The organism is Caballeronia catudaia, assembly GCF_001544755.2.
In the GTDB taxonomy this organism is placed as follows: Bacteria; Pseudomonadota; Gammaproteobacteria; order Burkholderiales; family Burkholderiaceae; genus Caballeronia; species Caballeronia catudaia.
The window spans coordinates 1-55,153 of sequence record NZ_FCOF02000003.1 but is presented as its reverse complement, the minus strand read 5'-3'; the positions used below and the strand labels follow the sequence as shown (position 1 = coordinate 55,153).

Annotated in this window: 57 protein-coding genes and 3 pseudogenes (1 of these 60 cut by a window edge); 37 read left to right on the top strand and 23 right to left on the bottom strand. The window is 63.2% G+C overall.

Features of this window, described 5'->3' with window-relative positions; all coding sequences use genetic code 11:
• The 3 genes from AWB75_RS04135 to AWB75_RS04125 all read left to right on the top strand — a co-directional run.
• A protein-coding gene (locus AWB75_RS04135) for an NAD-dependent epimerase/dehydratase family protein (RefSeq protein ID WP_061122813.1) crosses the window boundary here: on the top strand, window positions 1–392 show its 3' portion. 439 nt of this gene lie to the left of the window's left edge; the window shows 392 of its 831 coding nt (coding positions 440–831); its start codon lies beyond the left edge, outside the window; its stop codon occupies window positions 390–392.
• Window positions 389–1,297: an SMP-30/gluconolactonase/LRE family protein gene (locus tag AWB75_RS04130; protein WP_061122812.1), complete on the top strand. Its 909-nt coding sequence runs from the start codon at window positions 389–391 to the stop codon at window positions 1,295–1,297. The genes AWB75_RS04135 and AWB75_RS04130 overlap by 4 nt, the downstream gene beginning before the upstream one ends.
• 224 nt (window positions 1,298–1,521) lie before the next feature.
• Complete coding sequence (locus AWB75_RS04125) at window positions 1,522–2,871, top strand: MFS transporter (protein WP_061122811.1); 1,350 nt, start codon at window positions 1,522–1,524, stop codon at window positions 2,869–2,871.
• A 39-nt stretch (window positions 2,872–2,910) separates the two neighbouring features.
• Here AWB75_RS04125 and AWB75_RS04120 read toward each other — a convergent pair whose 3' ends face one another.
• Window positions 2,911–3,696 (bottom strand): FadR/GntR family transcriptional regulator, encoded by a 786-nt coding sequence (locus AWB75_RS04120; protein ID WP_087086466.1) that lies wholly within the window; start codon window positions 3,694–3,696, stop codon window positions 2,911–2,913.
• A gap of 435 nt (window positions 3,697–4,131) precedes the next feature.
• On the opposite strand from AWB75_RS04120, the gene AWB75_RS04115 reads away from it, so the two are divergent.
• From AWB75_RS04115 to poxB, 6 genes are all read left to right on the top strand, one after another.
• Complete coding sequence (locus AWB75_RS04115; protein ID WP_061122809.1) at window positions 4,132–4,977, top strand: NAD-dependent epimerase/dehydratase family protein; 846 nt, start codon at window positions 4,132–4,134, stop codon at window positions 4,975–4,977.
• A 102-nt stretch (window positions 4,978–5,079) separates the two neighbouring features.
• The gene (locus AWB75_RS04110) at window positions 5,080–5,826 is read left to right on the top strand and encodes an amino acid ABC transporter permease (RefSeq protein WP_061122808.1); all 747 of its coding nucleotides are present in this window, start codon (window positions 5,080–5,082) and stop codon (window positions 5,824–5,826) included.
• Complete coding sequence (locus AWB75_RS04105; protein WP_061122807.1) at window positions 5,823–6,476, top strand: amino acid ABC transporter permease; 654 nt, start codon at window positions 5,823–5,825, stop codon at window positions 6,474–6,476. The genes AWB75_RS04110 and AWB75_RS04105 overlap by 4 nt, the downstream gene beginning before the upstream one ends.
• Window positions 6,460–7,188 carry an amino acid ABC transporter ATP-binding protein gene (locus tag AWB75_RS04100; RefSeq protein WP_061122806.1) on the top strand — a complete coding sequence of 243 codons (729 nt, stop codon included), beginning with the start codon at window positions 6,460–6,462 and terminating at the stop codon, window positions 7,186–7,188. Before AWB75_RS04105 ends, AWB75_RS04100 begins: the two co-directional genes overlap by 17 nt.
• 38 nt (window positions 7,189–7,226) lie before the next feature.
• On the top strand, window positions 7,227–8,024 hold the full coding sequence (locus tag AWB75_RS04095; RefSeq protein ID WP_061122805.1) for a transporter substrate-binding domain-containing protein: 798 nt from the start codon (window positions 7,227–7,229) through the stop codon (window positions 8,022–8,024).
• Between the two features lie 325 nt (window positions 8,025–8,349).
• Window positions 8,350–10,071: a ubiquinone-dependent pyruvate dehydrogenase gene (poxB, locus tag AWB75_RS04090; protein WP_061122804.1), complete on the top strand. Its 1,722-nt coding sequence runs from the start codon at window positions 8,350–8,352 to the stop codon at window positions 10,069–10,071.
• Between the two features lie 34 nt (window positions 10,072–10,105).
• Here the strand turns inward: poxB and AWB75_RS04085 are convergent, their stop codons facing one another.
• Window positions 10,106–10,618: an SRPBCC family protein gene (locus AWB75_RS04085; protein ID WP_061122803.1), complete on the bottom strand. Its 513-nt coding sequence runs from the start codon at window positions 10,616–10,618 to the stop codon at window positions 10,106–10,108.
• Entirely contained in the window at window positions 10,605–10,967 is a 363-nt protein-coding gene (locus AWB75_RS04080) for an ArsR/SmtB family transcription factor (RefSeq protein ID WP_061122802.1), read from the bottom strand. Before AWB75_RS04080 ends, AWB75_RS04085 begins: the two co-directional genes overlap by 14 nt.
• 122 nt (window positions 10,968–11,089) lie before the next feature.
• Between AWB75_RS04080 and AWB75_RS04075 the strand changes: the two genes are divergently transcribed.
• Window positions 11,090–11,953, top strand: coding sequence for an alpha/beta fold hydrolase (locus tag AWB75_RS04075; protein WP_061122801.1), 864 nt, complete (start codon window positions 11,090–11,092; stop codon window positions 11,951–11,953).
• Window positions 11,954–12,002: 49 nt separating this feature from the next.
• Here the strand turns inward: AWB75_RS04075 and AWB75_RS04070 are convergent, their stop codons facing one another.
• The 3 genes from AWB75_RS04070 to AWB75_RS04060 all read right to left on the bottom strand — a co-directional run bounded on the left by AWB75_RS04070 (window position 12,003) and on the right by AWB75_RS04060 (window position 14,174).
• Window positions 12,003–12,797, bottom strand: coding sequence for a DUF899 domain-containing protein (locus tag AWB75_RS04070; RefSeq protein ID WP_061122800.1), 795 nt, complete (start codon window positions 12,795–12,797; stop codon window positions 12,003–12,005).
• A gap of 120 nt (window positions 12,798–12,917) precedes the next feature.
• Entirely contained in the window at window positions 12,918–13,427 is a 510-nt protein-coding gene (locus tag AWB75_RS04065) for a DUF6622 family protein (protein WP_061123033.1), read from the bottom strand.
• A gap of 171 nt (window positions 13,428–13,598) precedes the next feature.
• Window positions 13,599–14,174 carry a thioredoxin family protein gene (locus AWB75_RS04060; protein ID WP_061122799.1) on the bottom strand — a complete coding sequence of 192 codons (576 nt, stop codon included), beginning with the start codon at window positions 14,172–14,174 and terminating at the stop codon, window positions 13,599–13,601.
• A 300-nt stretch (window positions 14,175–14,474) separates the two neighbouring features.
• Between AWB75_RS04060 and AWB75_RS04055 the strand changes: the two genes are divergently transcribed.
• Complete coding sequence (locus tag AWB75_RS04055) at window positions 14,475–16,229, top strand: cytochrome c biogenesis protein DipZ (protein WP_061122798.1); 1,755 nt, start codon at window positions 14,475–14,477, stop codon at window positions 16,227–16,229.
• Between the two features lie 117 nt (window positions 16,230–16,346).
• Here the strand turns inward: AWB75_RS04055 and AWB75_RS36900 are convergent, their stop codons facing one another.
• Window positions 16,347–16,541: a hypothetical protein gene (locus AWB75_RS36900; RefSeq protein WP_143746400.1), complete on the bottom strand. Its 195-nt coding sequence runs from the start codon at window positions 16,539–16,541 to the stop codon at window positions 16,347–16,349.
• 103 nt (window positions 16,542–16,644) lie between these two features.
• Between AWB75_RS36900 and AWB75_RS04050 the strand changes: the two genes are divergently transcribed.
• The 11 genes from AWB75_RS04050 to AWB75_RS04000 all read left to right on the top strand — a co-directional run bounded on the left by AWB75_RS04050 (window position 16,645) and on the right by AWB75_RS04000 (window position 29,061).
• Complete coding sequence (locus AWB75_RS04050; protein WP_061122797.1) at window positions 16,645–17,931, top strand: quaternary amine ABC transporter ATP-binding protein; 1,287 nt, start codon at window positions 16,645–16,647, stop codon at window positions 17,929–17,931.
• Window positions 17,928–18,815: an ABC transporter permease gene (locus AWB75_RS04045; RefSeq protein ID WP_061122796.1), complete on the top strand. Its 888-nt coding sequence runs from the start codon at window positions 17,928–17,930 to the stop codon at window positions 18,813–18,815. The genes AWB75_RS04050 and AWB75_RS04045 overlap by 4 nt, the downstream gene beginning before the upstream one ends.
• Before the next feature lie 55 nt (window positions 18,816–18,870).
• Window positions 18,871–19,752 carry a glycine betaine ABC transporter substrate-binding protein gene (locus AWB75_RS04040; RefSeq protein WP_061122795.1) on the top strand — a complete coding sequence of 294 codons (882 nt, stop codon included), beginning with the start codon at window positions 18,871–18,873 and terminating at the stop codon, window positions 19,750–19,752.
• Window positions 19,753–19,807: 55 nt separating this feature from the next.
• Window positions 19,808–21,103, top strand: a complete 1,296-nt coding sequence (gene glyA / locus AWB75_RS04035; protein ID WP_061122794.1) for a serine hydroxymethyltransferase — start codon at window positions 19,808–19,810, stop codon at window positions 21,101–21,103.
• A gap of 48 nt (window positions 21,104–21,151) precedes the next feature.
• Window positions 21,152–22,039 (top strand): dihydrodipicolinate synthase family protein, encoded by an 888-nt coding sequence (locus AWB75_RS04030; RefSeq protein ID WP_061122793.1) that lies wholly within the window; start codon window positions 21,152–21,154, stop codon window positions 22,037–22,039.
• 9 nt (window positions 22,040–22,048) lie between these two features.
• Entirely contained in the window at window positions 22,049–23,392 is a 1,344-nt protein-coding gene (locus tag AWB75_RS04025) for an NAD(P)/FAD-dependent oxidoreductase (RefSeq protein ID WP_061122792.1), read from the top strand.
• Between the two features lie 17 nt (window positions 23,393–23,409).
• Window positions 23,410–24,903: an aldehyde dehydrogenase gene (locus AWB75_RS04020; RefSeq protein WP_061122791.1), complete on the top strand. Its 1,494-nt coding sequence runs from the start codon at window positions 23,410–23,412 to the stop codon at window positions 24,901–24,903.
• Between the two features lie 16 nt (window positions 24,904–24,919).
• Entirely contained in the window at window positions 24,920–25,690 is a 771-nt protein-coding gene (locus AWB75_RS04015; RefSeq protein WP_061122790.1) for a pyrroline-5-carboxylate reductase, read from the top strand.
• A 54-nt stretch (window positions 25,691–25,744) separates the two neighbouring features.
• Window positions 25,745–26,746: a LysR family transcriptional regulator gene (locus AWB75_RS04010; protein ID WP_061122789.1), complete on the top strand. Its 1,002-nt coding sequence runs from the start codon at window positions 25,745–25,747 to the stop codon at window positions 26,744–26,746.
• A 7-nt stretch (window positions 26,747–26,753) separates the two neighbouring features.
• Entirely contained in the window at window positions 26,754–27,680 is a 927-nt protein-coding gene (locus AWB75_RS04005) for a LysR substrate-binding domain-containing protein (protein ID WP_061122788.1), read from the top strand.
• Between the two features lie 118 nt (window positions 27,681–27,798).
• Window positions 27,799–29,061 (top strand): aromatic ring-hydroxylating oxygenase subunit alpha, encoded by a 1,263-nt coding sequence (locus AWB75_RS04000; protein WP_061122787.1) that lies wholly within the window; start codon window positions 27,799–27,801, stop codon window positions 29,059–29,061.
• Window positions 29,062–29,068: 7 nt separating this feature from the next.
• On the opposite strand, the gene AWB75_RS03995 is transcribed toward AWB75_RS04000, so the two are convergent.
• Entirely contained in the window at window positions 29,069–29,773 is a 705-nt protein-coding gene (locus tag AWB75_RS03995; RefSeq protein WP_061122786.1) for a GntR family transcriptional regulator, read from the bottom strand.
• 156 nt (window positions 29,774–29,929) lie between these two features.
• On the opposite strand from AWB75_RS03995, the gene AWB75_RS03990 reads away from it, so the two are divergent.
• The 5 genes from AWB75_RS03990 to AWB75_RS38020 are packed head-to-tail and all read left to right on the top strand — an operon-like array spanning window position 29,930 to window position 34,604.
• Window positions 29,930–31,204 carry a glucarate dehydratase family protein gene (locus tag AWB75_RS03990; RefSeq protein WP_061122785.1) on the top strand — a complete coding sequence of 425 codons (1,275 nt, stop codon included), beginning with the start codon at window positions 29,930–29,932 and terminating at the stop codon, window positions 31,202–31,204.
• A gap of 44 nt (window positions 31,205–31,248) precedes the next feature.
• Window positions 31,249–32,565, top strand: coding sequence for an MFS transporter (locus AWB75_RS03985; protein ID WP_061122784.1), 1,317 nt, complete (start codon window positions 31,249–31,251; stop codon window positions 32,563–32,565).
• Between the two features lie 54 nt (window positions 32,566–32,619).
• Window positions 32,620–33,852: a phosphatidylserine decarboxylase family protein gene (locus tag AWB75_RS03980; protein ID WP_061122783.1), complete on the top strand. Its 1,233-nt coding sequence runs from the start codon at window positions 32,620–32,622 to the stop codon at window positions 33,850–33,852.
• A gap of 19 nt (window positions 33,853–33,871) precedes the next feature.
• On the top strand, window positions 33,872–34,372 hold the full coding sequence (locus AWB75_RS03975) for a CinA family protein (RefSeq protein ID WP_061122782.1): 501 nt from the start codon (window positions 33,872–33,874) through the stop codon (window positions 34,370–34,372).
• Between the two features lie 58 nt (window positions 34,373–34,430).
• Complete coding sequence (locus AWB75_RS38020; protein WP_200822920.1) at window positions 34,431–34,604, top strand: hypothetical protein; 174 nt, start codon at window positions 34,431–34,433, stop codon at window positions 34,602–34,604.
• A 1-nt stretch (window position 34,605) separates the two neighbouring features.
• Here AWB75_RS38020 and AWB75_RS03970 read toward each other — a convergent pair whose 3' ends face one another.
• Genes AWB75_RS03970 through AWB75_RS03945 form a run of 6 tightly spaced genes read right to left on the bottom strand, consistent with a single transcriptional unit; the run spans window position 34,606 to window position 40,630 of the window.
• The gene (locus AWB75_RS03970; RefSeq protein ID WP_235011986.1) at window positions 34,606–35,847 is read right to left on the bottom strand and encodes a c-type cytochrome; all 1,242 of its coding nucleotides are present in this window, start codon (window positions 35,845–35,847) and stop codon (window positions 34,606–34,608) included.
• A 29-nt stretch (window positions 35,848–35,876) separates the two neighbouring features.
• On the bottom strand, window positions 35,877–36,791 hold the full coding sequence (locus AWB75_RS03965; protein WP_061122780.1) for a cytochrome c oxidase assembly protein: 915 nt from the start codon (window positions 36,789–36,791) through the stop codon (window positions 35,877–35,879).
• Window positions 36,770–37,105, bottom strand: coding sequence for a hypothetical protein (locus AWB75_RS03960; protein ID WP_061122779.1), 336 nt, complete (start codon window positions 37,103–37,105; stop codon window positions 36,770–36,772). The genes AWB75_RS03965 and AWB75_RS03960 overlap by 22 nt, the downstream gene beginning before the upstream one ends.
• Window positions 37,102–37,746, bottom strand: coding sequence for a cytochrome c oxidase subunit 3 (locus AWB75_RS03955; protein ID WP_061122778.1), 645 nt, complete (start codon window positions 37,744–37,746; stop codon window positions 37,102–37,104). The genes AWB75_RS03960 and AWB75_RS03955 overlap by 4 nt, the downstream gene beginning before the upstream one ends.
• Window positions 37,743–39,677: a cytochrome c oxidase subunit I gene (ctaD, locus tag AWB75_RS03950; protein ID WP_061122777.1), complete on the bottom strand. Its 1,935-nt coding sequence runs from the start codon at window positions 39,675–39,677 to the stop codon at window positions 37,743–37,745. Before ctaD ends, AWB75_RS03955 begins: the two co-directional genes overlap by 4 nt.
• Window positions 39,674–40,630, bottom strand: coding sequence for a cytochrome c oxidase subunit II (locus AWB75_RS03945; RefSeq protein ID WP_061122776.1), 957 nt, complete (start codon window positions 40,628–40,630; stop codon window positions 39,674–39,676). Before AWB75_RS03945 ends, ctaD begins: the two co-directional genes overlap by 4 nt.
• A gap of 167 nt (window positions 40,631–40,797) precedes the next feature.
• On the opposite strand from AWB75_RS03945, the gene AWB75_RS03940 reads away from it, so the two are divergent.
• The gene (locus AWB75_RS03940) at window positions 40,798–43,116 is read left to right on the top strand and encodes an FdhF/YdeP family oxidoreductase (protein ID WP_061123032.1); all 2,319 of its coding nucleotides are present in this window, start codon (window positions 40,798–40,800) and stop codon (window positions 43,114–43,116) included.
• Window positions 43,117–43,123: 7 nt separating this feature from the next.
• Here the strand turns inward: AWB75_RS03940 and AWB75_RS03935 are convergent, their stop codons facing one another.
• The gene (locus AWB75_RS03935) at window positions 43,124–43,678 is read right to left on the bottom strand and encodes a hemerythrin domain-containing protein (protein WP_087086464.1); all 555 of its coding nucleotides are present in this window, start codon (window positions 43,676–43,678) and stop codon (window positions 43,124–43,126) included.
• A 254-nt stretch (window positions 43,679–43,932) separates the two neighbouring features.
• Between AWB75_RS03935 and AWB75_RS03930 the strand changes: the two genes are divergently transcribed.
• The 3 genes from AWB75_RS03930 to AWB75_RS03920 all read left to right on the top strand — a co-directional run bounded on the left by AWB75_RS03930 (window position 43,933) and on the right by AWB75_RS03920 (window position 45,209).
• Window positions 43,933–44,373, top strand: coding sequence for a DUF3597 domain-containing protein (locus AWB75_RS03930; protein WP_061122774.1), 441 nt, complete (start codon window positions 43,933–43,935; stop codon window positions 44,371–44,373).
• A gap of 159 nt (window positions 44,374–44,532) precedes the next feature.
• Window positions 44,533–44,907, top strand: coding sequence for a phage holin family protein (locus tag AWB75_RS03925; protein WP_061122773.1), 375 nt, complete (start codon window positions 44,533–44,535; stop codon window positions 44,905–44,907).
• Window positions 44,904–45,209 carry a hypothetical protein gene (locus AWB75_RS03920; RefSeq protein WP_061122772.1) on the top strand — a complete coding sequence of 102 codons (306 nt, stop codon included), beginning with the start codon at window positions 44,904–44,906 and terminating at the stop codon, window positions 45,207–45,209. Before AWB75_RS03925 ends, AWB75_RS03920 begins: the two co-directional genes overlap by 4 nt.
• Window positions 45,210–45,243: 34 nt before the next feature.
• Here AWB75_RS03920 and AWB75_RS38015 read toward each other — a convergent pair whose 3' ends face one another.
• The 5 genes from AWB75_RS38015 to AWB75_RS03900 form a co-directional block, all read right to left on the bottom strand.
• Complete coding sequence (locus AWB75_RS38015) at window positions 45,244–45,420, bottom strand: hypothetical protein (RefSeq protein WP_200822919.1); 177 nt, start codon at window positions 45,418–45,420, stop codon at window positions 45,244–45,246.
• 28 nt (window positions 45,421–45,448) lie between these two features.
• Entirely contained in the window at window positions 45,449–45,991 is a 543-nt protein-coding gene (locus AWB75_RS03915; RefSeq protein WP_061122770.1) for a hemerythrin domain-containing protein, read from the bottom strand.
• A gap of 65 nt (window positions 45,992–46,056) precedes the next feature.
• On the bottom strand, window positions 46,057–46,833 hold the full coding sequence (locus tag AWB75_RS03910) for an alpha/beta hydrolase family protein (RefSeq protein WP_061122769.1): 777 nt from the start codon (window positions 46,831–46,833) through the stop codon (window positions 46,057–46,059).
• Complete coding sequence (locus tag AWB75_RS03905) at window positions 46,830–47,960, bottom strand: DUF3182 family protein (RefSeq protein WP_061123031.1); 1,131 nt, start codon at window positions 47,958–47,960, stop codon at window positions 46,830–46,832. The genes AWB75_RS03910 and AWB75_RS03905 overlap by 4 nt, the downstream gene beginning before the upstream one ends.
• Window positions 47,961–48,035: 75 nt before the next feature.
• Complete coding sequence (locus tag AWB75_RS03900; protein ID WP_061122768.1) at window positions 48,036–48,716, bottom strand: dihydrofolate reductase family protein; 681 nt, start codon at window positions 48,714–48,716, stop codon at window positions 48,036–48,038.
• Window positions 48,717–48,836: 120 nt separating this feature from the next.
• Here AWB75_RS03900 and AWB75_RS03895 point away from each other — a divergent pair, with 120 nt between their 5' ends.
• The gene (locus tag AWB75_RS03895) at window positions 48,837–50,051 is read left to right on the top strand and encodes a YeeE/YedE family protein (protein WP_061122767.1); all 1,215 of its coding nucleotides are present in this window, start codon (window positions 48,837–48,839) and stop codon (window positions 50,049–50,051) included.
• A gap of 85 nt (window positions 50,052–50,136) precedes the next feature.
• Window positions 50,137–50,388, top strand: a complete 252-nt coding sequence (locus AWB75_RS03890) for a hypothetical protein (RefSeq protein ID WP_061122766.1) — start codon at window positions 50,137–50,139, stop codon at window positions 50,386–50,388.
• A 152-nt stretch (window positions 50,389–50,540) separates the two neighbouring features.
• Here AWB75_RS03890 and AWB75_RS03885 read toward each other — a convergent pair whose 3' ends face one another.
• From AWB75_RS03885 to AWB75_RS03875, 3 genes are all read right to left on the bottom strand, one after another.
• Window positions 50,541–51,665, bottom strand: coding sequence for an alanine racemase (locus AWB75_RS03885; RefSeq protein ID WP_061123030.1), 1,125 nt, complete (start codon window positions 51,663–51,665; stop codon window positions 50,541–50,543).
• Between the two features lie 112 nt (window positions 51,666–51,777).
• Window positions 51,778–52,692, bottom strand: a complete 915-nt coding sequence (locus tag AWB75_RS03880; protein ID WP_061122765.1) for a LysR family transcriptional regulator — start codon at window positions 52,690–52,692, stop codon at window positions 51,778–51,780.
• Window positions 52,693–52,698: 6 nt separating this feature from the next.
• Window positions 52,699–53,601 carry a DMT family transporter gene (locus tag AWB75_RS03875; protein WP_061122764.1) on the bottom strand — a complete coding sequence of 301 codons (903 nt, stop codon included), beginning with the start codon at window positions 53,599–53,601 and terminating at the stop codon, window positions 52,699–52,701.
• Between the two features lie 167 nt (window positions 53,602–53,768).
• Here AWB75_RS03875 and AWB75_RS03870 point away from each other — a divergent pair, with 167 nt between their 5' ends.
• The 4 genes and pseudogenes from AWB75_RS03870 to AWB75_RS03855 all read left to right on the top strand — a co-directional run.
• Window positions 53,769–54,062: a Rieske 2Fe-2S domain-containing protein gene (locus tag AWB75_RS03870; protein WP_235011958.1), complete on the top strand. Its 294-nt coding sequence runs from the start codon at window positions 53,769–53,771 to the stop codon at window positions 54,060–54,062.
• Window positions 54,059–54,244 (top strand): annotated as a pseudogene (locus tag AWB75_RS03865) (FAD-dependent oxidoreductase); the annotation flags it as partial. The gene AWB75_RS03870 and the pseudogene AWB75_RS03865, both read left to right, overlap by 4 nt.
• Before the next feature lie 111 nt (window positions 54,245–54,355).
• A pseudogene (locus AWB75_RS39625) lies at window positions 54,356–54,469 on the top strand (IS110 family transposase); the annotation flags it as partial.
• A gap of 224 nt (window positions 54,470–54,693) precedes the next feature.
• Window positions 54,694–55,152 (top strand): annotated as a pseudogene (locus tag AWB75_RS03855) (IS30 family transposase); the annotation flags it as partial.
• Window position 55,153: the final 1 nt, after the last annotated feature.

Below are 55,153 nucleotides of genomic sequence, written 5' to 3'. Positions count from 1 at the left end.
CCAAGTGCTTCGGCGAGTCGCTGTCGCGCTATTACTTCGATCGCTTCGGCATCGAGACGGTGTGCCTGCGCATCGGCTCGTCCTTCGAGGAACCGAAGAATCCGCGCATGCTCGTCACGTTTCTGAGCTACCGCGACTTCATCGAACTCGTGCGCTGCTCGCTGTTCACGAATCGCGTCGGTCATGCGGTCGTGTATGGCGCGTCGGACAATCCGGTGAAGTGGTGGGACAACGCGAAGGCGGGATTCATCGGCTTCAATCCGCAAGACAGTTCGACGCAGTTCAACGGCCTCTTCCCGGTCACCGCGCCGAGCGCGGAGCGCGACGATCCCGCGCGGCGTTTCCAGGGCGGTGCGTTCGTGCTGGGCGAACCGATGGAGCGCAAGCGATGAGCGCAACAGTGCGCGTCGAGCGGCTCGACGCGGGCGGACGCGCGACGGTCGGCGAATGTCCGGTGTGGCGTGGCGAAGAAAACGCGCTGTACTGGGTCGATATTCCGGCGCGGCGCATGGTCCGGCTCGACATCGGAACCGCGCGCCGTACGGAATGGGCGTTCGACGAACAGGTCGCGTGTTTCGCGTTCGATTCGGCCGGGCGTGTCGTCGCGGGCATGGAGAGCGGCGTCTTCGCCGTGACGCTTTCGGACGCAAACGAAGCGCGCGCCATCGCGCTGGCCGCGCCGGAATTTCCCGCCTCCGGCATGCGCTTCAACGATGGCCGTTGCGACAGGCAAGGGCGCTTCTGGGCCGGAACGATGGTGCAGGACATGTCGCTCGCGAGCACCGCGGGCGCGTTGTACCGCTTCGATGAAAAGGGCACGTTGTCCGCACCGGTTGTCGAAGGTTTGATCACCCAGAACGGTCTCGCATGGTCGCCCGATGGCAGAACGATGTACCTGTCCGACTCGCATCCGCAACGCCGTCTCGTCTGGGCATTCGACTTCGGTCCGGAGACTGGCACGCCAGGCGCGCAGCGCGTATTCGCCGATCTTCACGATTACGCGGGACGCCCGGATGGCGCGGCCGTCGATGTGGACGGCTGCTACTGGACCTGCGCCAACGATGCGGGCCGCCTGCTGCGCTTCACGCCGCAAGGCAGGCTCGATCGCGAGATCGCCTTGCCGGCGAGCAAGCCGTCGATGTGCGCGTTCGGCGGCGCAGACCTGAAGACGCTGTTTGTCACGACGATTCGTCCGGCAACGAATGCCACTGAAGACGATGGTTTCGTGTTCGCATTGAACCCCGGTGTGCAAGGCTTACCGGAGCCGAATTACGCCGGGGTGTTACCGGTCGCATAAATTGCAAAAAGCGGGGCGGTCCATCCGCCCTGCACGCAATTTTTTCGCACATTTTGGGATGCGAGGCAGTTGGTGCACCGCGTCGGCGCGCATCGAAAAGCGAGGCACGTCACGCTTCGGAACCGATACCAAGGTCAAACACCAATGCTTTAGTTTCTCCTTAGAGAGTAGTCTCCGCAGGTATCTCAAAGACCTGCCGATTCTTCTATCTGGAGGAGACATAGATGGACCTTGAAGCTCGCACCATGAGGCGCGTGATGGTTCGCCTCGTGCCGTTCCTGATCTTGTGTTACTTCATCGCGTATCTGGACCGTGTCAACGTCGGCTTTGCGGCGTTGCAGATGAACAAGGCGCTCGGCTTCACCGCGAGCATGTTCGGCTTTGGCGCCGGCATTTTCTTCATCGCCTACTTCTTTTTCGAAGTGCCGTCCAACCTGTTGCTCGAACGGTTCGGCGCGCGCCGCTGGATCGCGCGAATCATGTTCACGTGGGGCATCCTCGCGGCGGCGATGGCCTACATCCCGCACATCGCGCAGGCGACGGGCCTGTCGAACGCCTATGTGTTCTACGGCCTGCGCATTCTGCTCGGCGTCGCTGAAGCGGGCTTCTTTCCCGGCATCATCTTTTTGCTGACGTTGTGGTTTCCGGCGAAGTATCGCGGGCGCGTCGTCGGCTACTTCATGGCGGCGATTCCACTGTCGACCGTGATCGGCGGGCCCATCTCCGGCGCGCTGCTGCAGATGGACGGCATCAACGGCATGGCCGGTTGGCAGTGGCTGTATCTGATCGAAGCGATTCCCGCGCTCCTGCTTGCGTTCGTCGTGTACTTCTATCTGACCGACAAACCCGCCGACGCGCACTGGCTCGCGAAGGACGAGCGCGAATGGCTCGTCGATCGTCAGGCGCATGAGCGGGCGCATCGCGAGGCCGTACATGCGTTCAGCGTGAAGGAAGCCATCTTCAATCCGCGCGTGCTGGCCATTGCGTTGATCTACTTCGGCGCGAACGCGACCAACTATGGCCTGAGCTTCTTCCTGCCGCAGATCGTGAAGGCGTTCGGCCTGACGAATGTGCAGACGGGCTTCGTCACGTCGCTGCCGTATGTGGTCGGCGTGATCAGCATGGTGCTCTGGGGACGTCATTCGGATCGCAAGATGGAGCGCCGCTGGCATGTCGCGATCGCGCTGATGGTGGCGGCGGGCGGCATCGCCGCATCGGCGGGACTCGATAACCCGGTCCTGAAGATGGTCGCGCTGTCGATCGCGGGCTTCGGCATCTTCGGCTGCCTGCCGGTGATCTGGACGCTGCCGGCATCGTTCCTCTCGGGTGCGGCGGCGGCCGGCGGCATTGCCGCGATCAACTCGCTCGGCAATCTCGCGGGCTTCTTCGGACCTTATGCGATGGGCTGGATCAAGGACAGCACGGGCGGCTTCGGCGCAGGTCTCTTGTGTCTCGCGGGCGCGGGGATGGTCGGTGTGGCGGCGGTGTTGCTGCTGCATCACGACTCCGCGCTGGAGACGATTTCACATCCGGATGACGGGAAGGATGGCGAGCCGAACATGGCAGCCCGCTGAGCGTTGCATCAGCGCAAGGACCGCGCGGTCCTTGCGCATTCAGTCGGATGACGCCTGCGCCCGGCGCAACCGCTCTCGGCTATTGATCAGATGCAGGCGCATCGCCGTGCGCGCCGAGTCCGCATCGCCGCGTTCGATGGCATCCGCGATCTGCTCGTGCTCGCGATTCACGCGCATCAGATACTCCGCGTACTGATCGCGCGGAATGGGCGTCGCGGTAATGCGCGTGCGCGGAATCATGCGCGTGCCGAGATGCTCCATGATCTCGACGAAATAGCGATTGTTCGTCGCTTGCGCGATCTCCATGTGAAAGCGCAGATCCGGCGCGATGGTATCGGTCGCCCTGCCGACGCTCTGCGCGAAATCGGCGAGGGCGGAGCGCATCGTCGCCAGCCGCTCGGCATTGCAACGCGTGGCCGCGAGTCCCGCGCATTCGGTCTCCAGACTGATGCGCAGTTCGAGAATCGCGAGCGCATCGAGAGAGCCGGCGACATCGGCGGGATCGAGCGTCAGAAGCGGCGACGCGCCCGCTTCGCTGACGAACGTGCCGATGCCATGCCGCGTCTCCACGAGACCGGCGGCTTGCAATCGCGATAGCGCCTCGCGCACCACCGTGCGGCTCACGCCGAACCGCTGCACCATCTCCGCTTCGGTCGCCAGTCGGCTGCCGGGCTTCATCTCCTTCGAATCGATCTGCGCGCGCAACGCATCCACCAGTTGCGCGGTGAGGCTGCGTCGCGTGCCGGGCAATGCAGTGGCGCCGTCGGCAGGACAGGCCGAAGAAGCGGGGAGCGTGTCGGCATGAAAATTGGGCGATAGCGTCACGGCGTTCTCGTTGGAATGGGTTTTACACACATTGACAAATCGGTCGGCAAATGATGATATGCGTCATGCAGTGATATGACAACGTACAAGAAGTTGCGTGCAGGGTTAAGCCTAGGGTCTGTTCACATATAAAACGTGCATGCGAACGCCCGAAATCGGCTGTAGTGCAAGGAGCGCGGCGCGCCGTTTGGCCTCCCCAAACAAGCGATGCGCGACGCCGCAGTACGGCCGATTTCGGGCGTTCCCCTGGATTGGATTTTTTTTAGTCAGGGGTTGCCCCGTAAAGGGCCGCTCGCGGCGTCATGCTCCTCGCGAATACCGACGTATTAGCTTCGTCGCATTCCTTGCGATCGGCCCTTTACGGGGCAACGCATGCACGTTTTATATGTGAACAGACCCTGGCACGACAGCTTTGCATGACGGAGACAAAATTCGATGGAACAACAACACAGCGCATCGTCCGCCGACTGCGCCGCGCAATTCGACCGCTTGCTGCTGACGGGCGCCGCGGGCGGAATCGGGCGGGCGATCCGGCATCGTGTCGCGCAATTCGCGCGGCAGGTGCGCATCTCCGATCTGCCCGGCGTCCTTGCGAGCGACGCGGCGCTTCACGAAGAAATCGTTGCGTGCGATCTGGCCGACCGACAGGCCGTCGATGCGCTCGCCAAAGATTGCGATGCGATCGTTCATCTCGGCGGGGTATCGGTGGAGCGACCGTTCGAGGAGATTCTCGAAGCCAACATCAAGGGCGTGTTCAATCTCTATGAAGCAGCGCGCCGTCAGGGCGTCAAGCGCATCGTGTTCGCGAGCTCGAATCACGTGACCGGTTTCTATCGGCAGGACGAACGAATCGACGCCGCCGCGCGCAAACGTCCCGACGGCTACTACGGCTTGTCCAAGTCGTTCGGCGAAGACACGGCGCAACTCTATTTCGACCGTTACGGCATCGAGACCGTGAGCATTCGCATCGGCTCGGTGTTTCCGGAGCCGAAAGACCGCCGCATGATGGCGAGCTGGATGAGCTACGACGATTTTCACGACCTGTTGCGCCGCAGCCTCTTCACGCCGGACGTCGGGCACACGATCGTCTTCGGCATGTCCGCGAACGCGCACACCTGGTGGGACAACCGCTGCGCCGCGCATCTGGGTTTCGTGCCGCGCGATTCGTCCGAGCCATTCCGCGACAAGGTGGAAGCGACGCCGCCACCCGCCCCCACCGATCCGGTGGCCGTGCTGCAGGGCGGCGCCTTCACGACGACTGGCCCGTTCGACCCGGTTTAATGCATGCAAGATGCAATATCACGGCATTTGTAGTATGTCGTCATACATCACGCGCCGGCCGCATTGAACAGAGCGCCCCAACATAACAGTGACTTTGCCGCCATGTTTTCTCTCGATTTTTCACCGCTGTTGCCGTACTGGCCGACGTTCCTGCTGGGCGCGTGGCTGACACTCAAGATGACGTGCGTCGCCGTGTTCTTCGGCCTGATCCTCGGCATGCTGGTCGCGTTCGCCAAGCGCGCGAAGGTGCCGGTGCTGACGCGTGTTTGCATCATCTATATCGAGGCCGTGCGCAACACGCCGTTCCTCGTGCAGATCTTTCTGCTGTATTTCGGTCTTGCAAGCATTGGATTGCGTATGCCGACCTTCGCGGCCGCCGCGCTCGCGATGACGATAAACATCGGCGCCTATGCGGCCGAGATCATTCGCGCCGGTCTGGAATCGGTGCCACGCGGCCAGATCGAGGCGGCCGAGTGCCTGGGGCTGTCAAAGTGGCGTATCGGCTGGCACGTCATGCTCCAGCCGTCGATCGAAAAGGTTTATCCCGCGTTGACGAGCCAGTTCCTGCTGATGATGCAGGCCTCGGCCATCGCCTCGCAAATCTCGGCGGAAGAGCTCACGGCGGTCGCCAATACCGTGCAGTCCGATACGTTCCGCTCGCTCGAAACGTACATCGTGGTCGCGGCGCTGTATCTCGTGCTGTCGCTGATCATCAAGCTCGTTGCGTGGCAGGTCGGCGAGCATCTCTTCAAGCGGCGCCGCGCGATCCGTCTCGCCGCGAAGCGCGCGGGCAAGGCGCCGCCGGATTCGCAGCGCATCGACACGGTCATTCCGGGAGGTGCGGCATGAGTGGCGGATTCACGGCATCGCATCTCGTCTATCTGGCGCAATCGATCGGCTGGACGCTGGCGCTGTCCGCGCTTGCTTTCGTGCTCGGCGGCATCGGCGGCTTCGTCGTGATGCTCGCGCGCATCTCGCCGCGCGCCTGGCTTGCACGCGCGGCGCTCGTGTATATCGAAGCGATTCAGGGCATTCCGTTGCTGATCCTGCTCTTCATCGTGTACTTCGGCTTGTCGGTGTATGGCTATCAGGTGCCGGCGCTCGTCGCGGCGGGCCTCGCGCTGATGGTTTATTCGAGCGCATATCTTGGCGATATCTGGCGCGGCTGCATCGAAGCGATGCCCAAGCCGCAGTGGGAAGCGTCGGAGTGCCTGTCGCTCACGCGCTGGCAGACGCTGCGTCTCGTGATCATCCCGCAGGCGATGCGGCTCGCCTTGCCGCCGACGGTCGGCTTTCTCGTGCAGCTCATCAAGATGACGTCGCTCGCTTCGGTGATCGGCTTCATCGAACTGACGCGCGCGGGCCAGATCATCAACAACTCTATCTTCCAGCCGTTCCTCATCTTCGGACTGGTCGGCGCTTTTTATTTCGTCCTGTGCTATCCGCTTTCGCGCTGGAGCCAAACGATGGAGAACAAGCTCAATGTCAGCAATCGTTAAGGTCGGCGAGATTCACAAGAGCTTCGGCTCCAATCATGTTCTCAAAGGCGTGTCCTTCGAAGTCAACAAGGGCGAAATGATCGCCGTGATCGGCGCGAGCGGCTCGGGCAAGAGCACGGCGTTGCGCTGCATCGATCGCCTCGAAACCATCGACGAAGGTCAGATCGAAGTGTGCGGCATTCGCGTCGACGATCCCAAAGTCGATCTGCATCTGTTGCGCCGCGAAGTGGGCATCGTGTTTCAAAGCTATAACCTCTTTCCGCATCTGACGGTGGAAGAGAACATCATGCTCGCGCTGCGTCACGTGAAAAAGATGTCGCGCGATGAAGCAAAACGCATCGCGACGAACGTGCTGGAGCAGGTCGGTCTTGGTCAGAAAGCGGATGCCTATCCCGAACAATTGTCAGGCGGACAGCAGCAGCGCGTGGCGATTGCGCGCTCGCTCGCGATGTCGCCGAAAGTGATGTTGTTCGACGAAGTGACCTCCGCGCTCGATCCTCAACTCACGGGCGAAGTGCTGCGCGTGATGGAAGACCTCGCGGCGGACGGCATGACGATGCTGCTCGTCACGCACGAGATGGCCTTCGCGAAGCGCGTCGCGGACCGCATCATCTACATGCATCAGGGCAAGGTATGGGAAGTGGGTGACGGCAGCATGCTCGATGCGCCGCGCACGCCTGAATTGCGTGCGTTTCTGGATAACGGACTTTGATTTGACTAACGCAATATCGATAACAACGGAGACTTGACTTGAAAGCAAAGACAATCATTGCACGCGCCGCACTCGCCACCTTGATGATGGCAGGCGCCATGCACAGCGCGATGGCCGATCAACTCGACGACATCAAGAAAGCAGGCGTCGTGCGCGTCGCGATCGCGATGGGCACGCCGCTCTTCAGCTACGCCGACGCGAACCTCAAGCCCGCGGGGTCCGATGTCGATACGGCTGCCGCGCTCGCAAAGGATCTGGGCGTGAAGCTCGAACTCGTGCAGATCACGAACGCCGCGCGCATTCCGACGCTGCAGGCGAAGCGCGCGGATCTCGTGATCGCCGATCTGTCGATCACGCCCGAGCGCGCGAAGGTGGTCGATTTCTCGGTGCCGTATGCGGTGATCACGATCATCGTCGGCGGCGTGAAGACGATCAAGGTGAAGGACTATGCGGACCTCGACGGCAAGACCATCGGCCTCACGCGCGCAACGGTGAACGACACGCTCACGACGCAGCAGGCGAAGGGCGCGCAGATCCAGCGCTATGAGGACGACGCGACGCTCATCACGTCAATGGTCACGGGTCAGATCGACGTCTTCTCGAGCACGCCGTCGAACCTGCAGGAAATGCAGCATCGCGCGCCGCAACGCAACATCGAAATGAAGTTCGAGCAAAAGAACTTCGATCTCGGCATCGCGCTGAACAAGGATCAGCCGCGCCTCAAGGAATGGGTGAACAACTGGGTCACCACGAACCAGAAGAACGGCAATCTGAACACGATCTACAAGAAGTATCACGGACGCGATCTGCCGGATAGCGTGCGCAAGGGCGCTTGACCGCTGGCGTCGTCGAGACGCGTCTGACCGCCGTATGCCTCCGGGACGCGCCGTTCCGGAGGCATATGGCCGGCTCTCACTGCATTCTGCATACAAGATTCCTTCGGGAATAATGCATTCAAAATTCGCGCGTCGCGTCGTGCGTGCGCGCGCCGACCCGCGCCAGGCCAGACGGCTTCGGCACCGTTCAGGACAATCCCGGGTTCTCCGTCGTACACTGCCTCTTCGTTTTGCATGCTGCATGCATTGAGCCATTGCGCATGCGTCGCGGGCCGCAGTGCCGCGCGACGCCGCCATTCGCAGGACTCCATTTACAGGAACCATCATGGCCAAACAGACGGTTGCCGACTATCTGGCGAAGACGCTTGCCGCAGCGGGCGTGGAACGCATCTGGGGCGTGACGGGCGACAGCCTGAACGGACTCGCATTCAGCCTCGACCGCGTAGGCTCGATCCGCTGGATGCATACGCGCCACGAAGAAGCGGCCGCTTTCGCAGCAGGCGCGGACGCTGCCGCGACGGGCAAGCTCGCCGTCTGCGCGGGCAGTTGCGGGCCGGGCAACCTGCACCTGATCAACGGCCTCTACGATTGCCATCGCAATCATCAGCCCGTGCTTGCCATCGCCGCGCATATTCCGTCGACGGAAATCGGTCTCGGGTATTTCCAGGAAACGCACCCGCAGGAATTGTTCAAGGAGTGCAGTCACTTCGTGGAACTGGTGTCGAATGCGTCGCAGTTTCCGCGCGTGCTCGAACGTGCGATGCGTGCGGCGATCGATCAGCGCGGCGTCGCGGTGATCGTGCTGCCGGGCGATGTCGCGTTGAGCGACGGCCCGGACGTCGAGCCGCGCTGGACCGCGAGCGCGCCCGGCGCGATCCTGCCCGCGGACGCGGATCTCGACAAGCTCGCGGACCTGTTGAACGGCTGCGAGGCGGTGACGATCATGTGCGGCAGCGGCGTCGCGGGCTCGCACGACGAAGTGGTCGCGCTCGCCGATACGCTCGGCGCACCCATCGTGCATGCGCTGCGCGGCAAGCCGTTCATCGAGTACGACAATCCGTTCGATGTCGGCATGACCGGGCTCATCGGTTTCAGTTCGGGCTATCACGCGATGATGTCGTGCGACACGCTGCTTCTGCTCGGCTGCGATTTTCCGTATCGGCCGTTCTATCCGCCGAAAGCGAAGATCGTGCAGATCGACTGGCGCGGCTCGCAACTCGGGCGCCGTGCGCCGCTGGAGATGGGACTCGTCGGCACGATCAGGGAGACGCTCGCTGCGCTCTTGCCGAAGCTGCAGCGCAAGAACGAGCGCCGTTTCCTGGCGAACGCGCTGAAGCACTACGCGACCGCGCGCAAGGATCTCGATGATCTCGCGACGCCGTCGGCACCGGGCCGTCCGATTCATCCGCAATATCTGACGAAGCTCGTCGATGAACTCGCGGCCGAGGATGCGATCTTCACCGTGGACGTCGGCACGCCCACGCTCTGGGCCGCGCGTTATCTGACGATGAACGGCAAGCGCCAACTGCACGGCTCGTTCAATCACGGCTCGATGGCCAACGCGATGCCGCAGGCGCTCGGCGCGCAGGCTGCGCAACCGCAACGGCAAGTGGTGTCGCTATCGGGCGATGGCGGCTTGTCGATGCTGCTTGGCGATCTCCTCTCCGCCGTGCAGCTCGATCTGCCGATCAAGGTCGTCGTGTTCAACAACAGCCTGCTCGGCTTCGTGTCGATGGAGCTGAAGGCGGGCGGCTATCTCGACACCAACGTCGATCTGAGCAAGACCGACTTCGCGCAGATCGCGAAGGGCGCCGGCATCTGGTCGGTGCGCGTGGAAGAGTCGGAGCAGCTCGAGAACGCGTTGCGCGAAGCATTCGCGCACAAGGGGCCGGCGGTCGTGGATGTGGTCACGTCGAAGCATGAACTCGCGATGCCGCCGACCATCGAGCTGTCGCAGGCGAAGGGCTTCAGCCTCTATATGCTGCGTGCGATTCTGAGCGGGCGTGGTGACGAGATCGTCGAGCTTGCGCGGACGAACTTGCGTTGAGCATGAAAGCGCGGCCCTCGGGGCCGCGCGCTTGTCAGCCGCGCAGGAAGTCGGCCAGTTGATCCAGCGTGCCGCCATAGCCTTGTTCGAGCGAAGGCCGCAAGTTATCGAAATAACGTTGCTCCTGCTCGATCGCGCCGAACGGCTTCGCGCGCAGCGCTACCAGCGTCTTGCCATCGACATCGCTGAACGTCACCACATTTTCGATCTCCAGCGGGCACTCCTCACTGAACGGTGCGCGCGCGATGCCGCAATGCTCGTTCGCGAACGAGTTGAGCCACACGATACGCTCGCGCTTCACGATCTCACGATAGTTGAAGCGGCCCCACATCGCGGGAGCGCCTGCGAATTTCATCGCGTAGTGGAAGAAGCCGCCCGGATGGAACTCGAAGCGGCGCAAATCCAGCGTGCATCCCTTCGGGCCCCACCAGCGCGCGATCTGATCCGCGTCGCTCCATGCTTGCCACACGCGTTCGGGCGGTGCGTCGAATACGCGGTTCATTTCGAAGGTCACGCTTTGGGCGGCGGTGTGGTTACTTTGCGGCATGTTTTCTTCCTTTCGATGTCGATGATTTTTTCGGCTTCGTTTTCAACAACGCGTCGAGCTTGTCGAAGCTGTCCGTCCAAATCGACCGATATGCGTCGATCCAGCTCGCGACTTCACCGAGCGCGGCAGGCTCCAGTCGACAAGGGCGGGTCTGCGCGGCGCGTGAGCGCGAGATCAGCCCCGCGCGCTCCAGAACCTTGAGATGCTTGGAAATGGACGGCTGCGTCATCTCGAACGGCTCCGCGAGCTCATTCACGGTGGCCTCGCCGCTCGCGAGGCGTGCGACTATCGCGCGGCGCGTCGGGTCGGCGAGTGCCGCGAAAACCTGATTCAAGTTCTCTTCGCGCATGCGTTTCGATGGCCGATTGGTTATATAGCTGAGCGGTAATATACGAACGCGAATCGCGGCCGTCAAGTGCGGCATTCCGAAACGTGTTTTATGCTCGTGCATCGAAATCCGTGGGAGGCGACATGAGCGAAACGAATCGGCCATCGGGCGATGCATTGCCGCTCGATCATGTTTTCGACTTCGAGGGACAAGCCGTGCGCTACGGCGTGATCGGCGCGGGCGCGCCGCTCGTGATGGTGCATGGCACGCCGTTTTCATCGCAGGTGTGGCGGCGGATCGCACCGATCGCGGCACGTTCGCGGCGTGTGCATTATTTCGATTTGCCAGGCTACGGCGTGTCGGAGATGCGCGACGGACAGGATGTGTCGCTCGGCGTGCAGAATCGCGTGCTCGCGGCATTGCTCGATCACTGGCGCACCAACTGGGACGGCGCATTGCCCGATGTGCTCGCGCACGATTTCGGCGGCGCGACATCGCTCAGGGCCGCGCTGTTGAATGGCTGTGCGTATCGTTCGCTGATGCTCGTCGATCCGGTCGCGGTCGCGCCGTGGGGATCGCCCTTCGTGCGCCACGTGCGGCAGCATGAAGCCGCGTTCGCGGGCGTGCCGCCCTACATGCATCAGGCGATGCTCGACGCCTATCTGCAAGGCGCGGCGCATCGGCGTCTGGACAGCGAGACGCTGCGCATCTACACGCATCCTTGGACCGGAGAGCAGGGACAGGCCGCGTTTTATCGGCAGATCGCGCAGATGGATCAGCGCTATACGGATGAGGTTCAGTCGCGCTATGGCGAATTGACGTGTCCCGTGTCGATACTCTGGGGCGAAGAGGACGAATGGATACCGGTGGAGCGGGGTGTCGAGCTGGCGTCGCGCATTGCACAGGCGCGCTTCACGCGTGTCCCCGGATCGGGTCATCTGATGCAGGAAGACGCGCCCGAGGCGATCGTCGGCGAATGGCTGACGTTCATGGGCGCGATCGAATGACGAGCGACGTTCCGTTTATCGAAAACCAGTGTCGAAAGAAAGTGCACTCTCACGTTTTATTTTTCGCGCTCTCGGCGCGAAACGCTGCTTCGCCCGCGTCCGATATCTCGACCCATTTCTTGTCCGGCGCAGCATCGTCGACATAACTGTCGTGCCAGTTCCACCATTTGTAGGTCGCCGTTTGCGGATAGCCTTCGGGCGAGTCTTCCCACAATTCCTGACGGCCCAGCGGCGTGATGTCGAGATAATTCCACGTATTGCCCATCTGCTCGTCGCCGCGATTATTGAGGAAATAGGTGCGAAACACCCGGTCGCCATCGCGGAAGAACACGTTGGTGCCGTGCCATTCGTCGACGCTGAAGTCGGCATCGAAGGAATCGGTCAGCGTGAACCATGGAATATCCCAGCCCATGCGTTGTTTGAGCCGCGCGATGTCCTGCTGCGGCGCGCGCGATACGAAAACGAGCGTGGTGTCGCGCGCGTTCAGATGCGCGACGTGCGCCACCTGATCGGCGACCAGCGAGCAGCCGCGGCACGCATGCTCGGGCCAGCCGAATACGCCCGGCTCGTAGAACGCGCGATAGACGATCAGCTGGCGCCGGCCATCGAACAGATCGAGAAAGCCGATCTTGCCGTCCGGGCCTTCGAACATGTAGTCGGTTTTCACGGCCATCCACGGCATGCGGCGGCGCTCGGCGGCGAGCGCGTCGCGTGCGCGCGTGTGCGCTTTTTCCTTGACGAGCAACTTCTCGCGCGCCGCTTCCCATTCGTCTTTCGATACGACTGGCGGCATGCGCATTCCGGTCTGTGCGGCTGTCGTTCCTTTTTCGTCTGATGTAGTCATGGCGTTGGCAACCTCCTGAGTTGGGCGTTGTGTGCCGTGAGTTAGTCTGAACTCGAAATCGGATGCGGGGGAGTAACAAGTGTGACGCACATCGGGAATCCGCCGATGCGCGACACGATCTCAGGCCCACGACGCGCGCAGCGCATGCACCGCCTTCCAGTACGTGTAGAAACGGCCGGCGAACATGCCCGCGACGACGCCCGACACGGCGGCATCGATCACCACATATGTCGCGAGCGCCGCGACGTTCGTCGCCGTGGCCAGTTCGATGCCGAGCCAGAACTTCGTCGCGAACGTGGCGAGGATCAGCAAAAGCGGAACGACGGACCCCGGCGACATGACCGTCAGCGCAATCGGATCGACGATGTAACGCGTCCGGCTCGCGTTGAACACGCCGCCCACGAACCCCACGCCCAGCGCAATGGCCCACGCAGCGACGGCGGCCACGCCCGCGAGCGGCGCGGAAATCAGATGCGCGACGCCCATGCCCGCAAAAATAAGCGGAATGATCGCGAGCTTCGAAAGCGGCGTCGTTTGCGTCTGCAATGCCTTGACTCCGCGATAGACGAGGAACGCAAGCAGCAACCAGACCCAGGTCGGCGTGCCTTGAATGATGGCGAATAGCGACATGATCATCTCCTTCTCGGCGGTTGTTTGACGCAGATGATGACGCCCGAGAATTAGCCGCGAATGATGACGACGCGCCCGCTCGCGTCCGCAGATGACGATCCGTTCCGGAAAATAACTGAACGCAAAACCGCGCTCGACTCGAACGCGCGTTTTTTTTCCGGAATACGCCATTCAGCCTTTCGTCTCGCTCAATCCGAGCAAGCCGCGGATCGCGTCTTCGGTCTGCGCGTATCGCCCTTCGCCGAAGTGGCTGTAGACGATCTTGCCGTTCTGGTCGATCAGATACAGCGCCGGCCAGTATTGGTTGTTGTACGCGTTCCAGGTCGCGTATCTATTGTCTTGCGCGACCGGATACTCGATTCCGTATTTTTTGACGGCGTTCCGAAGATTGCCGAGATCGCGCTCGAACGTGTACTCGGGCGTATGCACGCCGACCACGACGAGCCCCTTGTCGCGATAGCGCGAATACAGCTCCTTCACATGCGGCAGCGTATGCGCGCAGTTGATGCAATCGAAGGTCCAGAAATCGACGAGCACGACCTTGCCGCGCAACTGTTTGAGATCGAGCGGCGCGCTGTTGATCCAGTTTTCGATGCCGGCGAAATCGGGCGCCTGCGCGCCGGTCTGCTGTGTCGTTTGCACGCCGGCCGCGATGCCGGTCGATGACAGTGCGGCGAGCGCGGCGACAGCGCCGAGCGCGGCGACCATCGCAGTGGCGACGGCCGCGATCTTGAGACGATCGAACATGACGGTTCTCCTTTTGAATCGACGATGAAGCGTATTGAAGCGCGGGGATGTATCGCGTCTGCGGGCGAATTGCATCGTCATGTGTCGACGAGGCGGTCAGACACAGTGAGATACGAAGAAGCGCGCGTTTGTATCGGCATGTATCCGGCGGCGCGGCCGATACATGCCGTTGCATCGCGCGCCCCTTCTGAAATTCCCGCGATACATGAAAGCGCTGAAATACGTCACATGGCCTGATGTGCCGTTTCCCCGGCGTTCGATGCCGGTCCGTCCAACTGCTTTCCATGGAAGACCGATCTCATGTCACTCATCGTCATTGCGTTTCTCGGCGGCGTGTTCACTGTGCTGAGTCCGTGCATCCTGCCGGTCGTGCCATTTGTGTTCGCGCGCTCGGACAAGCCCTTCATCACTGATCGACTGCCGCTTCTCGTCGGGCTCGCGGGCACGTTCGCGCTCGTGACCGCACTCGGCGTGGCCGGTCTCGCGGGCGCCGCGCAACTGAGCGAGTACGGCCGCTGGATCGCGCTCGCGACGCTCGCCCTGTTCGGCGCGGCGCTTCTGTTTCCATCCGTCGCCGACCGGCTCACGCGTCCGCTGTCGGCGCTCGCGGACCGCATCGTCGCGCGTTCGGAAACGCAGGGCACGACGCGCCGCATCGCTTCGTCGATGCTGCTGGGCGCCGCGACCGGCCTGCTGTGGGCGCCGTGCGCCGGGCCGATCCTCGGCGTCATCCTCACGGGCGCGGCCCTGCATGGCGCGAGCTGGCACACGGCTGCCGCGCTCCTCGCGTATGCCGCGGGCGCAGCCAGCTGGCTCGCGGTCGCGTCGACCCTCGGCAAGCGTGCGATGGATGCGCTCAAGCGATCGCTTGGCATCGGCGAGCATGTGCGCCGCGCAACGGGCGCGCTCGTGCTGGTCACGGTCGCCGCCATCGCGACGGGGCTCGATACGCGCGTGCTCGCGCTGATCCCCGGCGCGCCGACGAATGCTATCGAGAGCAAGCTCGTCGGCACGCTGAAGACGAAGCAGGCTGCGCACGTTCAATCGCAGAGGGCGCACATCATGCGCGTATCGACGCAGTCCGCGCTTCCGGTGCAAGGCAGATTACCGTCGCTCGATGGCGCGACGACATGGCTCAACTCCGCGCCGCTGTCCGCGAACGAATTGCGCGGCAAGGTCGTCGTCGTCAACTTCTGGACGTACTCGTGCATCAACTGCCTGCGCACGCTGCCGTATCTCAAGACGTGGGCGCAGCGTTATGGCGACGACGGGCTCGTCGTCATCGGCGTGCATACACCCGAATTCGGCTTCGAACGCGACACGGGCAACGTGAAGCGCGCGCTCGCGAACCTGAATATTCGCTACCCGGTCGCGATCGACAACGACTACGGCATCTGGCGCGCATTCGGCAATCAGTACTGGCCGGCGTTCTATATCGTCGATGCACAAGGGCGCGTGCGCTTCCATCATTTCGGCGAAGGCGGATATCGCGAGGCCGAGGACGCGCTTCGTCAACTGCTCGCCGATAACGGCAAGACGATGCCCGTGCACGATGCGCAAGCGGTTCAGGCAAACGGCGTACAGGCTGCGGCCGATCCGGCGAACATCGGTTCGGATGAGACCTATGTGGGCTACAGACAGGCGCAAGGCTTCGCGTCGCCGCAGCGCGTGAGGCCCGATGCGGTCGAAGACTATTCCTTGCCGACGCAGCTCCCGCTCAACGACTGGGCGCTTGCAGGAAAGTGGAACGTCGGCGGGGAAGCCGCGGTGGCGGCGGGGCCGCAGGCGCGCATCGCGTATCGTTTTCATGCGCGCGATCTGCATCTCGTTCTCGGGCCTTCGGCGGACGGCAAGCCGGTGCGCTTCCGCGTGACGATCGATGGCGCCGCACCGGGCGCATCGCATGGCGCCGACGTGGCCGCCGATGGCAGCGGCATCGTCACGAATGCGCGTCTTTATCAACTCGTGCGGCAGAGCGGAACTGTCGAAGACCGCACCTTCCAGATCGAGTTTCTCGATCCGGGCGCCCAGGTATTTAGCTTCACTTTCGGGTAACTTCTTAATCGTTTGTCCCAATCGACGCCGCGCCAAATAGCGCGGCGTCGACGCGTTTACCACATAAAAAGTGATTCAATTGGCCCTGCCTAGGTGCATTCCCTAGCTACTCCAGCGTCATTCCTTATAAAAGCCGCATCGGGAATGCCGCCCGCCCATTACGCTGTCGCCCGAAAAGCCCCGTCGCTGTTGGCATTGCGGTTTTCGCATTTCGAATCCCGATTTTTGAGCATCGGCTGCACCGCGCGCTTGCATTACCAGAAGTATTGAAAAGCGCTCAGAAAATGTCGGTGGGCGATCGAAATTGGCCATGTACGCTTCATTCAACGCAATGAACGCCGGAATGCAACGGCAGCGTCCAATCCGAAGCGTCATTGCAACGGTTTCCCTTTTTCGAACTAGGTGGAATGACCCGATGATTCCCAACCTAACTCTCGCACCCGACGACGCCACGAATCAGGTTTCCTCGCAGTCAGGAACCGAATCGCTGGCGCGCTCCGTTGCGGCGTCCAAGACCGAAATCCTTACGGTCAAAAACCTTTCCAAGATCTTCGGCGCCAAGCCGGAGCGTGCTCAGGAGCTACTGAATCAAGGCCTCGGCCGCAATGAAATCTTCGCGCAAACCGGCAACATGGTTGCCGTCGACGATGTCAGCCTGTCGGTCAATGCGGGCGAAATCTTCGTCATCATGGGCCTGTCGGGCTCGGGCAAATCGACGCTCGTGCGTCTGCTCAACCGTCTCATCGAGCCGACCTCCGGCCAGGTGATTCTCGAAGGCCGCGACATCGCGCCGATGAGCGTGCCCCAACTGCGCGCCGTTCGCCGCGAAAAAATGGCGATGGTGTTCCAGTCGTTCGCGCTTCTGCCGAACCGCAGTGTCATCGACAACATTGCTTACGGCCTCGAAGTCGCCGGCAAGAAGAAAGCGGATCGTTATGAAGTGGCCCGCGCCGCGTTGACGCGCGTCGGTCTCGCTTCATACGAAAAGCTCTTGCCGAGCGAGTTGTCCGGCGGCATGCAGCAGCGCGTCGGCCTGGCTCGCGCGCTGGCGGTGAATCCTTCGGTGCTGTTGATGGACGAAGCGTTCTCCGCGCTCGATCCGCTCATCCGCTTCGAAATGCAGAACGAACTGCTGCGTCTTCAGAAGGAAGAGCAGCGCACGATCGTGTTCATTTCGCACGATATCGAAGAGGCGGTGAAGATCGGCGGTCGCATCGGCATCATGAAGGACGGCCGCCTGATTCAGGTCGGCACGCCGGCCGAGCTGATCCAGTCGCCCGCCGACGACTACGTGCGCGACTTCTTCCGCAACGTCGACGTCTCGCGCTTTCTCGAAGCATCGAGCCTGATGACAAAGGTGGAGCGTGGTCTCATCGCGTGCAATACGAGCGCGCCGTCCGAGCGTTATCTCAACAGCCTGATCGACAGCGGCGCGGAATGCGGCTATGTCTGCGATGAAAGCGGCCGCTATCAGGGCTGCGTGACGCCCGCGTCGCTGCACAAGACCGGCGCGCGCCCGATCAGCGACGCGTTGCTGCACGACGTCGCGGCCGTGCCGCTCAACACCGATTTGCATGAACTCGCGGCCATCGCGCTCAATCAGGAGCACGACGTGCCGGTTACCGACGAACAGGGCAGACTCGCGGGCGTGGTGTCCTGCCGCACGATTCTCAAGCAGGTCATGGAGCGGAGGGCAGCATGAATTCAGGGATCTTTGGAAAGTTCGCCGAAGACATCGTCAACTTTCTTTTCTCGCACTTTCGCGGCGGTTTCGACGCATTTTCCGCCGGGCTGGGCGCGGTCATCAAGGTGCTGGAAGATGGCCTCGGAGCGGTGCCGTTCATCGCGATGCTCGTGATTCTCATGGGCCTCGCGCTGTGGAGAAAGGGCGTCGTGTTCGCGGTGTTCGTCGGCCTCGCGCTGTACGCCATCAATTACATGGGCCTCTGGGCGCAGACCGTTTCGACGCTCGCGCTCGTCATCGCGGCGACCTTTTTCAGTCTCGTGATTGGCGTGCCGCTCGGAATCTGGGGGGCGCGCAACAAGCGTGTCGAAGTCATCCTGCGCTCGCTGCTCGACTTCATGCAGACGATGCCCGCGTTCGTGTACCTGATTCCCGCGGTGATCCTGTTCGGTCTCGGCCGCGTGCCCGCGGTGATCGCGACGATCGTGTTCGCCATGCCGCCCGTCGTGCGTCTCACCACGCTCGGCATCAAGCAAGTGCGTGAGGAATTGCTCGAAGCGGGCCGCTCGTTCGGCAGCACGGATACGCAACTGCTCTGGAAGATTCAGTTGCCCAATGCACTGCCTTCGATCATGGCGGGCGTGAACCAGACCATCATGATGGCGCTGTCGATGGTGGTGGTCGCCTCGATGATCGGCGCGGGCGGTCTCGGCGAATACGTGTTGAGCGGCATTCAGCGGCTCGATATCGGCATCGGCTTCGAAGGCGGGCTCGGCGTCGTGCTGCTCGCAATCATTCTCGATCGTCTGACGGAAAGCTTCGGCGTGAAGTCGAAGAAGAAAAAGAAGGTCGTGTCCACGCCGCTCAAGCCGACGGCGACGGGCAAGGCCGCGCAAACCTGAAATTGATTCACGTCGCCAACCTCTACATACCGAATTGACAGATACGGAGTCCGAAATGAACAAGCGCCTTATTAAATCAATGATCGTCAAGATCGTGACGCCGGCCATCGTCGCGTTCGGGGTCGGCGCGAGCCCGGCGATGGCCGCCGATCCGCTCAAGATCGCCGTGACGAACTGGGCCGACGTGCTTGCCGTGGCCAATGTCGCGAAGTACGTGCTCGAAACGCAGATCAAGCAGCCGGTGCAGTTCGTTCAGGCGGATATCGGCATCCAGTATCAGGGCGTGGCGCGCGGCGATCTGGACATCATGGTCGGCGGCTGGCTGCCCGTGACGCACGGGCAGTACGTCGCGCGCTACAAGGATCAGCTCGACGATGTCGGCATCATCTACACCGGCGGCAAGAACGGCTGGGCCGTGCCCGCGTATGTGCCCGAGTCGCAGCTTTCGTCGATCGAAGACCTGAAGAAGCCCGAAGTGCAGAAGCAACTGAACGGCACGATCCAGGGCATCGAGCCGGGCGGCGGGCTGATGCAGGCATCGGAAAAGACGATCAAGGCGTATGACCTGTCGGGCTACAAGCTGCAATCGGCGAGCGAGGCGGGCATGCTCGCGTCGATCCAGCGCGCTTACGGTTCGAAGCAGTGGATCGTCGCGACCGTGTGGAGCCCGCACTGGCTGTTCCAGAAGTGGCAGATGCGTTACCTGAAGGACCCGAAGGGCACGCTCGGCGGCGAAGAGCAGGTTCACGCGTTCGCATCGAAGCAGTTCGCGACGAAGTTCCGGCGCGCGGATGTCTTCTTCAAGCACTTCAAGATGACGCTGGCGGATGTCGAAGCGATCGAGTTCGAAGGCAATTCGACCAACGACTATGCGACGGCCGCGAAGAAGTTCGTCGACGCACACCCGGACAAGGTGAAGGCTTGGCTGCAGCAGTAAGCTGGTTTTAGACCTATCGTAGAGCCGTAACGCAGGATTTCCCCGGAGTTTTCCCGTGAACGAGTACTCGCGCTTCTTTGGCGAAAGCCTGCAGAGTCATGATCCCGTGATCGCATCGGAGATCGCTTTGGAGTTGCGCCGTCAGCAGACGCAGATCGAACTGATCGCTTCCGGAAACATCGTGTCGTCGGCGGTGATGGAAGCGCAGGGCACGGTGCTGACGAACAAGTACGCGCAAGGGTATCCGTCGCGCCGTTATTACGGCGGCTGCGAGCATGTCGATCGCATCGAGGCGCTGGCCATCGACCGCGTGAGCGCTTTGTTCGATGCCCAGTTCGCCAACGTGCAGCCGCATTCGGGCGCACAGGCGAACGGCGCGGTCCTGCTCGCGCTTCTGAAGCCGGGCGACACCGTGATGGGCATGTCGCTCGATGCGGGCGGCCATCTCACGCACGGTGCGCATCCGGCGCTGTCGGGCAAGTGGTTCAACGCGTTGCTATACGGCGTGAACCCGGACACGCTGCGCATCGACTACGAAGAAGTCCGGCGGCTCGCGGAGCAGCATCGTCCGAAGCTGATCATCGCCGGCTATTCGGCGTATCCGCGCGCGCTCGATTTCGCCGCGTTCCGCGAGATCGCCGATAGCGTCGGGGCATTACTGATGGTGGACATGGCGCATATCGCGGGCATCGTCGCGGCGGGGCGGCATCGGAATCCGGTGCCGTTCGCCGATGTCGTCACGTCCACGACGCATAAAACGCTGCGCGGCCCGCGCGGCGGCTTCATCCTCACCAACGACGGCGATATCGCCAGGAAGATCGACTCCGCGATCTATCCCGGCTTGCAGGGCGGTCCGTTGATGCATGTGATCGCCGGCAAGGCCGTTGCGTTCGGCGAAGCGCTGCGACCGGAATTCACCGCGTATATCGATCGCGTGCTGCGCAATGCGCAGGCGCTCGGCAAGGTATTGCAGGCAGGGGACTTGAGCCTCGTGACGGGCGGCACGGACAACCATCTGCTGCTCGTCGATCTGCGCGGCAAGGGTCTCACCGGCATGCAGGCGGAAAAGGCGCTGGAGCGCGCGGGCATCACGTGCAACAAGAACGGCATTCCCTTCGACACCGAAAACCCGACGGTGACTTCCGGCATCCGTCTCGGCACGCCTGCGGCGACGACGCGCGGCTTCGGCACTGCGCAGTTCGAGCAGGTCGGCGAGATGATCCTCGCGGTGCTGTCCGCGCTCGAAAACGAACCGAACGGCGACGCGCACGTCGAGCGCGCGGTGCGCGCCCGCGTGCGCGATCTGTGCAGTCTGTACCCGATCTATTCACATGCGGAAGCGCTCGTCTGACGAGCGACACGCATGACCACACACGATTCACTCAACAGAGAGTCAACCATGAGCTTCGAAGGCGTACATACCCCGCTGGTCACTCCGTTCAAGGCCGACGGCGAAATCGATCACGACATGCTCGGCAAGCATGCCGCCAGTCTCGTCGGCCGCGTCGCCGGCATGGGCGTCGGCGGCACCACGGGCGAATACTATGCGCTCAGCTTCGACGAGCGCGTGAAAACGCTGGACACGGTGGCCTCCGCCGTCGGCGGCAAGACGTATCTCACCGCAGGCATCAATGCGACGACGACGACCGAAGTCCTGCGCCTCGGCAAGGAAGCGAAGCGCGCGGGCTATGACGCGTTGCTGGTCGCCGCGCCCTACTACGTGCAGCCGACACAGGACGAACTGCTGGCGCACCTGTTGAAGGTCGACGACGCGCTCGACATGCCGGTCATGCTGTACAACTTTCCGGCGCGCACCGGCACGGCCATCGGCGATGAAGTCCTCGACAAGCTGCTCGAACGCCCGAACTTCGCCGCGATGAAAGAGAGCACCGGCGATATCGCGCATCTCCACCATCTCGCGACGCATCTGCCGGATCGCTTCGTCCTGAGCTGCGGCATGGACGACCAGGCGCTCGAATTTTTCGCGTGGGGCGTGCGAAGCTGGGTCGCGGGCGCATCGAACTTCCTGCCGGAAGCGCATACGGCGCTGCTCGAAGCCTGCGTGAAGCAAGGCGATTTCACCACCGGCCGCAAGTTGATGACGCAACTCCTGCCGGTGCTCGAACTGCTGGAGCGCAGCGGCAAATTCATCCAGTATGTGCGTTATGGCTGCGAGCTCGCGGGCACGCGCGTGGGCAATGCGCGCGCGCCGCTCGGCACGCTCAATGACGAAGAGCGCAGCGCCTTCGCCAAGATCGTTCAACCCCTGCTGCGCAACGCTCAGTAAGTCACGTGCATGGCCTCGAAACTGGACTTCGTGCGGTTTCCCGCACCGGATGGTGTCAACGGCTGGTGGGAAAGCCTGCCCCCCGCCGCGCCCGCGAAGGGCGTGACGGGTGAGCAGCGCTTCGACTACGTGGTGGTCGGCGGCGGTATCACCGGCCTGTGCGCGGCGCGGCGGCTCGCCGAGCTGGCGCCGGATGCGTCTATCGCGCTCGTCGAGGCGGACCGCATCGGCCGCTCCACGGCGGGTCGCAATTCCGGCTTTTTCGTGGATTTGCCGCACGACATCAGCAGCGAGAGTTACTCGCGCAGTGTCGAAGCGGACAAGGCCGATGTGCGGCTGCAACGCCACGGCATCGATTACGTGCGCAGCACGGTGAAGCAGTACGGCATCGAGTGCGACTGGCGTGACGACGGCAAGTATCACGCGTCGGTGAACAAGAAAGGCCACGCGGCGCTGACGCATTTCGCCGATGGCCTTGCGCGCATCGACGAACCGTGCGAATGGCTCGACGACGCGGCCATCGCGAAAGTGACAGGCACGAGTTTTTATCAGAGCGCGCTCTTTACGCCGGGATGCAGCACGGTCCAGCCGGCGGCGCTCATGCGCGGTCTCGCGGCCACGCAGCCTGCGAACGTGACCATCTTCGAAATGAGCGCGGTGAAGGGCATGGAAACGGGCCGTGAAGCGCGCCGCCAGACCAAGCTCCTGAGCTTCGCGAACGGCAAGATCGAAGCGAAGCGCGTCGTGCTGTGCACCAACGCGTATGCGGCGACTTTCGGCGGCCATCCGAACGGCTTGTTGCCGGTGTACACGTTCGCGTCGATGTCGCGCGTGATGACCGATGACGAGATCGCGCGGCTCGGCGGCATGAACTCGTGGGCGCTGATTCCCGCCGACCCGATGGGCACCACCGTGCGCCGTCTCGCAACGAACCGCATTTGCGTGCGCAATCACTTCGCGTTCCGGCCGAATCTATCGGTATCGGAGCACGATCTGGCGAAATCGAAGCATCTGCATCAGCGCTCGTTCGACCGGCGCTTTCCGATGTTGAAGGATGTCGAACTTCAGTACACGTGGGGCGGTGCGCTGTGTCTGTCGGCGAACAACGGCGCGCTCTTCGGTCAGCGCGACGACGGCGTGTACGAAGCCGTCGGCTGCAACGGGCTCGGGCTGAGCCGCGGCTCGGCGGCGGGCAAGCTCATCGCCGAACATGCGCTGGGGCAATCGAACGATCTGATCAATCAGCTCCTGAAACAGCCGCATCCACGCTCGCTGCCGATACGGCCGATCGCGGACGTCGCGGTATCGGCGGCGATCTGGGTGAAGGAATTCTCGGCGGGCGCCGAACTTTGAATCTGTGAGGACATGACATGACGACGCTTAAGGAATGGCAGCGCAAGGCACAAGACCTGGCGCTCGATGGACGGGCCTTCATCGCGGGACAACGCTGCAATGCGGCATCGAATGAAACCTTCGCCACGCTGAATCCGTCCACGGGCAAGGTGCTCGCCGAAGTCGCGAAGTGCGACGCGAAGGACATCGACCGCGCGGTTATCGCGGCGCGCGACGCGTTCGAATCCGGCGTGTGGTCGAAGGCCGCGCCGTCGCATCGCAAAGCGGTGCTGCAACGCCTCGCGCAACTCATCGACGACAACGCGGAAGAGCTCGCGCTGCTCGAAGCGCTCGAAGCGGGCAAGCCGATCAGCGAATGTATGGGCCTCGATATCCCCGAATCGGCGGCGTGCATCCGCTGGCACGCGGAAGTCACCGACAAGCGTTACGACGCGCTGTCGCCATCGGGCGCGAGCGTCGTGTCGATGATCACGCGCGAGCCGATCGGCGTCGTCGGCGCGGTGCTGCCGTGGAATTTTCCGGCGCTGATGCTCGCATGGAAGATCGGGCCGGCGCTGTCCGTGGGCAACAGCGTGATCGTGAAGCCGGCGGAACAGACCTCGCTGTCGACGCTGCGCATCGCCGATCTCGCGCACGAAGCGGGCGTGCCGCCGGGCGTGCTCAGCGTCGTCACGGGCTTCGGCGAAAGCGCGGGCCAGGCGCTCGGCGTGCATGCGGATGTCGATCTCATCGCGTTCACCGGCTCGACCGAAACCGGCAAGCGCTTCCTGCGCTATTCCGCCGATACGAACCTGAAGCGCGTCGTGCTCGAATGCGGCGGCAAGAATCCGCAGGTCGTGTTGCCCGATGTCGCGAACCTCGACGCCGTCGCGGAGCAGGCCGTCGCCGCCGCGTTCTGGAACATGGGCGAGAACTGCAGCGCGGGCTCGCGCATCCTCGTTCATACGAGCCAGAAGGCCGAATTGCTGCAAAAGATGCAGGCCGTGCTCGAAGGCTGGCGAACCGGCGATCCACTCGATCCCGAGGTCAAGCTCGGCTCGCTCATCGAGGAAAAGCATTACGAAAAGGTGCTGAGTCACATCGAGAAGGCGAGGGCCGAAGGCGCGCGCGTCGTCTGCGGCGGCAATGCGACACTGAAGGAAACGGGCGGCTGGTTCGTCGAGCCGACCATCTTCGACAACGTCACGCACGAGATGAGCATCGCGCGCGACGAGGTCTTCGGCCCGGTCGTGTGCGTTATCGAATATGCTGACGTCGACGAGGCCGTGCGCATCGCGAACGATACGTGCTACGGACTCGCGGCATCGCTGTGGACCGATAACGTGAACCAGGCGCACAAAGTCGCGGCGCGCATCCGTGCGGGCACCGTGACCGTGAACTGCTTCGGCGAAGGCGATCTTTCGACGCCCTTCGGCGGCTTCGGGCAGTCCGGCTTCGGCGGACGCGACAAATCGGTCTACGCGCACGACCAATACTGCGAGCTGAAGACGACCTGGCTGAAGCTCGAATGATTGCAGGCGAGGCGCTATGCACATTGGCTTCATCGGCGCCGGCACGATCACTCGGGCGATCGTGACCGGCATGATCCGTTTCGGCGTTCCTTTCGAACGCATTGTTTTGTCGCCGCGCAATGCGGACATCGCGGCTCAACTGGCCAAGATGGATTCGCGCGTCGAGGTTTGCGAGAGCAATCAGGGCGTGCTCGATGCATCGGACGTCGTGTGTCTCGCGGTCGTGCCGCAGATCGCGCCCGACGTGCTGAGCAGTTTGGCGTTCGAGGCGCGGCATCACGTCATCAGTTTCATCGCGGGCATGTCGCTCGATCAGATTCGCGAACTCGTGCGCCGCTCGGCCAAGGTGGTGCGCGCGGTGCCGCTGCCGGCGGTCGCGGTGGGCAAGGGCAGCACGGCGATCTGTCCACATGACGAGATCGCGGCTGCGCTATTTTCTCCGCTCGGCGAAGCGGTCGAAGTCGACGACGAACATCAGTTCGACGCGCTTTCCGCCGTCACTGCAACGATGGCGAGCTTCTTCGCGCTGCTGGAGGAACAGGCGTCGTGGCTCGTCGCGCAAGGGCTGCCGTATGCGTCGGCCCGTTCGTTTTTGGCGGGCTATCATGTGGGTCTCGCTCACGAAACGACGCAGGGCGACGCGCCTTTCTCGGCGATGATCGGACACGCGAGCACACCCGGCGGCCTCAACGAGCAGCTTTGGCGCGAGTTATCGGAGCGGGGCACGTTCGCGCATTACGCGGAGGCGCTCGACAGGATCATGCGCCGCGTCCAAGGGCGCGGATGAGCGGGCAAAACACCTGGAACGATTGATAAATCGCCAGCCCTGAAGGTGATTCACATGCAGAAGAAACAGCAGTTCGCGGACAGGCTTCTCGCCCAGATGCCCTCGCTGCGGGCGCTTCGGTGCTTCGTCACCGCAGCGCGATATGAAAGCTTCACGCAGGCCGCCGAAGTGCTGTGCGTCACGCAGGCGGCGGTGAGCCGGCAGATCAAGGAGCTCGAAGACACGCTCGAAGTCGCGCTCTTCGAGCGCACCGGCCGGCATATCGCGCTGACGGACGCGGGCCGCATTCTCTACAACGCGTCGTATCTGTCGATCATGAATATCGCGGAGGCGGCGCAGGCAGTCAGGCGCGTCGATCGTCACGCGCTCACGCTTTGCATCTCCCATACGTTTTCGGCGCTGTGGCTGTCGTTCAGATTGCCCGCATTCCGCCAGCGCTTTCCGAACATCCGCCTGCATGTGATGGTGACCGAGCACTTCATGGAGCTCGACGATCTCATGGAGCCCGATGTCATCATCACGAAGAATCCGCCGCGTGAGCAGGAATACGAAGTCGAGCCGCTGTTTCACGACATCGTTTATCCGGTATGCAGCGTTCCGTTTCATGAACGCTACTTTCATGGCCGCACGCTGAAGCCGCTCGATCTGCTCGCGCATCCCACGTTGAGTCTTTCGCTGCTCGGGCGCGCGCAAGTGTGCGAGCACGTCGACTGGCGCGTGTGGAAGAACTGGTATCAGCAAGGCGACGGTTCCGAGCGCCTCGATCAGCACGACGATCTGGAAAGCAACGACTATCGGCTGCTGGTCGCGCAGGCCGAGGCGGGCGAAGGCACCTTGCTCGGCTGGCATCATCTCGTGCATCGTCAGGTCGAGCAGAAAAAACTGGTCCGTCCCGTCGACGACGCGCTCGTGTTCCACGACCGTCATCACTACATCATCACGCATCGCAATGCGAAATCGCGCCCGGAATATCTGCAGTTTCGCCAATGGCTCGACGAAGAGATCGCCACGATGATGCAGGGATGGCCGGCGGCCGAAGCGAAGGCCGTCGCGTGAGCGCAGCATGAAAACGGCAATCGAAAAAACGAAGGGATACCGGCGGCTGATTCCTTCGGTGACGGCGCTCGTCGAGTTCGAAGCGGTCGCGCGGCTCGGCAGTTTCACGCTCGCGGCGCACGAATTGGGTGTCACGCAGGCCGCCGTGAGCCGGCAGGTCAGGTTCCTCGAAGAGACGCTCGGCCAGCGGCTCTTTCGCCGGTTGCATCGCGCAATCGAACTGACCGATGAAGGCGAGGCGCTGTACCGCGTCGTCGCCGAATCGATGCAGAAGATCGCGAGCGTGTTCGACCGCCTCGCACGCGGCCCCGTGCAGCAGGAACTCGTGCTCGCGGCGACCTCCGCGTTTTCGCATTTTCGTCTGCTGCCGCGCCTCGCGTCGCTGAAGGCGGCGCATCCCGATCTGCAATTGCGCCTGTCCACGCAGATGTTCACGGCCGATTTGCGGCACAAGGAAATCGACGTCGCCGTGCGCTTTGGCAACGGCACCTGGCCGGACGGTACGGCGATGCTGCTCTTCGACGAGGAAGTGTTTCCGGTCTGCTCGCCGTCATTGCTTCAGACGCGTTCCGAGCCAGCAACGCTCGAAGACGTCGCGAGCGCGGTGCTGGTCGAATCCGATTCGACCATCGAAGGCTGGATGGGCTGGGAAGAGTGGTTCAACGCGGTCGGGCATCGTCCGATGCGGCTGAACTTCGCGCTGCGCTGCAGCCTCTACACCGACGCGATTCAGGCCGCGCGCTTCGGTCAGGGCATCGCGCTCGGCTGGGGCCGGCTCGTGCACGATCTGCTCGCGAGCGGCGAGCTCGTCAGGCTGCCGGTGGCGTCGTTCAAACCGCCCGAATCGTACTTCGTCGTGGTGCCGCACGGCCGTACCATCACGCCCGCCATCGACGGTCTGATCAATTGGCTGCGCGAAGGCGCGGACGCATAACCCAAAGTAACTCCACGCCGAAAATAAAGCGCATTGACGCTGTTTTTCAGTGATCCAATACTCACGGTTATCCCGGGGCCATTCGAAGTCCCGCTTCCGTGAACGTTGGAGAACGACGATGTCCGAAGTGCAAATCCAATTCAAGTCTCATGGCGAATTGATCCGCAGCCGCGAACCCGGTCATGGCATGCCGGGCGAGCTTTTCGGGCGGCAGGACGTGTTCGAGAAGGACGTCGAAATCTTTTTCCAGAAGCACTGGATTCTGGTCGGCGTGACCTCGGACGTGCCGGAGCCGGGCGACGTATCGACGGTCGACATCGGCCGCGCCTCGGTCATCATCGTTCGTGACGACGATGAGAACATCCGCACGTATCGCAACGTGTGCCGGCATCGCGGCGCGCGGCTGAAAGAAGCGGGTAAATCGACGGTGGGCATGCTGGTGTGCCCGTATCACCAGTGGACCTACGATCTCGACGGCAGCCTGCGCCACGCGTCGCACATGGGCAAGGATTTCGATCCGACGTGCCGCAGCCTGATCCCGGTGCATACGCGCATGGTCGGCACGCATATTTTCGTCTGTCTCGCCGATGAAGCGCCCGCCGATATCTCCAGGCTCGAAGACGCGATGGCGCCGCGCTTCGCACCCTACGACCTGACCAATACCAGGATCGCGTTCGAGTCGGAGATCATCGAGCAAGGCAACTGGAAGCTCGTGATCGAGAACAATCGCGAGTGCTATCACTGCGCAGCGACGCATCCGGAACTGACCGCATCGTTTCTGCCGGAAGATTTCGGTTTTTGCACCGACAATCTCAGCGAGGAATCGCTACGCGATTTCGAGGTGTACAAAGAACGGAACGCAGCGTGTCAGGCGAGCTGGGAGCGTGACGGATTCACGAGCGCTACCGTCGAATGGCTGGAAGAAGACGCGGTCACGCAATTCCGCACACAGCAGCTCGTGATCGCGGGTCACGGCGAATCGCAAACGATCAGCACGAAGGTCGCCTGCGAAAAGCTCTTCGGCAATCTGACGCGGCGCGATCTGGGCGACACGCATCTGTGGACGCATAACTCGTGGACCCACGTGATGAGCGATCACGCGGTGGTGTCGTACATCATCCCGCTGGCGCCGGACAAAACGCTCGTGCGTTCGAAATGGCTCGTGCATGCGGACGCGGTCGAAGGCGTCGATTACCAGATCAAGGATCTGACGGAAGTGTGGATGGCGACGAACGCGCAGGACAAGCATCTCGTCCAAATCACGCACGAAGGCACGCAGGACCCGGCCTATCGGCCGGGCGTGTTTTCGCCGTTCACGGAAAGCTATGTCGATCAGTTTTCGCGCTGGTACGCCGCGCGTCTGAGCGCGCACGGCGTCTGAACGTAGCTCAATGATCGGTGACGAACGTCGGGTGGCGGGTGCGAATCTCGTCCACCTGACTCAGCGTTCCGGAAAGATGCTTGCGCAACGCGGCATCGGCGGCTTCGATATCGCCTTTTTCGATGGCATCGACGATTTCGGTGTGATCGCGCACGACGGCCATCGTCTTGCCCTCGACCGGCAGATGCAGACGCCGCAGCCGGTCGATATGGCCACTCAGTCTGCGCACCAGATCCCACAATTGCGGCACACCCGCGGCCTCGTACATTTGCCGGTGAAACGCCTGATCGAGCGCTGAAAACTGTTCGACGTTTTCCGGATCGAGCCATTCCATTTGTTCAGCGATCGTCGCGCGCAATCGCGCTATCAGCGACGCCTTGTGTTCCCGCGCCAGCGTACGCACGACTTCGAGTTCAATCGAGCGGCGCAGAAAGTGCGCCTGCATCGCCGAGGCCACGCTGATCTGGCTCACGACAGTGGCGTGCTGTGGAAAGATATCGACGAGACCTTCCTCGCCGAGCTTCATCAGCGCGTCGCGCACGGGCGTCTGGCTCAGGCCGTAGCGCGTTGCGAGTTCGCTGCGCGACAGCACCGTGCCCGGTTCCAGTTCGAGCGACAGAATCATTTCACGCAGCCGCTCGAACACTTGCGGCGCGGCGTGGCGGGACCGGTCGAGGCGATGAGCCGAGGCGGAAGAAGCGGCGTTATTCATATTGAGCGCGAACGGAGGGCGACTGAAACATTAGTACTATAGCCGCGCTCTCGCCCGATGGGTAAGCCTGGCGCGAATCCGCGTTAACCCGACTGACGCACTAATGTATTAGTGCTTTACGATTCGGCCACTCCTGTTAATTTCCGGAACGCCGACATGTCTCGCGATATCGCCATCACGCAGGTTCGAGTCACCCCGATCGCCTTTCGCGACGGCCCGTTGCTCAACGCCGCGGGCATCCACGAGCCGTGGGCGCTGCGCGCGATCGTCGAGCTGGAGACGAGCGACGGGCGCGTCGGCATTTCGGAAACGTATGGCGACGAGCCGATGCTGCGCGTGCTCGATCAGGCGAAGGATCTCGTGATCGGCCTGTCGCCGTTCGCCCTGAACCAGATGGAAGAGCGCGTGCGCGCGACGATCAAGGCGACGCCCGGCGCGGTCGAGTTCGAACTGGCGCCCGGTTCGCATGCGGCGAAGAACGCGCCGAAGGTCATCAGCACGCTCGAAGTGGCGATGCTCGATCTGCAAGGCCAGATCATCGGCGCGCCGGTCGTCGATCTGCTGGGCGGCAAGGTCCGCGACGCCGTGCCGTACAGCGCGTATCTGTTCTTCAAGTACGCGGAGCACATCGACAAGCCGTACGCGCCGGATGCGTGGGGCGAGGGCATCAGCCCGGAGCAGATCGTCGCTCAGGCGCAGCGCATGATCGACCTGTACGGTTTTCAGAGCATCAAGCTGAAGGGCGGCGTGTTCGAGCCCGCGCATGAAATCGCGTGCATGAAGGCGCTTTCGAAGGCGTTCCCCGGCATGCCGCTGCGTCTCGATCCCAATGCGAACTGGACGCTCGAAACGAGCATCAAGGCCGCGCCCGAGCTCGACGAAATCCTCGAATACTACGAAGATCCGTGCCCCGGCCTCGAAGGCATGGCCGAGCTGCAGAAGCATACGAAGCTGCCGCTCGCGACCAACATGGTCATCACGACGATGGATGACTTCCGCCGCGGCTGCAACATGGGCTCGATCAAGGTGCTGCTCTCGGATCATCACTACTGGGGCGGTCTGCGCGCCACGCAGACGCTCGCGCGCATGGCGAAGCTTTGGGGCTTCGGCATGTCGATGCATTCGAACTCGCATCTGGGCATCAGCCTGATGGCGATGACGCATGTCGCGGCGAGCGTCCCGAACCTCACGTACGCGTGCGACACGCACTACCCGTGGCAGGAAGAGGAAGTCATCAAGGGCGGCCGTGTGAAGTTCGACAACGGCTCCGTTCGCGTGCCGACGACGCCGGGTCTGGGTGTCGAGCTCGATCGCGAGAAGCTCGCCGAACTGCACGAGCAGTACAGGACCTGCGGCGTGCGCAATCGCGACGATCTCTCGCAGATGCGCAAGTATCAGCCGGAGTTCAACGGCAAGAATCCGCGCTTCTGATTCCGAAAAAAAAGCGTTCGCAGCGCCCATCCAGGAGACACCTCATGAGCAGTTCCAGCGCGCTGTCGAGCGCCGTTCGCAAGATCAAGTGGCACGTGCTGCCGCTTTTCGTCGTGATGTTCATCGTCAATTACATCGACCGGGTGAACATCGGTTTCGTGCGTCAGCATCTGAGCGCCGATCTGGGCATCGGCGCCGCGGCCTACGGGCTCGGCGCGGGGCTCTTCTTCGTGAGCTACGCGGTGTTCGAAGTGCCGTCGAACATGCTGATGCAGCGCTTCGGCGCGAAGGCGTGGCTCACGCGCATCATGATCACGTGGGGACTCGCCGCGACGGGCATGGCGTTCGTGCAAGGCGAAACCTCGTTCTACGCGATGCGTCTTTTGCTCGGCGCAGCCGAAGCAGGCTTCTTCCCGGGCGTCGTGTTCTATTTCACGCAATGGCTGCCGCGCGATCAACGCGGCAAGGCAATGGCCGTCTTCCTGAGCGGCTCGGCGCTCGCGTCGGTGTTCTCCGGCCCGATCTCGGGCGGGCTGATGCTGATCCAGGGCGCGGGCCTGCACGGCTGGCAGTGGATGTTCATCATCGAAGGTCTCGCGTCGGTCGTGCTCGCGGGTTTCGTGTGGTTCTGGCTCGACTCGAAACCGCGCGATGCGAAGTGGCTCACGCGCGACGAGCAGGAAGCGATCGTCGGCGAAATCGAAGACGAGCAGCGCCGCCGCGATGCCGCGCATGTGAAGAAGCCGTCGTCGTGGAGTCTGTTGCGCGATCCGCAAATCCTGATCTTCTGCCTGATCTATTTCTCGGTCTCGCTGACGATCTACGGCGCGACGTTCTGGCTGCCTAGCATCATCCGCAAGATGGGGCACCTGAACGACTTCCAGGTCGGGCTCTTCAACTCGATTCCGTGGCTCATTTCCATCGTCGCGATGTATCTTTTCGCGGCGCTCGCGGCGCGCTTCAAGTTCCAGCAGGCGTGGGTTGCGTGCGTGCTGCTGATCGCGGCGGGCGGCATGTATGCGGCGGGGCTCGGCGGCCCGGTGTCCTCGTTCATCGCGATCTGCTTTGCGGCGATCGGCTTCAAGGCGGCGTCATCACTGTTCTGGCCGATTCCGCAAGGCTATCTCGATGCCCGCATCGCGGCGCCCGTGCTCGCGCTCATCAACTCGATCGGCAATCTCGGCGGCTTTGTCGCGCCGGCGACCTTCGGCTTTCTCGAGCAGAAGACCGGTTCGATCACGGGCGGGCTGACCGGGCTCGCGGCGATGTCGGTGCTGGCGGCCGGCGTGGTGTTTCTCGCACGCATGGCGCCGAAGGAAGGACGCGGCGCGGCGGGGCTGCGGGCGGGCGTGCAGAAGTAAGGGAGGCATACAAACTGCTGAACGTCTTCGATCAGCGTACCGATCGGAGATGACATGGCGACAGACGAGCGCCGCCGCCTCGGCGAGTGGCTTCCGCGTGAAGAACATGTAATCGCCCGCTTCCGCGAGACCTTCGCGGAACATGCGCGCCAGCGCGCGAAAGTAGCGAAGATGAACGGCGTCGTCGAGGAGATGGCGGCGTTCATCCGCGACGATCCTGTCGTGCGCATGGACTTCGCGCGCGCGATCCGGCAGGCGCACGAAGCCGGCCATACGCTGGGTTATGCGAGCATCGATGAGTTCATCGTCCTGCTCGATGCGATGCTGACCTACGCGCCGCCTTTCAGCGAATCGAGCCTGATTCACTGCCCCATCAACGCGTTGCTCGACTGGCCGATGGTCATGCCATCGGGCTACGCGCTGTTTCGCGACCCGGCGTTCAATGCGCATCTGAAAAAAGTGCTGAACGTGTGGTCCGGATTTTTGAGCGGACCGTATTCGCGCACCTATCTGACGACCGATTTACCGAACGGCTGGTTCAGCAAAAAAGCGGATGAGAAGATCGGTCTCGATCAATTTCTCTGCGATCCGCAGAAGCCCTATTGGGGATTCGCTTCGTGGAATCATTTCTTCACGCGCGAATTCAAGCCGGATGCGCGTCCGGTCGCGCAGCCGGCCGACGACAAGATCATCGTCAGCGCGTGCGAGGCGTCGCCGTATAACGTCCAGGACGACGTGCAGCTTCAGGACTCGTTCTGGATAAAGTCGCAGCCCTATTCGCTGCTCGAGATGTTCACCGCGAAGGAAGCGCAACTCGCAAGGCGATTCGTCGGCGGGACGGTGTATCAGGCCTATCTGAGCGCGTTTTTCTATCACCGCTGGCATGCGCCCGTGAGCGGGACAATCACGAAGGCGTATCTCGTCGACGGCACGTATTACTCGGATGCCGAGTCGGAAGGCGAAGACCCGAGCAGCCTGAACGATTCGCAAGGCTATATCAGCGCGGTCGCCGCGCGCGCGGTGATCGTCATCGATTGCGACGATCGGGCCATCGGCGAAGTCGCGTGCGTCTTCGTCGGCATGGCTGAAGTGTCGTCGTGCATGATCGAGGCGCTGCCAGGCCAGCGCGTGCGCAAGGGCGACGAGCTCGGCTACTTTCAGTACGGCGGGTCCACGTACTGTCTGATCTTCAGGCCCGGCGTCATCGAACGTTTCGAGCGTCAGCCGCCGTTCGAAGACGATGCTCCGCCCGTGCACGTCAACGCGCACCTCTGCACGGCACGCTAGCGCAGGGAAGGAGAGGCACATGGATATTCCCAGGCAAGTCGTTTCGTTTCTCAGTTCGCGCGGCCTCAAGCTCGCGACGGCCGAATCCTGCACGGCGGGGTTCATCGCGTCGCTGATTTCGTCGGTACCGGGCAGTGGGGCGTGTCTCGATGTCGGCTTCGTCACGTATTCGCCGGAGGGCAAGGCGGGTTTTCTCGGCGTGCACGAGGACACCATGAAAGCGCACGGTTTGACGAGCGAACCCGTCGCGCGTGAAATGGCCGAGGGCGCGCTGCAACAGGAAGCGTGTAGCGCGGATGTGGCGGTATCGAACACCGGCGTCGCCGATGCCGCGCCCGAAGGCGGGCCGCCCGCCGGCACGCAATGTTTCGCTTGGGCGTACCGGTCCCGCGATGGCGGCATCGTCACGTTCAGCGAGACGAAAAAATTCGAAGGCGAGCGCAACGATGTCCGGCGCGCCGCCGCGTTGTATGCGTTGTCGCGCGTCGAGCATTACTTCGACCAGCGATCGACGCGTTGATCCTGCGCGGCACGGGCAATGCTGATACCGATGCGCGAACCCATCGGAGGAAACCGTGATGCCCGACACGAACAAGCCGCCCCAGGCCGATCCGCAGCAGGAAGAACTCGCGCGCGGCACGCCGCCTGCGCGCACGCCGGAAACGCTGCCCGAGAACACGGATTTCCAGCCGGATCAAAATCCATTGCGCGATACGCCCGATCTCGAAGCGCCGGGCGGAGAAGCACCCTGATTCATTTGTGCAGTTTGCTGCGCAGCGACCCGACGTCGTTCGCCGTGATGGGGCGCGCGTCGTTGCCCCATGACGCGCGCACGTAAGTCAGCACTTGCGCGATCTGCTGATCGGTCAGACGGCCGGCGAAGGCGGGCATCGGCTGACGGGCGGGACCGTGGATCGTCGCGGGACTGTTGCCGCCTTCGACGACGAGCCGGATCAGCGAAGTCGTGTCCTCGCCGATGATCGACGGGTTGCCCGCGAGGGCGGGAAACGCCTTCGGCACGCCCTTGCCGTCATCGCGGTGGCACTGCGCGCAGAACCCCGCGTACACCGCCGCGCCTTGCTCCGGTGGCACATCGGGGCCGCGCGTCTTCAGGCGGCCGCTTCGTGTGAGTTCGGGATCGAACCCGCCGTCGGCCGCGCCCGTCGCGGGCAGCGTCTTCAGATAGACGGCGATCGCGCGCGCATCGTCATCGCTCAGATATTGCAGGCTGTCCTCGATGGTCTGGACCATGCTGCCATAGGCCACGATCCCCGCGCCGTGGCCTGTCTTGAGAAACGCGGCGAGATCGTCGGTGGAAATGCGGCCGAGTCCCGAGCCCATGTCCGCGCGCAGGTTCGGCGCGAACCAGTTGTCGTTGACGCCGCCAGCAAGAAACGTCTTCGATGACTCGTTGTAGCCGCGCTCCTGATAGGCCATGCCGCGCGGCGTATGGCACGACCCGCAATGTCCCGTCGACTGCACGAGGTACGCGCCGCGATTCCACAGGGCGTCGCGGCCGGGCTGCGGCGTGAACGGGTCTTTCGGCGCGAAGGCCATGCGCCAGAGCGGTAAAACCCAGCGCTGATTGAACGGAAACGGCACCTTCGTTTCCGGCGGCCGATGCTTCACGGCCGGCACGCCGTGCATCATGTAGGCGTAGAGCGCGTGCATGTCGTCGTCGGTGATTTTCACGAAGGCGGGATACGGCATCGCGGGATACAGCCCCTTGCCGTCGCGCCTGACGCCCTCGCGAAGCGCCTTCGCGAAATCCTCATAGCTGTATGCGCCGATGCCGGTCTCGCGGTCCGGCGTGATGTTGCTGCTGACGATGGTGCCGAACGGCGATGTCATCTCAAGGCCGCCTGCATAGGGCGCGCCATTGCGCGGCGCGGTATGGCAGCCCGCGCAGTCCGCCGCTTTCGCGAGATAGGCCCCGCGCGCGATGAGCTCGGGCGGCTGCGCCATCACCGCGGACGGTATGAGCAGCGCGAGCATGAGGCGGGGAAGGCGTGAAAGAATCGTGGTCATCGCACGGTGCTCCCGATGCGCTGCGGACGCCGCGCGAGCCAGCGCGCCCCGACGAGCAAGCCGCCCACGAGATACGCGAGTCCGCCCGGCACCCACATCACGAGTCCGCCGAGTTGCTGATCCTGTAGCGGATCGGAACCGAGCGCGAGCGTCGTTTCGATGCACGACGGATACCAGACGCCCGGCGCGAGCGTGAGCAATGCGCCGAGCGCGCCGGTATGAACCATCGTCGTGAAGAGCGAAAGCATCGCGTGCGCGTTCGACGAACCTTGCGCATCCGATGCACGGCCGAACACCGTCCACCAGAACAGCAGCGCGCTCGCGAGAAAGCTCGCATGCTGAAGCGTGTGGATGCCGGGGCGCGCGAGCGCGGCCTCGAAGAAACGCGGTGCGTGCCAGCACCAGAGCGCGGCGGCATGCAGCGTCCAGGCGACGGCGGGCAGCGTGAGCCATCGCCACGGCAGTTTGATCCAGCGAGATCGCGCCGCCGCGCCGAGGCGCGTTCTCGCGCTCGCAGGAAACGCCCATAGCCACACCGCGAGCGGACGGCCGATGACGAGCAGCGGCGCGGCCACGAGCATGAAAAGCTCGTGCTGCAGCATATGCGCCGAAAAGAGCCATTCGCTCAGCGCATGCAGCGGCGACACGAGCGCGACGCCAAGCGTGATCCAGCCGATGCCGAACGCCGCGAGCCGCGCGGCGCGTCGCTTGCGGCCTTGAGCGCCGCGCGTGCGCAAGCGCCAGTATCCCGCGACGTAGAGCGCGAGACTCACCGCGAGCGCGACGACGACCCACGGCTCGAACGTCCACGCGAGCGGCGAAGTATGTGCGGCGGTCGATGCTGCCACGTGCGCGTGCGCATCGGCCCAGGCGAAGACAGCGGCGAATATCAGCAGGCGGACAGTAGCCATTGCGGTATCGAAATTGCGATCACGGACAACACGGACAGCGCGCCGACACCCGCCGCCACCGCCGCGATGAAGCCCGCGCGCGCGGGGCGGCTGCCGGCATCGGGCGTCGGCAGGGCGTGCGCGCGGCGTGCGTCGCGCCAGCGGTGCCATGCGAGCAGGGTCGCCGCCACGCAGACGATCAGGCTCACGGCGCTCACGCCGTCGAGCAATGCGTGGCCGCCGAGAAAACAGGCCGGTGTCACCAGCGCGTAGTTCACGCTGAGACAGCCGAGCACGATGGAAGGCGCGCCGAGCAGCGCAAGCCAGGTTTTCATAGTCGCGCCGCCCAGTAGATGACGCCGTAGATCGGCAACCAGCTCAACACGACGAAATACCAGTACAACGCGTTCTCGCTGACATCGACGAGACGCTTGCCTTCGAACGGCCCCGTAAAGAGCAGCACGGCGAGCACGGCGGTATCGACGGTATCGGTGATCAGATGCGTCGTATGCAGCCCTAGCAGCAGCCACACGACAGAGCCGTACGCATTCGTGTACCAGCTCACGTTGAGCGACGCGAATTCGAACCCGCGTATCACGAGAAACGCGACCGACGCCACGAGGCAGACGGACAGCCACAGCGCCGCTCTCGCACGGTCGCCGCGCTCGGCCGCGCGCTTCGCGAGCTGATTCGGCAAGAGGCTCGCGAGCAGCACGACGCTGTTGAGCGTGCCCCAGAAGAGACCGGGCGCGTCCGCGGCCATCGGCCAGCTCGGGGCGCGCGTGCGCAGGTAGAAGTACATCATCACCGCGATGGCGAACACGGTGCCTTCGATGAGCATCAGCCCGAACGTGCTCCACCACATCAGGCTGCGATGACTGAAGGCGAAGCTCGGCAGCGCGCGCACGTCGAGCACGAGGTGGGCCGGGTCGCCCTCGTCGGGGCGCGAGGCGGGCCGGCGCGAATCCGCGTTCATGGCCGCCGCTCCCGCGCCACCGCCAGCCGGTTTTCGGCGCGACTCGGCCAGAACCAGGCGATCATCGTCACGGCAACCGGCAGCGACGCCCACACGATCGCCCACGGCGTATAGATCGAGCCGATGAACAACACGGTCGTCGCCACGGCGCTCACGAACGGCCAGATAGATGGCGTCGGGAACAGCGGGCGATGATCGGGATTCGCATCGAGCACGCTCGTCACGAGCACCTCGCGCGCATCGGCGGCGAGGCCCGCGACGAAGGCCGGCTGCGCGGACGGCTCCCATAGCGGATCGCGGGCATGCACGACCGGAATCGCATCGAAGTTATGCGGCGGCGGCGGCGACGGCACGCTCCATTCGAGCGTGCCCGCGCCCCACGGATCGTCGCTTGCGCGCGCCGTGCTGCGCAGGCTATTCACGACATTGACGATGAAAAGCAGCACGCTCAGCGCGATCATGTAAGCGCCGATCGTCGCGATCAGGTTCATGCCGTCCCAGCCGAGTCCGTGCGGATAGGTCCATACGCGGCGCGGCATGCCGTGCAGACCGAGCAGATGCATCGGAAAGAAGGTGACGTTGAAGCCGATGAAGAACAGCCAGAACTGCCACTTGCCGATGCGCTCGCCGAGCATGCGCCCCGCGAATTTCGGAAACCAGTAATAGAACGCGCCGAAGAGCGGAAACACGCCGCCGCCGAGCAGCACGTAATGCAGATGCGCGACGACGAAATACGTGTCGTGCACCTGAAGATCGAGCGGCACGGACGCGACCATGATGCCGGTCATTCCGCCCATCACGAGGATGAAGAAAAACGCCAGCACGAACAGCAGCGGCACGCGCAGATTGAGCTTGCCGGTCCATAGCGTGCCGATCCAGCAAAAAATCTGTATCGCCGATGGAATCGCGATCATCAGACTCGCGGCCGTAAAAAAACTCTTGCCCAGTTCCGGAATATTGGTCGCGAACATGTGATGCACCCACAGCCCGAACGCGAGAAACGCGGTGGCGATGAGCGATAGCACCATCGCCGGATAGCCGAATACGGGGCGGCGCGCGAAGGTCGGAATGATCGACGAGATGAAGCCGAGCGGCGGAATGAAGATGAGATACACCTCGGGATGGCCGAAGAACCAGAAGAGGTGTTGCCACAGCAAGACGTCGCCGCCTTTTGCGGGGTTATAGAAATGCGTGCCGACGAGGCGGTCGAGAATCAGCGCGGTGCTGCACAGCATGACGGCGGGCATCGCGAAGATCACCATGAACTGCGTGACGAGCGTGGCCCATACGAAGAGCGGCATGCGGTTGAGCGACATGCCGGGCGCGCGCAGCTTGAAGATCGTCGTGATGAGCACGACCGCTTCGACCAGACCCGACAACTCCGTGAACGTGATCATCTGCGCCCAGATGTCGGCGCCTTTGTTCGGCGAATAGTCGGGACCGGCGAGCGGCACGTAGCTGAACCAGCCGGCGTTCGGCGCGGTGTTCACCGCGAGCGCTGCGAAGAGCAGCAGGCCGCCGAACAGAAACACCCAGTACGCATAGGCATTCATGCGCGGAAACGCGATGCTGCGCGCGCCGATCATCAACGGCACGAGGAACGCGGCGACCGCCTGCATCACGGGCACGGCGAAGAGGAACATCATCGTCGTGCCGTGCATCGTGAAGAGTTCGTTGTACAGATTCGGTCCGATGAGGCGCAGATCCGGCCGCGCGAGCTGCGTGCGCATCGCGAGGGCGAGCAGCCCGGCGAGCACGAAGAACACGAAGGTCGTCACGATGAAGCGTCGCGCGATGGTCTTGTGATTCACCGCGCTCAACATGCCGATGAAGCCGGGCGGATCGCTCCACGTCTTCGCGAGCGCCGCGCGCGCTTGGGCCGATGCGTGCGGGCCGTCGACGGGATACGGCGCGTTCTGCGGCTCGCTCATTCGAGTGTCTCCATCCACGTGAGCAGCGCCTGCAGATCGTCGGGCGGCAGGCGTGTGGGCGGCATCGCGGTGCCGGGTTTGTGCGCGCGCGGGTCGACGATCCATCCCGCGAGATGGCCGCGATCGTTCGCGAGCGTGCCCGCGGCGAGCGTCCGCCGGCTCGCGATGTGCGTGAGATCGGGGCCGATGGTGCCTTGTGCGCCGGTGCCGCGCACGGTATGACAGCGCGCGCAATCCTGGACCATGAACACGTCGCGGCCGCGTGACGCGATCTGCTCCGATGGCGCGTCGGCGGGCTTGCGTTGCCGCGCGGCCCACGCTTCGTATTGCGCGGGTGGATCGGCGGTGATCGAGAAGGCCATCAACGCGTGTTCATAGCCGCAGAACTCGGCGCATTGGCCGCGATAGACGCCCGCTTTGTCGGCCCGAAACTCGATGGTCGCATCGCGTCCCGGGATCATGTCCTTCTTGCCGTGCAGGTTCGGCACCCAGAACGTGTGAATGACATCGGCGGCTTTTAGCGACACGATGACCGGCCGTCCGACCGGCACGTGCAGTTCGTTGGCGAGCGTGAATTCGGGCGCGTCGCCATCGCGAAGATAGCGCGCCTGCCACCACCATTGATAACCGGTCATCTCGATGCGCAGCGCGTTGTCGACGGGCAGGCGCGAAAGCGCGCGGTCCGTGAGCACGTCGGCGAGAACGAGGCCGAAGAGCAGGAACGTGGAGAGTGCCGTCGCCGCGATGACCCAGAAGCGCATGCGCGCTTCGGGCCGTCCGACGAAGGAGACGTCCGCACGCGTGTCGCGCCCGGCGCGCGGCGCGCGAATCATCGCGATCAGGCAAGCCAGCAGGATCGCCGCGAAGACCGCGCAGCAGACGCCCAGCGTCAGATGCCAGAGGTCGAGGATGCGGCTCGCCTGAATGCCCGCTGGGTTGAGTGCGCTCTGCATGATTCTGCGAGGGTGAACAGAAGAAGGACGCACGCAGCGAGGAGCAATCGCCGTGCCGATCCGGTCGGCACGGCGATGCGCCGGACCGATGACGCATCAAGCCTCCCGAAAGGGAACAGGCTTTGCTCGCGTTCGTGGCAAACACGCATGAAACGCGAGGCAAAGACATGGCTGAATCAGACAACGCCGTTCGCAAGAACGCCGCCTATCCGTATTCGTCGGGCGGATGGGGCTCGTTGAGAGCGGTCACCGGCGCGCTCGTCAAAGAGAAGGTTCCGCTGAAGGCAAGCACCGTCCTGCTGAAGCAGAACAAGCCCGATGGCTTTGCCTGCGTCAGTTGCTCATGGGCGAAGCCAGCCGATCCGCACATGTTCGAGTTCTGCGAAAGCGGCGCCAAGGCGACCGCCTGGGATCTCACCGCGAAGCGCATGACGCCGCAGTTCTTCGAGCTTCACACGGTGACGGAACTGTGCGCGTGGCACGATCACGATCTCGAGGACGCGGGGCGTCTCACCGCCCCCTTGCGATACGACGCCGCGAGCGACAAGTACGTCAGCGTCACGTGGCAGGAAGCCTTCGAGGACATCGGCCGCGAGTTGCGCGCCTTCGATCCTGAAGGTGTTGTGTTCTATGCGTCGGGGCGCGCGTCGCTGGAAACGTCGTACATGTACCAGCTTTTCGCGCGCATGTACGGCACCAACAATCTGCCTGACAGCTCGAACATGTGTCACGAAAGCACGAGCGTCGGATTGACGGCGGCGATCGGCGTGGGCGTTGGCACCGTCCAGCTCGACGACTTCGAGAAGACCGATCTCATGTTCTTCTTCGGGCAAAACGTCGGCACCAACAGTCCGCGCATGCTGCATCCGTTGCAGGAGGCGCGCAAGCGCGGCGTGCCGATCATCACGTTCAATCCGTTGCGCGAGCCGGGGCTTCTGAAGTTTGCGAATCCGCAATCGCCGGTCGAGATGATGACGCCCGCGCATACGCTCATCAGCACGCAATATCATCAGGTGAAGACGGGCGGCGATACGGCGGCGATGCTCGGCATCTGCAAAGCCGTCATTCATGCCGACGATCACGCGAAGGCGCACGGCGAGCCGCGCATACTGGATGTCGACTTCATCGAGACGCATACGAAAGGCTTCGAAGCCTTCGCGGAATACGTGCGCGCTGCATCATGGGAGGACATCGAACGCGTGGCGGGACTGCCGCGCGCCGATCTCGAAGCGGCAGCCGCGGAATACATGCGCGCAAACGCGGTGATGGCGCATTACGGCATGGGCATCACGCAGCATCGGCAGGGCGTGCAGAACGTGCGCATGCTCTGCAATCTGCTGTTTCTGCGCGGCAATGTGGGCAAGCCGGGCGCGGGGCCGTCGCCGGTGCGTGGACACTCGAACGTGCAGGGACAGCGCACGGTGGGCATAACCGAAAAGCCGGAACTCGCGCCGCTCGACAAGCTCGCGAGTCAGTTCCATTTCGAGCCGCCGCGCGAGAAAGGCATGAACACCGTTGAAGCCTTCGAAGCGATGCTCGACGGCAAGGTCAGCGCGGTCGTCAATCTCGGCGGCAATCTCGTGCGCTCGGTGCCCGACCGTTTGCGAATCGAACCGGCTTGGCGCGGGCTGAAACTGACGGTCAATGTCGCGACAAAGCTCAATCGCAGTCATCTCGTGCACGGTGAAAAGTCGTACATTTTGCCGTGCCTCAGCCGCATCGAAATCGATACGCAGGCGAGCGGCCCGCAGGCGGTGTCGATGGAAGACAGCACCGGATGCATCCACGGTTCGCGCGGCGTGGCCGAGCCCGCCTCGCTCGACGCGCGCTCGGAGCCGTACATCGTCGCGGAACTGGCGAAACATACGCTCGGCGAGCGTTCGACCGTCGACTGGGATCGCTGGCGCGGCGACTATGCGCTGGTGCGCGATGAAATCGCGAAAACCTATCCCGAGACTTTCCACGACTTCAACGCCCGCATGTGGACGCCGGGCGGGTTCCCGCGCAACCTGCCCGCGCGCGAGCGCAAGTGGGAGACGAAGAGCGGCAAGGCGGAGTTCTTCGTGCCGGAGACCATCGGCGAAGATCCGGACATGCCCGAACGCGAGCCGCAATCGCTGCGGCTCATGACGCTGCGCAGCGACAGCCAGTTCAACACGACGATCTACAGCCATGACGATCGCTTTCGCGGCATCAGCGGCGGCCGCATGGTCATCATGATGTGCGAAGCGGACTTGAAGCGACACGGCCTGCGCAAGGACGATCGCGTGACCTTGCAAACGATCGCGGACGACGGTTTCGAACGGCGCGTTGCGGGCTTGCGTGTTCAGCCCTACGACATTCCAGAGGGATGTATCGCCGGTTATTACCCGGAGTGCAATCCGCTATTGCCGCTTTGGCACCATGCGAAGGAAAGCAAGGTGCCGGGCGCGAAGTCGATACCCGTGGAGATCGTGGAAGTGAACGGCGCGGCACGCGCGCCGTGACGGGACTTCACGCATAACGCCTGATGCGGCGCGCGGGTGCGGGCCGCAGACAGTGTGCGATCGCGAGCGCGCCGAGCGACATCATCGCCAGCGAGGCGAGCGGGAACGTGCCGACCGTATTCGCCGCTATCGCAGCAGGACGATGCTGCGCGACGAGTTGCATGCGCCGCTTCGTCATGCGCATGCCGAGCTCGGAGAGCTGCGATGCAAGCGCGCGTTCGGCGGTCGGCAGCAACACTGTCTCCTCATCCGCGACGTGATGCATCACTTCGCGCATGAGTTGCATGAAGCGCGCATCATAGGCGGCATCCTGGGGGCCCATCGCGCGCAGCTTCGCGATGTCTTCGCGCATCTGGTCATGCTCGGGCTTGCTCTTCGCGAGACGTTCGTCGCCGTTCATGGCCTCGCTCAACGCCGGGTAAAAAATCTCTTCTTCGAGTTGCGCGTGGATCTCGAGCGCCGTGCAGGCGAGTTCGACGATCGCGCGCTTTCTCCACCACGCAGTCTTCGCGTGATAGCGATGAAACGCCGCCATGACGTGGGCGTGATCCATGCGGATCATCGTCGTGATGGAAGGGGAGCAGGATTGCAGGTCCACGTTGACTCCTCGGCCCTGAGGCAGGCTTGATGTGATGGTGGGGAAAAACGCGTTATCGTGCTTGCTTTAACCTCACACGGCCTTCAGCAATCATTATTCCGGGCCATTGACACGTACACGAAGCAACTTGCGTTCATAGTGGACGCGCCGGTTTGCGCACGAGCATTTCGGCACGGCGCTTGCGCATAGCGGTAGCCCACTTCAACCAGGAGGCATACATGAGCATTTTTTCCAACATCATGAACAAGATTTTCGGCCACCACGACGCGGCCGCAGCGGGTGCGCCAGCCGGTCAGCCTGCGGCGCCCGCCGCGGGCGCAGCCGCCGCTCCTGCCGCGTCGGCCACGTCGGCCCCGTCGACGGCGGCATCCACGCCCGCGCAGCCCGCCGCGCCGGCGCAGCCCGTGGACGTCGAGGCGGTGCTGACGCAAATGCAGGCGAGCCACGGCGAACAGTTGAACTGGCGCACGTCCATCGTCGATCTGATGAAGCTGCTCGGCCTCGACAGCAGCTTGTCCGCGAGAAAGGAACTGGCTGCGGAACTGCATTACAGCGGCAACACAGAAGACTCGGCCGCGATGAACATCTGGCTGCATAAGCAAGTAATGCAGAAGCTCGCGGAAAACGGCGGCAAGGTGCCCGACGACCTCAAGAACTGATCAACGCGTCACGGCATTGAGAAGAAAAAAGGACGACGGTGCGCCGTCGTCCTTTTTTTCGGAACGCGAAATCATCGGTGCGCGGGATCGGGCATAGGTGCTGCTCAGGGTCATGGCACGCCCGATCAATCTCTCTTTGACTTCGCTGGAGAAGCAACGATGACTATCCAGAGAAAAATCTCCAACTGGCGCAGGATCGGCCATTTCTGCACGACGCGTCTCGTCGATTATGGCGAGCTGATTCCGATCGAACTTGCGGAGACCAAGAAGCGCGTGCTCCACGAGGTGGTCGCGATGGTCGCGCTGACGATCGGCGCGCTGTTCACGCTGTCGTTCGTATCGATCGCCGTGATCGTGACCGCAGTCGGCACGCCGCATCTCGTGCTGACCGCGTGGTGTGTCGCGGGCGCGTGGCTCGCCGTCGCGGTGATCGCGGTCATCGTCATGATGTCGCGCAAGCCGGCCGAGCCGTTTCAACTGCTACGCGATCAGTTGCGACGCGACGTCGACACGATCAGGGAGGTGGCGCAATGAAGCATGCCGTGCAACAGGAAGTGATCCTCGCGCGCATGGCGGAATCGCGTGCGGAGCTGGTTGCGGCGCACGCGCTGGACGAACCGGCGCGCATCGCGCGTGTGCCTCGCGCGCGGCCGTCTATTCCTGCGAACGCCGCGCCGTGGTTTCTGCGGACACCGAATGCTGAACTGATCGCGCTGGCTTTGGTCGGCGTCGCGGTACTCGGACTGAGGCGCATCGTGCAGACGGCGGTCGGCGCGGGGTTGAGCGCGTCGACGCACCGCGTCTTCGGCGATTTCCTGAACGCATTGCGCGAATAAAAAAATTCGCGCAATGGGCAATGCGCAAAACGCCTCAGCGTTTGCTGCGGCGTTTTCTTGGTTTGCCCGGCGCGAGCGCCGCCGACCAAAAAGTCGACGCTTGCCGCTTCGCTTGCGCGGTAGCACGGCCTCGCGCCGACCCAATGACTGCGTTGGCGCCGGAAAGCCACATGCTCAGAAAAGGATTCTTCTTCATCCAAGGGTTTTTCATGCAGTGGCTCCGGTAGCGTTGCGCAATGTCAGTGCAGGCGCATCGTGTTGTCCCCCGCGTCCTTCGGCAGCTTCGATTCGAGTTCTTCCTTCCGCTGCATCAGCTTTTTGCCGAGCGCTTCCAGATCGGCGCCGGACTTGCGCAGCTTCGGGAACAGATCCGATTCCTCCTCTTCGATGTGATGGCGCACCATCTCGCTCATCACCTTGAACGTCGCGTCGAAGCCTGCGTCGCCCGCGCGCAGTGTCGTGAACTTGTCGATCAGCACCTTCACCAGATAGTGCTCGACATACGCTTCCTCCACATCCGGCCGGTCGTCTTCGTCGAGCGCTTCCTGCGCGGCGGGATAGAGCAGTTCTTCCTCGATCATCGCGTGAACGGTCAGCTCCTCGCAGGCGCGACGGACCAGCGTGGCCTTCGCATCGAGATCGTCCTTTTGCGTTTTTTCGAATGCATCGAACAGCTTTTCGACGGCGCGATGATCGTCGGTCAGCACCTGAATCGCGTCCTGGCTCTCGGTGGCGGGGGCCGTTGCGGTGGTCGAATTTTGTGTGGGGGTTTGGCGAGACATGGTGGTCCTCCGTCAGGAAAATGGAATGCTCACCGTACAGAGCAAAGCGCGGACCCGGAGCGGCGCTAGCGCGCAATCGGCCCGGGCATTTCGCCGCGGCTGCCCGCGCGCCTGCCGCCGATCATTTCCGCCAGCCAGTTGATGACGAGCGCCGTGTACGCGCGCTGGCTGCCTTCATCCGATAAACCATGATCCGCGCCGTCGATCACGCGATAGGTCAACGAATGCGCCCGCCAAAACGCCTGAAGATAGCTGGCGAGGACCGTGTGCGGCACGATCTCATCGTGCTCCGATTCGACGAGCAGCACGTCGCCGCCAAAATCCGCGGACGCACGCAGCGCGCGGTTCTCGTTCGCGGGAACGATGCGCCGGCGGTACGCGACGAGATCGTGTTCCTTGTGCAGCGCGCGCTTTGGGATGTTCCAGCCGTCGTCGAGATACAGCGCCGGCACGCGCAGTCCGAGCCAGCGGACCGGCCGCATCGATGTGACGATGGATGCGAGATAGCCGCCGTAGCTGCTGCCGATTACGGCAATCGACGTTTCATCGACGAGCGGATGCACGACGAGCGTGTCGTACGCCGCGAGCACGTCGCCGAGATTGGTTTCGCGCGTCACCGTGTCCTGTTCCTGTTTGGTGCGCGCGTGGCCGGTCAGATCGAAGGTGAGACAGACGCAGCCTAGCGCAGCCGCCTGCCGCGCCCGCTCCATGTACTGCGCCTGATCGCCGCCCCAGCCGTGCACGAACAACACGCCCGGAATGGTGGTCGCGGGTGTGACGACGGTGCCGTCGAGATAGCCGCGTTCGACGGGAATCTGAATCTCCTGCCGGTTTGCCGTCATTCGCTCGCTCCTTTGACCGTCGTGTCGACCGTATGAAACTTCGTGATGGGTCCCGTGCGCGGGTCCACGCCGCGATAGTCGATGCACGCGTTCGCGGGCACGCCGACGGCGGCGCCATACGCTTCGACCGTCGACGCGCGCACGACGCGAAGCGCAGGATCGTTCGCAAACGCGCGCAACGCGGCGATTTCCGCGCCGCTCGCGCCGCCGATGCGCCATGACTGCTCCAGCACGCCGCAAAGGTGACGGCCTTCATCGTCCGTGCCGCAGGCCACGTCGTAGTTGCGGCGCGATGCAAAAAAATCCGGAAAGGCATCGTGAACGGCCGCATCGAACGCGCGTGCGCGCCGGATCGCGATGCGCGCGTCGTCGGGCATGTCGATGCCTTCAAGCGCGTCGAATCCGCCGCGCACGACGACGAGATCGGAGCCGCCGTACACGTTGTGTCCGTGATTGTTGCGCGTCAGATGTTGCACGCCGAAATAGCTCGCTTCGTGCGCGCGGACGCGCACGTGGCCGACGCTGAATGTCGCCACGTCTTCCAAGTCCCGCTCCAGCACGATGCCTTCGGCGGCAAGCGTTTCGTCGCCGACATCGTCGAGCTGGGCGTCGAGCTCGTTTTTATCGGCGATGACCGCCTGTCCGCTCCCGCCGATTCCCGACGGACGCTTGAGCCTCACCGCGCCGTTTTTCCACAGCAGCGTGGCGGCGGCGTGCGCATCGTCGCGCGAAAAAACGGAAAAGCCGGGCAGCACGAGATCGCTGGTACGGCTCGCGAGTTGGTCAGACCATCCGGGCGGCTTCGCGCGCGCGCCGGGCGGCAATCCATGCGCGATGACTTTCGTCGCGACGAACGGATACGGCACCACGCCGCCGAAAAAATCGTGTTCATGCGCAATGCCCATGCGCGTGGCGTCGTCGTGCGAGAGCGTGTCGTCGGGAACGAGATAGCGATGCGTATGACCCCGCGCGGCATCGAATTCGCCGCAGAAGGGCGCGTCGAGAAGCGCGGCGAGCTGAGCGGCGAGGGCGCGCTGTGTGTCGATTTCATGCTGTCCGCGCGCGGCCTTTTCGCCGCCGCAATGGACGAGCACGACCAAGTCCTGGTCTTCCGACGATGCCTTCATGCGCGCTCCGATATCAGACGTTTGCGGGCATTGCAGCATGCTTACAGCAAGCTTCGTTCCGGCGAAGAAGGCGCGTCAGTTCCTGCGCGCATAGCGCAGCCACACGACGTCGTGATCGAGCTTCTCGACCGAATCGAGCTTCAGGTACGTGGGCTTGCGCCATGCGTCCATCGCGATTTCGAACGATGACGTATGCGCCTCGCGCCCATCGACGAGCGGAATCAGGAGCACGCTGACTTCATCCGCGAGTTGCGCATTGACGAACGCGCCCGACACGTGCCCGCCGCCTTCGACGATCAGCTTGCGGATTTTCAGCTCGCGCCCAAGCGTATCGACGACACGCTTCAGTTCGATATCCTCCTTGCCGCCGAATACATACGACGCGCCGATCGCTTGCAGATGCGCGAGGTAATCGTCCTCGACGTTTTCGGCGAGCACTTCGACGATATGCGAATCGAGCGCCGTGCTGCTCTTCCATGCGACGCGTCCCTTGGGATCGATCGAAATCGCGTACTGGCTGGCGTCGCGCTTGGCGAAATGATCCGTTCGCGAAATCGGGCCTTTCGCGAGCCCGCGCGGATAGTCGCGGTCCTTGCCGTGCGAGATCTCCTGCATCGTGACGCGGCCGCATGCCCACGCGTCGGCGTCGAAGCGCGCGGCCGTGTCTTCGTAGGTCGGTGATGCGAAATCGAGATTCCAGTTATCGGTGAGACTGCGTCCATCGATCGAGGACATCATGTGGCAGACGATATGCATGCGAGAACTCCGGCGAAGGGCGAATACGGTTTCGCGTGCAAGCTTCGTGCCGCTCAGCACGAAACCCCGATACGCGAGAAAATGTGAGTTGTTCCGCTTTTTATTGCAACGGCTTATCTCATGTCAGATCTCGCTACTCCGCTTCCCCGCCGCGCGAATATCAATCCCGGGCCGCTCGGCATCGCCGCGCTCCTGATAGTGGTCGGCGCGTGGTATCTCGGGCAGACCGTCGGTGCGCGTCAGGCCGCGCTGTATGTCGTCGGCGCGTTGCTCGGCATCTCGCTTTATCACGCGGCGTTCGGTTTCACGTCGGCGTGGCGCGTGTTCATCGCGGATGGCCGCGGGGCCGGCCTGCGCGCGCAAATGCTGATGCTCGCGGTCGGCGTCGGGCTGTTCTTCCCCGCGCTCGCCGCAGGCACGCTCTTCGGCACGCCCGTGACGGGGCTCGTGTCGCCGGCAGGCACGTCGGTGATCGTGGGCGCGTTCATATTCGGCATCGGCATGCAACTGGGCGGTGGCTGCGCGTCGGGCACGCTCTATACGGTCGGCGGCGGCAGCACGCGCATGATCGTGACGCTTGCCGCGTTCATCGCGGGGTCCGTCATCGCGACCGCGCACATGCCGTTCTGGACCGCGCTGCCGCACTTGCAGCCGGTTTCGCTCGTCAAGTCGCTGGGCGCCGGACCCGCGCTCGCAATCAACTGGATCGCGTTCGCGCTGATCGCGGCGCTGACGGTCGTCATCGAAAAGCGCCGTCACGGGAAGCTCGTCGCGGCGCACGTGCAGCCGCCGCACACCTCGCCGTGGCTGCACGGGCCGTGGCCGCTCGTGGCCGGCGGCATCGCGCTCGCCGTGCTCAATTTCGCGACGCTCGCGCTGTCCGGGCGGCCGTGGGGCATCACGTCGGCGTTTGCGCTGTGGGGCGCGAAAGCGGCGGCCATGTTCGGCGCCAATACCGCGAGCTGGCCGTACTGGACGAGCCAGGCCAATGCTGCCGCGCTCGCCGCTCCGATTTCCCGCGATGTCACATCCGTGATGGATATCGGCATCGTGCTCGGCGCGATGCTTGCCGCCGCGCTCGCCGGCCGTTATGCGCCGGTCTGGCGGGTGCCGATGCGCTCGCTGATCGCGGCGATCGTCGGCGGTTTGCTGCTCGGTTACGGCGCGCGGCTGGCGTATGGCTGCAACATCGGCGCGTACTTCAGCGGCATCGTGTCCGGCAGTCTGCACGGCTGGCTGTGGCTCGTCGCAGCGTTCCTCGGCAACGTTGCCGGCACGCGGCTGCGTCCGTTCTTCGGGCTCGAAGTCGAGCGTTTGCGGCCGACGTCCTGCTGAGCAACGTTCCGTTCCGGTTTTTATCGGAACGCGTTTCGATTTTGAGCCGGGAAGTCAGTCCGGCGTGTTATGCGAGAATCGCCGCATGAAAAAGACCACTTCGCTCATCGTTCTGTTTCTGCTGATCGCGCTCAGCCCGCTTGCACACGCGAGCGTGGCGTCGGGCGCGCATCAGTTCAAGGAAGACGTCAAATCAGCCGGACGCCAGACCGGACACGCGGCGCGCGATGCCGCTCACGCGATCGGCGACGGCGCGAAATCGGCCGGTCACGCCATCGCCGATACATCGAAACGCGGCTACCAAGCCACCAAAAAGTGGGTAAAGGGCGAGGAATAGACCACTTTTCGGAGATCCGGGCTTGCGCTCGCGCTGCGCATCGTCGTCGGCGATGAAGGATGGGCGCTCGGTTTCGTCAGCTATAGCGGCTGCACGAGTCTGGCGGCGGGGCTCGCGTACGGCGGGCTCATCGTGCACGAGCGATTCGCGCATCACCAGCCGTGAAAGCGCGGCCATGCAACCGTGTTGCCATCGCTTGCAAGCGCGTGATACTCGGGATATTGCGCGCCCGTCGCGCATGCATGATTCGGCAGGATGCGCAGTTTCATGCCGATCGGAAAGCGCCGCGCGACGTCATCGGCATGCTCCACCGCGAGAATGCCGTGCTCCTGATTCGCGCCGACTAGCGCACAGGCTTCGAGCGGCGTGCCGTCGAGTCCGCAGGCGAGACCATAGCCATAATCGTGCATCTGCTTCGACGTGCCGCGGTCGCGGCTCATCGCCATCCAACCTGCATCGACGATGACCCAGCCCTTGTCGGGCTGATGACCGATGACGCTCGTGAGCACGCTCAATGCGATATCGCTCGTCGTGCATGCGCCGACGTTGGCCATCACCAGATCGAAGAACACATAGACGCCCGCGCGCACTTCGGTGACGCCCGCGAGACCTTTCGCGGCAAGCGCGGTGGGTGTCGAGCCGACGCTGACGGTCCTGCACGCAATGCCCGCCGCGCGCAGACGTTCGGCCGCGCGCACGCAGCCCGCGCGTTCCTGCTCGGCGAGCGCGGCAAGCGCTTCGGGATCGTTCAGTTCATAACTCGAACCCGCGTGCGTCATCACGCCGCCCACTTCGATGCCGCCATCCTGAAGAATGCGGCCGATCGTGAGTAGCGCATCGTCGTCGGGCGAGAGGCCCGAGCGATGACCGTCCGTGTCGATCTCCAGCCAGACTTCGAACGTGCCATTGGCGGCCTTGCAAAACTCGACGATCGCCGATGCCGCCGCCGCGTTGTCAGCGATGATCTTCAGATCGCAGCCTTCGTGCTTCAGCGCCATCGCGCGCGGCAGTTTCGCGGGCACGATACCGACGGCGTAAAGAATGTCGACGATGCCCGCCGCGAAGAATTGCTCAGCTTCCTTCAACGTCGATACGGTGATGCCCCGTGCGCCCGCCGCGATCTGCGCGCGCACGACATCGACACACTTCGTCGTCTTCACATGCGGACGGAACGACACGCCGAGCGCGTTCATACGCGACTGCATGACGTCGATGTTGTGCTGCATTCTCGCGATATCGACGATCGCGGCGGGTGTGTCGAGCTGCTCGATATTCATGATGTGATCGTTCACGATTGCGGCTCCTGCAAGCGTCGTTCGGCAATGGTGTCGATTATAGGATTGCTTCGATTAAGCCACGTTCAATCCATGATTCAGCAAAACTGAATCTTCAACTGCGCCACGGCGGCTGCGGCCGGAACCGCGATTGCAGGAACTGCATGAACTCGCGCGTTCTGCGCGGCAGGCCCGCACGACTGCGCGTGAGCGCAACCACGTTCGCATCGGGCGTCTTCCACGACGGCAGCAACCGCACCAGCGCGCCCGTGCGGATATCGTCGGCGATATCCCACTCGGAGCGCAGGATGATGCCGCGTCCTTCGATGCCCCAACGCCGGATCACATCGCCATCGTTGCAGGCGAGCCTGGATGCAACGCGCACGCTGCGACTCGTGCGCCCCTTGCTGAAGTGCCACAGCGACGCATCTTCCTTGTTCTCCTGCAGCACGATGCAAGGCAATTGCGCGAGATCCTGCGGCGACTCGGGCATGCCGAAGCGCTTCACGAATGCGGGCGACGCGCACACGAAGCGCGCATTCGGCGCGATCGCGTGACCGACGAGATTGGACGCGCGCAACTCGCCGATATGCACGACGACATCGAAACGGTCGGCGGTCTCGGTCAAGGGCTGATCGGAGAGCGTGAGCGCGATATCGACATTGGGATGATCGCGCTGAAAATCCGCCATGACAGGCGCGAGATACTTTCGCCCGAAGCCGAGCGGCGCATTGACCTTCAGATTTCCGACGAGTCCCCCACGGCGCACCTGCAACTCGTCGAGCAGCGCATCGAACTGTTCGATCAACTCGGCGCCGCGTTGACACAGCAACGCGCCTTCATCGGTGAATTGCAGCTTGCGCGCGGTCCGGTCGATGAGACGCGTTCCAAGCTTCTTTTCGAGCTGTTGCAGGCGCTGCGAGACCGCCGAGGGCGACAGTCCGAGCCTGCGTCCTGTCGCGACGAGACTGCCGCTCTGCTGAATCGTGAGAAGGAAGCGAATGTCGGTGGTATCGGCGGTATCGGTCATCGTGATTTACGCAAGCGGTCCTTCCGGGATCTTGCGTTGCCATGCAACGGCGATCGCGCTGCCGACGCTCAACGCGATGCCCGCGAGCGAAAGCGGCGCGATGGTTTCGCCCCATGCGATATAGGCGAACAACGCCGCCCACACGATGCTCGTGTAGTTGAAGGGCGCGAGCGTGCCTGCGTCGGCGCGTCGGAAGGCCACCGTCATCAGGATCTGGCCGACCGTCGCCAATGCGCCCAGACGCGCCATCAGAAGAAGCGCGTCGAAGGTAGGGGTCTTCCAGTTGAACGGGAGCGGGCCGCCGGCGACAACGGTGCCCACAGTCGTGAAGAACAGCACCGTGGTGCGCGAATCGTCGGTGGGGCGAATGCGCTTGATCTGGATGATCGACAGTGCGCCGCACAACGCGCTCGACAGCAGGAGCATCGGCCCGAGCCAGCTCGATTCACCGCCGCCCGGCCGCACGACGAGCAGCACGCCTGCGAAACCGATTAACGCCGTGACGGCCGAGCGCATCGTGAGCCTTTCCTTCAGGATGAACGGCGCGAGCACAACGACGATCAGCGTCTCCGAATACGCGATCGCCAACGCCTCGCCGAGCGGAATATAGGGCAGGCCCGCGAAGAAGAAACCCGACGCGCCGAGCAGCGTCAGCGCGCGCCATGTCTGCCCCTTGAAGTCGAGACGCCGCGCGCGATCCATCAGCGAACGCTCGCCGACACAGGACACGGCGATGGCGGGCACGAGACCGAACAACATGCGAAAGAAGGTCAGTTCGTTTGCCGGATAGTGCAGCGCAATCGCTTTCGCAAGCGTATCGACGATCGCGAAGCAAAGCATCGAAGCAAGGATGAAGCCAATGCTTGCGAGCGGCAGGTGGCTCGCGCGCGAGACGGTGACGGACGGCATGACGCGATGAAATCGTGACGGAGCCTCGAATCATCGCACAAGCGCGCGTATGCCCGATCGTCTACGGGAAAGCCATTATTTTGAATCGCTTGACTCGCAGAAAAGTCCTGCTCGCATACGTCCAACATATTCATCAGCACACTGACAATATCCGGAAGAGGCGACACATGGCGCTCAAGTTCGCGGCGAAACTCGCCGATCTGGTGGAAGACGAGCCGCTCGGCGTGACGATCGGCGAGCAGCACATCGCGCTCTATTTGCTCAACGACGAAGTGCACGCCACGCACAACGTTTGCACGCGTCAGTTCGCGCTGTTGAGCGAGGGTTATATGGAAGACGGTTGCATCGAATGTCCGTTGCATCAGGGGCGCTTCGACATCCGCACGGCGCGGCGTGCAGGTGGAAGCCGGCGAGGTCTACATCGATCTTTGATGCGCACGATTGCGGAGCGACGAACATGAGGCAGACCGTTTTGATCATCGGCGCGGGACAGGCGGGCGCGCGCGCGGCCGAAGCGTTGCGAAGCTACGGCTTCGAAGGGCGCATCGTGCTCGTCGGCGACGAGCGTCACGCGCCGTATGAAAGACCGCCGCTTTTCAAGGACGTGCTCGTCGCGCAAGACGATGACGATTGCTTCAAGGGCTGGGTACACGCTGCGGTTTTGATAATCATATAGCCGACCTCCCTCCGTTGGAATCGAACGTGCGGCGTACAGTCAGGGTGCGAACACCGACGTGACGCACAGGAGGCCGGCATGAATAAGTTTAGTGGAATCGACTTGCACTCGAACAACAGTGTGGTCGTCGTCAGCGATGACGCTGACCGGGTTGTCTACCAGCGACGGTTGCCGAACGATCCGGTGCAGATCCGGGCGGCACAGATTACGCGTCACGTCAAGGTTCGTGGGCCGGCCAATCCGTTCGATCGGGCATGGACGTCCTACTTTGCCCGTCGTCGCGCCGCGAAACATCCCGTCAGCCTGTCCGGTGCCACCCCATGGTGCTGAAGAATGGCTTGAGCCGGATGCGGGGGTGACTCGCCCGTCCGGTTCTTAGGGGAGAACGTGCCGGCAACGGCACGTTCTTACCCGACAAGGGCGCCGGAAATCAATCGTCTGTCGGCGTCCTGGTCGAACGGACCAGCCGTCTAGTGCTGCTCGCCAAGATGGAAGACGCCACCGCCGCTTCAGCGCTGGCGGGCTTCTCTGCCAAACTCAACTCGATTGCAGCACCGCTGCGACGAACCTTTACCTACGACCAGGGAAAAGAAATGTCGCGGCATCAAGAACTCACTGCAGCCACTGGCGTGCGCGTGTACTTCTGCGACCCACATAGCCCCTGGCAGCGCGGGACCTGCGAAAACACCAACGGATTGCTCCGTCAATATTTGCCTAAGGGCACCGACCTCTCGGTCTACACTCAGGACGAGCTCGATGCCATCGCCGACAGCCTGAACAGCCGGCCGCGCGCAACCCACGCGTTCCATTCGCCATTCGAGGTCTTCGCTGCGACACTTGCCTCAGCGAGCCAATCTCAAAGCGCTAAACATTAAC

Bases quoted from the DNA above. Each gene is read 5' to 3' on its own strand.
- AWB75_RS04130 (WP_061122812.1), top strand. From the start codon at position 389: ATGAGCGCAACAGTGCGCGTCGAGCGGCTCGACGCGGGCGGACGCGCG.
- AWB75_RS04125 (WP_061122811.1), top strand. From the start codon at position 1,522: ATGGACCTTGAAGCTCGCACCATGAGGCGCGTGATGGTTCGCCTCGTG.
- AWB75_RS04115 (WP_061122809.1), top strand. From the start codon at position 4,132: ATGGAACAACAACACAGCGCATCGTCCGCCGACTGCGCCGCGCAATTC.
- AWB75_RS04110 (WP_061122808.1), top strand. From the start codon at position 5,080: ATGTTTTCTCTCGATTTTTCACCGCTGTTGCCGTACTGGCCGACGTTC.
- AWB75_RS04105 (WP_061122807.1), top strand. From the start codon at position 5,823: ATGAGTGGCGGATTCACGGCATCGCATCTCGTCTATCTGGCGCAATCG.
- AWB75_RS04100 (WP_061122806.1), top strand. From the start codon at position 6,460: ATGTCAGCAATCGTTAAGGTCGGCGAGATTCACAAGAGCTTCGGCTCC.
- poxB (WP_061122804.1), top strand. From the start codon at position 8,350: ATGGCCAAACAGACGGTTGCCGACTATCTGGCGAAGACGCTTGCCGCA.
- AWB75_RS04085 (WP_061122803.1), bottom strand. From the start codon at position 10,618: ATGCCGCAAAGTAACCACACCGCCGCCCAAAGCGTGACCTTCGAAATG.
- AWB75_RS04080 (WP_061122802.1), bottom strand. From the start codon at position 10,967: ATGCGCGAAGAGAACTTGAATCAGGTTTTCGCGGCACTCGCCGACCCG.
- AWB75_RS04075 (WP_061122801.1), top strand. From the start codon at position 11,090: ATGAGCGAAACGAATCGGCCATCGGGCGATGCATTGCCGCTCGATCAT.
- AWB75_RS04070 (WP_061122800.1), bottom strand. From the start codon at position 12,797: ATGACTACATCAGACGAAAAAGGAACGACAGCCGCACAGACCGGAATG.
- AWB75_RS04065 (WP_061123033.1), bottom strand. From the start codon at position 13,427: ATGTCGCTATTCGCCATCATTCAAGGCACGCCGACCTGGGTCTGGTTG.
- AWB75_RS04060 (WP_061122799.1), bottom strand. From the start codon at position 14,174: ATGTTCGATCGTCTCAAGATCGCGGCCGTCGCCACTGCGATGGTCGCC.
- AWB75_RS04055 (WP_061122798.1), top strand. From the start codon at position 14,475: ATGTCACTCATCGTCATTGCGTTTCTCGGCGGCGTGTTCACTGTGCTG.
- AWB75_RS36900 (WP_143746400.1), bottom strand. From the start codon at position 16,541: ATGGCCAATTTCGATCGCCCACCGACATTTTCTGAGCGCTTTTCAATA.
- AWB75_RS04050 (WP_061122797.1), top strand. From the start codon at position 16,645: ATGATTCCCAACCTAACTCTCGCACCCGACGACGCCACGAATCAGGTT.
- AWB75_RS04045 (WP_061122796.1), top strand. From the start codon at position 17,928: ATGAATTCAGGGATCTTTGGAAAGTTCGCCGAAGACATCGTCAACTTT.
- AWB75_RS04040 (WP_061122795.1), top strand. From the start codon at position 18,871: ATGAACAAGCGCCTTATTAAATCAATGATCGTCAAGATCGTGACGCCG.
- AWB75_RS04030 (WP_061122793.1), top strand. From the start codon at position 21,152: ATGAGCTTCGAAGGCGTACATACCCCGCTGGTCACTCCGTTCAAGGCC.
- AWB75_RS04025 (WP_061122792.1), top strand. From the start codon at position 22,049: ATGGCCTCGAAACTGGACTTCGTGCGGTTTCCCGCACCGGATGGTGTC.
- AWB75_RS04020 (WP_061122791.1), top strand. From the start codon at position 23,410: ATGACGACGCTTAAGGAATGGCAGCGCAAGGCACAAGACCTGGCGCTC.
- AWB75_RS04015 (WP_061122790.1), top strand. From the start codon at position 24,920: ATGCACATTGGCTTCATCGGCGCCGGCACGATCACTCGGGCGATCGTG.
- AWB75_RS04010 (WP_061122789.1), top strand. From the start codon at position 25,745: ATGCAGAAGAAACAGCAGTTCGCGGACAGGCTTCTCGCCCAGATGCCC.
- AWB75_RS04005 (WP_061122788.1), top strand. From the start codon at position 26,754: ATGAAAACGGCAATCGAAAAAACGAAGGGATACCGGCGGCTGATTCCT.
- AWB75_RS04000 (WP_061122787.1), top strand. From the start codon at position 27,799: ATGTCCGAAGTGCAAATCCAATTCAAGTCTCATGGCGAATTGATCCGC.
- AWB75_RS03995 (WP_061122786.1), bottom strand. From the start codon at position 29,773: ATGAATAACGCCGCTTCTTCCGCCTCGGCTCATCGCCTCGACCGGTCC.
- AWB75_RS03990 (WP_061122785.1), top strand. From the start codon at position 29,930: ATGTCTCGCGATATCGCCATCACGCAGGTTCGAGTCACCCCGATCGCC.
- AWB75_RS03985 (WP_061122784.1), top strand. From the start codon at position 31,249: ATGAGCAGTTCCAGCGCGCTGTCGAGCGCCGTTCGCAAGATCAAGTGG.
- AWB75_RS03980 (WP_061122783.1), top strand. From the start codon at position 32,620: ATGGCGACAGACGAGCGCCGCCGCCTCGGCGAGTGGCTTCCGCGTGAA.
- AWB75_RS03975 (WP_061122782.1), top strand. From the start codon at position 33,872: ATGGATATTCCCAGGCAAGTCGTTTCGTTTCTCAGTTCGCGCGGCCTC.
- AWB75_RS38020 (WP_200822920.1), top strand. From the start codon at position 34,431: ATGCCCGACACGAACAAGCCGCCCCAGGCCGATCCGCAGCAGGAAGAA.
- AWB75_RS03970 (WP_235011986.1), bottom strand. From the start codon at position 35,847: ATGCTCGCGCTGCTCATACCGTCCGCGGTGATGGCGCAGCCGCCCGAG.
- AWB75_RS03965 (WP_061122780.1), bottom strand. From the start codon at position 36,791: ATGGCTACTGTCCGCCTGCTGATATTCGCCGCTGTCTTCGCCTGGGCC.
- AWB75_RS03960 (WP_061122779.1), bottom strand. From the start codon at position 37,105: ATGAAAACCTGGCTTGCGCTGCTCGGCGCGCCTTCCATCGTGCTCGGC.
- AWB75_RS03955 (WP_061122778.1), bottom strand. From the start codon at position 37,746: ATGAACGCGGATTCGCGCCGGCCCGCCTCGCGCCCCGACGAGGGCGAC.
- ctaD (WP_061122777.1), bottom strand. From the start codon at position 39,677: ATGAGCGAGCCGCAGAACGCGCCGTATCCCGTCGACGGCCCGCACGCA.
- AWB75_RS03945 (WP_061122776.1), bottom strand. From the start codon at position 40,630: ATGCAGAGCGCACTCAACCCAGCGGGCATTCAGGCGAGCCGCATCCTC.
- AWB75_RS03940 (WP_061123032.1), top strand. From the start codon at position 40,798: ATGGCTGAATCAGACAACGCCGTTCGCAAGAACGCCGCCTATCCGTAT.
- AWB75_RS03935 (WP_087086464.1), bottom strand. From the start codon at position 43,678: ATGATCCGCATGGATCACGCCCACGTCATGGCGGCGTTTCATCGCTAT.
- AWB75_RS03930 (WP_061122774.1), top strand. From the start codon at position 43,933: ATGAGCATTTTTTCCAACATCATGAACAAGATTTTCGGCCACCACGAC.
- AWB75_RS03925 (WP_061122773.1), top strand. From the start codon at position 44,533: ATGACTATCCAGAGAAAAATCTCCAACTGGCGCAGGATCGGCCATTTC.
- AWB75_RS03920 (WP_061122772.1), top strand. From the start codon at position 44,904: ATGAAGCATGCCGTGCAACAGGAAGTGATCCTCGCGCGCATGGCGGAA.
- AWB75_RS38015 (WP_200822919.1), bottom strand. From the start codon at position 45,420: ATGAAAAACCCTTGGATGAAGAAGAATCCTTTTCTGAGCATGTGGCTT.
- AWB75_RS03915 (WP_061122770.1), bottom strand. From the start codon at position 45,991: ATGTCTCGCCAAACCCCCACACAAAATTCGACCACCGCAACGGCCCCC.
- AWB75_RS03910 (WP_061122769.1), bottom strand. From the start codon at position 46,833: ATGACGGCAAACCGGCAGGAGATTCAGATTCCCGTCGAACGCGGCTAT.
- AWB75_RS03905 (WP_061123031.1), bottom strand. From the start codon at position 47,960: ATGAAGGCATCGTCGGAAGACCAGGACTTGGTCGTGCTCGTCCATTGC.
- AWB75_RS03900 (WP_061122768.1), bottom strand. From the start codon at position 48,716: ATGCATATCGTCTGCCACATGATGTCCTCGATCGATGGACGCAGTCTC.
- AWB75_RS03895 (WP_061122767.1), top strand. From the start codon at position 48,837: ATGTCAGATCTCGCTACTCCGCTTCCCCGCCGCGCGAATATCAATCCC.
- AWB75_RS03890 (WP_061122766.1), top strand. From the start codon at position 50,137: ATGAAAAAGACCACTTCGCTCATCGTTCTGTTTCTGCTGATCGCGCTC.
- AWB75_RS03885 (WP_061123030.1), bottom strand. From the start codon at position 51,665: ATGAATATCGAGCAGCTCGACACACCCGCCGCGATCGTCGATATCGCG.
- AWB75_RS03880 (WP_061122765.1), bottom strand. From the start codon at position 52,692: ATGACCGATACCGCCGATACCACCGACATTCGCTTCCTTCTCACGATT.
- AWB75_RS03875 (WP_061122764.1), bottom strand. From the start codon at position 53,601: ATGCCGTCCGTCACCGTCTCGCGCGCGAGCCACCTGCCGCTCGCAAGC.
- AWB75_RS03870 (WP_235011958.1), top strand. From the start codon at position 53,769: ATGGCGCTCAAGTTCGCGGCGAAACTCGCCGATCTGGTGGAAGACGAG.